The 57671-nt window shown below is 62.5% G+C and carries 53 protein-coding genes and 2 pseudogenes (1 of these 55 only partly in view); 28 read left to right on the forward strand and 27 right to left on the reverse strand.

The genetic code is table 11. The features are described from left to right. The 6 genes in view from RX330_RS23415 to RX330_RS23440 are tightly spaced (at most 54 nt apart) and all read left to right on the forward strand, a layout consistent with a single transcriptional unit that may run on beyond the window. Positions 1-124, forward strand: partial view of an acyl-CoA dehydrogenase family protein gene (locus RX330_RS23415; RefSeq protein ID WP_317239974.1) — the 3' portion only. The gene continues 1109 nt to the left of window position 1, outside the view; 124 of the gene's 1233 nt are visible here — the last part of the coding sequence; its start codon lies beyond the left edge, outside the window; the stop codon is at positions 122-124. A 17-nt stretch (positions 125-141) separates the two neighbouring features. After that, a complete protein-coding gene (locus RX330_RS23420; protein WP_317239975.1) occupies positions 142-342 on the forward strand; it encodes a hypothetical protein in 201 nt (66 codons plus the stop codon). A 24-nt stretch (positions 343-366) separates the two neighbouring features. Next, on the forward strand, positions 367-690 hold the full coding sequence (locus RX330_RS23425; protein WP_317239976.1) for an NAD(P)H-dependent oxidoreductase: 324 nt from the start codon (positions 367-369) through the stop codon (positions 688-690). A 54-nt stretch (positions 691-744) separates the two neighbouring features. Continuing rightward, on the forward strand, positions 745-1545 hold the full coding sequence (locus RX330_RS23430) for an alpha/beta fold hydrolase (RefSeq protein WP_317239977.1): 801 nt from the start codon (positions 745-747) through the stop codon (positions 1543-1545). A 23-nt stretch (positions 1546-1568) separates the two neighbouring features. Then, positions 1569-2012, forward strand: coding sequence for a cupin domain-containing protein (locus RX330_RS23435; protein WP_239623030.1), 444 nt, complete (start codon positions 1569-1571; stop codon positions 2010-2012). Between the two features lie 48 nt (positions 2013-2060). Further along, the gene (locus RX330_RS23440) at positions 2061-3338 is read left to right on the forward strand and encodes an MFS transporter (RefSeq protein WP_317239978.1); all 1278 of its coding nucleotides are present in this window, start codon (positions 2061-2063) and stop codon (positions 3336-3338) included. 85 nt (positions 3339-3423) lie between these two features. Here the strand turns inward: RX330_RS23440 and RX330_RS23445 are convergent, their stop codons facing one another. Genes RX330_RS23445 through RX330_RS23460 form a run of 4 tightly spaced genes read right to left on the reverse strand, consistent with a single transcriptional unit; the run spans position 3424 to position 5515 of the window. Beyond that, on the reverse strand, positions 3424-4002 hold the full coding sequence (locus tag RX330_RS23445) for a TIGR00645 family protein (RefSeq protein ID WP_212092508.1): 579 nt from the start codon (positions 4000-4002) through the stop codon (positions 3424-3426). Positions 4003-4035: 33 nt separating this feature from the next. Beyond that, positions 4036-4680, reverse strand: a complete 645-nt coding sequence (locus RX330_RS23450; protein ID WP_317239979.1) for a TerC family protein — start codon at positions 4678-4680, stop codon at positions 4036-4038. After that, positions 4677-5039 (reverse strand): hypothetical protein, encoded by a 363-nt coding sequence (locus RX330_RS23455; protein ID WP_317239980.1) that lies wholly within the window; start codon positions 5037-5039, stop codon positions 4677-4679. The genes RX330_RS23450 and RX330_RS23455 overlap by 4 nt, the downstream gene beginning before the upstream one ends. Positions 5040-5041: 2 nt before the next feature. After that, positions 5042-5515 carry a TerB family tellurite resistance protein gene (locus RX330_RS23460; RefSeq protein ID WP_317239981.1) on the reverse strand — a complete coding sequence of 158 codons (474 nt, stop codon included), beginning with the start codon at positions 5513-5515 and terminating at the stop codon, positions 5042-5044. 528 nt (positions 5516-6043) lie between these two features. Here RX330_RS23460 and RX330_RS23465 point away from each other — a divergent pair. From RX330_RS23465 to RX330_RS23475, 3 genes are all read left to right on the forward strand, one after another. Beyond that, entirely contained in the window at positions 6044-6871 is an 828-nt protein-coding gene (locus RX330_RS23465) for a class II glutamine amidotransferase (protein ID WP_317239982.1), read from the forward strand. A gap of 18 nt (positions 6872-6889) precedes the next feature. Then, positions 6890-8119, forward strand: coding sequence for a carboxylate-amine ligase (locus RX330_RS23470; protein WP_317239983.1), 1230 nt, complete (start codon positions 6890-6892; stop codon positions 8117-8119). A gap of 63 nt (positions 8120-8182) precedes the next feature. Continuing rightward, positions 8183-8368 (forward strand): hypothetical protein, encoded by a 186-nt coding sequence (locus RX330_RS23475; RefSeq protein WP_317239984.1) that lies wholly within the window; start codon positions 8183-8185, stop codon positions 8366-8368. 13 nt (positions 8369-8381) lie between these two features. On the opposite strand, the gene RX330_RS23480 is transcribed toward RX330_RS23475, so the two are convergent. Then, a complete protein-coding gene (locus tag RX330_RS23480; RefSeq protein ID WP_249153907.1) occupies positions 8382-8690 on the reverse strand; it encodes a hypothetical protein in 309 nt (102 codons plus the stop codon). A 376-nt stretch (positions 8691-9066) separates the two neighbouring features. On the opposite strand from RX330_RS23480, the gene RX330_RS23485 reads away from it, so the two are divergent. Then, entirely contained in the window at positions 9067-10206 is a 1140-nt protein-coding gene (locus RX330_RS23485) for a hypothetical protein (RefSeq protein ID WP_212092514.1), read from the forward strand. 19 nt (positions 10207-10225) lie between these two features. On the opposite strand, the gene RX330_RS23490 is transcribed toward RX330_RS23485, so the two are convergent. Next, complete coding sequence (locus RX330_RS23490; RefSeq protein ID WP_212092515.1) at positions 10226-10429, reverse strand: hypothetical protein; 204 nt, start codon at positions 10427-10429, stop codon at positions 10226-10228. Between the two features lie 428 nt (positions 10430-10857). Here RX330_RS23490 and RX330_RS23495 point away from each other — a divergent pair, with 428 nt between their 5' ends. Together RX330_RS23495 and RX330_RS23500 are read left to right on the forward strand one after the other, a co-directional pair. Next, complete coding sequence (locus RX330_RS23495) at positions 10858-11865, forward strand: alpha/beta fold hydrolase (protein ID WP_317243957.1); 1008 nt, start codon at positions 10858-10860, stop codon at positions 11863-11865. A 35-nt stretch (positions 11866-11900) separates the two neighbouring features. Continuing rightward, positions 11901-12050: a zinc finger domain-containing protein gene (locus RX330_RS23500; protein WP_317239985.1), complete on the forward strand. Its 150-nt coding sequence runs from the start codon at positions 11901-11903 to the stop codon at positions 12048-12050. 14 nt (positions 12051-12064) lie between these two features. Here the strand turns inward: RX330_RS23500 and gor are convergent, their stop codons facing one another. Genes gor through rpiA form a run of 3 tightly spaced genes read right to left on the reverse strand, consistent with a single transcriptional unit; the run spans position 12065 to position 14759 of the window. Next, positions 12065-13453, reverse strand: coding sequence for a glutathione-disulfide reductase (gene gor / locus RX330_RS23505; RefSeq protein WP_317239986.1), 1389 nt, complete (start codon positions 13451-13453; stop codon positions 12065-12067). A gap of 47 nt (positions 13454-13500) precedes the next feature. Further along, positions 13501-14043 carry a DUF2059 domain-containing protein gene (locus RX330_RS23510; protein WP_212092518.1) on the reverse strand — a complete coding sequence of 181 codons (543 nt, stop codon included), beginning with the start codon at positions 14041-14043 and terminating at the stop codon, positions 13501-13503. Beyond that, a complete protein-coding gene (gene rpiA / locus RX330_RS23515; RefSeq protein WP_212092519.1) occupies positions 14040-14759 on the reverse strand; it encodes a ribose-5-phosphate isomerase RpiA in 720 nt (239 codons plus the stop codon). Before rpiA ends, RX330_RS23510 begins: the two co-directional genes overlap by 4 nt. Before the next feature lie 169 nt (positions 14760-14928). Between rpiA and RX330_RS23520 the strand changes: the two genes are divergently transcribed. From RX330_RS23520 to RX330_RS23535, 4 genes are all read left to right on the forward strand, one after another. Then, entirely contained in the window at positions 14929-15603 is a 675-nt protein-coding gene (locus tag RX330_RS23520; RefSeq protein ID WP_317239987.1) for an HAD-IA family hydrolase, read from the forward strand. A 344-nt stretch (positions 15604-15947) separates the two neighbouring features. Then, positions 15948-16967, forward strand: a complete 1020-nt coding sequence (gene moaA / locus RX330_RS23525; RefSeq protein WP_212092521.1) for a GTP 3',8-cyclase MoaA — start codon at positions 15948-15950, stop codon at positions 16965-16967. 169 nt (positions 16968-17136) lie between these two features. Beyond that, a complete protein-coding gene (locus RX330_RS23530) occupies positions 17137-17718 on the forward strand; it encodes a TRAP transporter small permease subunit (RefSeq protein ID WP_212092522.1) in 582 nt (193 codons plus the stop codon). A gap of 26 nt (positions 17719-17744) precedes the next feature. Beyond that, positions 17745-19400 (forward strand): TRAP transporter large permease subunit, encoded by a 1656-nt coding sequence (locus RX330_RS23535; RefSeq protein ID WP_212092523.1) that lies wholly within the window; start codon positions 17745-17747, stop codon positions 19398-19400. A gap of 60 nt (positions 19401-19460) precedes the next feature. On the opposite strand, the gene RX330_RS23540 is transcribed toward RX330_RS23535, so the two are convergent. The 9 genes from RX330_RS23540 to RX330_RS23580 all read right to left on the reverse strand — a co-directional run bounded on the left by RX330_RS23540 (position 19461) and on the right by RX330_RS23580 (position 33097). Then, positions 19461-20723: a sensor histidine kinase gene (locus RX330_RS23540; protein ID WP_317243958.1), complete on the reverse strand. Its 1263-nt coding sequence runs from the start codon at positions 20721-20723 to the stop codon at positions 19461-19463. A gap of 85 nt (positions 20724-20808) precedes the next feature. Continuing rightward, the gene (locus RX330_RS23545; RefSeq protein WP_212092524.1) at positions 20809-21483 is read right to left on the reverse strand and encodes a response regulator transcription factor; all 675 of its coding nucleotides are present in this window, start codon (positions 21481-21483) and stop codon (positions 20809-20811) included. Between the two features lie 234 nt (positions 21484-21717). Then, positions 21718-25083 carry a CHAT domain-containing protein gene (locus RX330_RS23550; protein WP_317239988.1) on the reverse strand — a complete coding sequence of 1122 codons (3366 nt, stop codon included), beginning with the start codon at positions 25081-25083 and terminating at the stop codon, positions 21718-21720. A gap of 85 nt (positions 25084-25168) precedes the next feature. Then, positions 25169-26791 (reverse strand): hypothetical protein, encoded by a 1623-nt coding sequence (locus tag RX330_RS23555; protein ID WP_317239989.1) that lies wholly within the window; start codon positions 26789-26791, stop codon positions 25169-25171. A gap of 12 nt (positions 26792-26803) precedes the next feature. Next, positions 26804-28024, reverse strand: coding sequence for a CHAT domain-containing protein (locus RX330_RS23560; protein ID WP_212092528.1), 1221 nt, complete (start codon positions 28022-28024; stop codon positions 26804-26806). A gap of 822 nt (positions 28025-28846) precedes the next feature. Continuing rightward, positions 28847-29935 (reverse strand): TRAP transporter substrate-binding protein, encoded by a 1089-nt coding sequence (locus tag RX330_RS23565; RefSeq protein ID WP_212092529.1) that lies wholly within the window; start codon positions 29933-29935, stop codon positions 28847-28849. Between the two features lie 168 nt (positions 29936-30103). Further along, positions 30104-31192, reverse strand: a complete 1089-nt coding sequence (locus tag RX330_RS23570; RefSeq protein WP_212092530.1) for a TRAP transporter substrate-binding protein — start codon at positions 31190-31192, stop codon at positions 30104-30106. Between the two features lie 195 nt (positions 31193-31387). Next, positions 31388-32530: an Mrp/NBP35 family ATP-binding protein gene (locus tag RX330_RS23575; RefSeq protein WP_317239990.1), complete on the reverse strand. Its 1143-nt coding sequence runs from the start codon at positions 32528-32530 to the stop codon at positions 31388-31390. 129 nt (positions 32531-32659) lie between these two features. After that, a complete protein-coding gene (locus tag RX330_RS23580) occupies positions 32660-33097 on the reverse strand; it encodes a VOC family protein (protein WP_317239991.1) in 438 nt (145 codons plus the stop codon). 197 nt (positions 33098-33294) lie between these two features. Between RX330_RS23580 and RX330_RS23585 the strand changes: the two genes are divergently transcribed. The 5 genes from RX330_RS23585 to RX330_RS23605 all read left to right on the forward strand — a co-directional run bounded on the left by RX330_RS23585 (position 33295) and on the right by RX330_RS23605 (position 38386). After that, positions 33295-34167, forward strand: coding sequence for an NAD(P)-dependent oxidoreductase (locus tag RX330_RS23585; protein WP_212092533.1), 873 nt, complete (start codon positions 33295-33297; stop codon positions 34165-34167). 235 nt (positions 34168-34402) lie between these two features. Then, positions 34403-35806 carry a sodium:proton antiporter gene (locus RX330_RS23590; RefSeq protein ID WP_317239992.1) on the forward strand — a complete coding sequence of 468 codons (1404 nt, stop codon included), beginning with the start codon at positions 34403-34405 and terminating at the stop codon, positions 35804-35806. Between the two features lie 150 nt (positions 35807-35956). Then, a complete protein-coding gene (locus tag RX330_RS23595) occupies positions 35957-37552 on the forward strand; it encodes a sensor histidine kinase (RefSeq protein WP_317239993.1) in 1596 nt (531 codons plus the stop codon). 44 nt (positions 37553-37596) lie between these two features. Then, positions 37597-37800: a DUF1289 domain-containing protein gene (locus RX330_RS23600; protein ID WP_212092535.1), complete on the forward strand. Its 204-nt coding sequence runs from the start codon at positions 37597-37599 to the stop codon at positions 37798-37800. Between the two features lie 28 nt (positions 37801-37828). Then, complete coding sequence (locus tag RX330_RS23605; protein ID WP_317239994.1) at positions 37829-38386, forward strand: TIGR02281 family clan AA aspartic protease; 558 nt, start codon at positions 37829-37831, stop codon at positions 38384-38386. Between the two features lie 132 nt (positions 38387-38518). Here the strand turns inward: RX330_RS23605 and dusA are convergent, their stop codons facing one another. Next, positions 38519-39475 carry a tRNA dihydrouridine(20/20a) synthase DusA gene (dusA, locus tag RX330_RS23610; protein WP_317239995.1) on the reverse strand — a complete coding sequence of 319 codons (957 nt, stop codon included), beginning with the start codon at positions 39473-39475 and terminating at the stop codon, positions 38519-38521. A 381-nt stretch (positions 39476-39856) separates the two neighbouring features. Between dusA and RX330_RS23615 the strand changes: the two genes are divergently transcribed. Continuing rightward, positions 39857-40411 (forward strand): hypothetical protein, encoded by a 555-nt coding sequence (locus RX330_RS23615; RefSeq protein WP_317239996.1) that lies wholly within the window; start codon positions 39857-39859, stop codon positions 40409-40411. Positions 40412-40511: 100 nt separating this feature from the next. On the opposite strand, the gene RX330_RS23620 is transcribed toward RX330_RS23615, so the two are convergent. Continuing rightward, positions 40512-41159, reverse strand: a complete 648-nt coding sequence (locus tag RX330_RS23620) for a nuclear transport factor 2 family protein (RefSeq protein WP_317239997.1) — start codon at positions 41157-41159, stop codon at positions 40512-40514. Between the two features lie 219 nt (positions 41160-41378). After that, positions 41379-41545 (reverse strand): annotated as a pseudogene (locus tag RX330_RS35790) (ABC transporter ATP-binding protein); the annotation flags it as partial. Between the two features lie 427 nt (positions 41546-41972). On the opposite strand from RX330_RS35790, the gene RX330_RS23630 reads away from it, so the two are divergent. After that, the gene (locus RX330_RS23630; RefSeq protein ID WP_317239998.1) at positions 41973-42758 is read left to right on the forward strand and encodes a Crp/Fnr family transcriptional regulator; all 786 of its coding nucleotides are present in this window, start codon (positions 41973-41975) and stop codon (positions 42756-42758) included. Between the two features lie 818 nt (positions 42759-43576). On the opposite strand, the pseudogene RX330_RS23635 reads toward RX330_RS23630, so the two are convergent. Both RX330_RS23635 and RX330_RS23640 read right to left on the reverse strand, forming a co-directional pair. Then, positions 43577-43846, reverse strand: a pseudogene (locus RX330_RS23635) (hypothetical protein); the annotation flags it as partial. Positions 43847-44258: 412 nt separating this feature from the next. After that, positions 44259-44948, reverse strand: a complete 690-nt coding sequence (locus RX330_RS23640) for a response regulator transcription factor (RefSeq protein WP_317239999.1) — start codon at positions 44946-44948, stop codon at positions 44259-44261. Positions 44949-45890: 942 nt separating this feature from the next. On the opposite strand from RX330_RS23640, the gene RX330_RS23645 reads away from it, so the two are divergent. Then, on the forward strand, positions 45891-46235 hold the full coding sequence (locus tag RX330_RS23645; protein WP_317240000.1) for an H-NS histone family protein: 345 nt from the start codon (positions 45891-45893) through the stop codon (positions 46233-46235). Positions 46236-46278: 43 nt separating this feature from the next. Here the strand turns inward: RX330_RS23645 and RX330_RS23650 are convergent, their stop codons facing one another. Next, entirely contained in the window at positions 46279-46500 is a 222-nt protein-coding gene (locus RX330_RS23650; RefSeq protein ID WP_375847664.1) for a hypothetical protein, read from the reverse strand. A 371-nt stretch (positions 46501-46871) separates the two neighbouring features. Here RX330_RS23650 and RX330_RS23655 point away from each other — a divergent pair, with 371 nt between their 5' ends. Next, entirely contained in the window at positions 46872-47951 is a 1080-nt protein-coding gene (locus tag RX330_RS23655) for a hypothetical protein (RefSeq protein ID WP_317240002.1), read from the forward strand. Here RX330_RS23655 and RX330_RS23660 read toward each other — a convergent pair. Next, positions 47948-48346 (reverse strand): VOC family protein, encoded by a 399-nt coding sequence (locus tag RX330_RS23660; protein ID WP_317240003.1) that lies wholly within the window; start codon positions 48344-48346, stop codon positions 47948-47950. The two genes, RX330_RS23655 and RX330_RS23660, sit on opposite strands and share 4 nt — an antisense overlap. Positions 48347-48587: 241 nt before the next feature. Beyond that, positions 48588-49172 (reverse strand): GNAT family N-acetyltransferase, encoded by a 585-nt coding sequence (locus RX330_RS23665; RefSeq protein ID WP_317240004.1) that lies wholly within the window; start codon positions 49170-49172, stop codon positions 48588-48590. A 126-nt stretch (positions 49173-49298) separates the two neighbouring features. Between RX330_RS23665 and RX330_RS23670 the strand changes: the two genes are divergently transcribed. From RX330_RS23670 to RX330_RS23680, 3 genes are all read left to right on the forward strand, one after another. Then, positions 49299-51224 carry an HAD-IIIC family phosphatase gene (locus RX330_RS23670; RefSeq protein ID WP_317240005.1) on the forward strand — a complete coding sequence of 642 codons (1926 nt, stop codon included), beginning with the start codon at positions 49299-49301 and terminating at the stop codon, positions 51222-51224. Next, the gene (locus tag RX330_RS23675) at positions 51211-51453 is read left to right on the forward strand and encodes an acyl carrier protein (protein WP_317240006.1); all 243 of its coding nucleotides are present in this window, start codon (positions 51211-51213) and stop codon (positions 51451-51453) included. Before RX330_RS23670 ends, RX330_RS23675 begins: the two co-directional genes overlap by 14 nt. Before the next feature lie 283 nt (positions 51454-51736). Continuing rightward, positions 51737-56374 carry a DUF4082 domain-containing protein gene (locus RX330_RS23680; RefSeq protein WP_317240007.1) on the forward strand — a complete coding sequence of 1546 codons (4638 nt, stop codon included), beginning with the start codon at positions 51737-51739 and terminating at the stop codon, positions 56372-56374. 54 nt (positions 56375-56428) lie between these two features. On the opposite strand, the gene RX330_RS23685 is transcribed toward RX330_RS23680, so the two are convergent. Continuing rightward, complete coding sequence (locus RX330_RS23685) at positions 56429-56770, reverse strand: transglutaminase-like cysteine peptidase (RefSeq protein ID WP_317240008.1); 342 nt, start codon at positions 56768-56770, stop codon at positions 56429-56431. Positions 56771-57671 lie beyond the last annotated feature (901 nt).

Here is a 57671-nt window from a genome sequence, read left to right on the forward strand (position 1 = left end):
CGACATCCACTCGGGCACCCAGCACATCCTGATGGCCGACCAGATCGTCGAGGAATGCGGTCGTGCGCTGCTCGGCCTTCCCGGGCCGGACGCGCAATGGACGGTGTTCGGGGTGACGGGCTGAGCGAGCAGGAGGTCGGCGTGAACGGATCTCGCATCGTTGGCTTCTGCGGCAACAGCTGGCGGCCGGCAAGATCGCGCGTGCTCGTCGAAGCCGTTGCGGCCGATCTCCTGACGCTACACGCGCTCAAGACCGACATCCTCGACCTCGTCGATGCCGGCCAGGGCATCGCCGCGTTTACCCGCAACGGGCTCGACGACCGCGCGCGCGACCTCGTCTAGGCGATCGAGCATGCCGATGGCCTGGTGATCGGCTGCCCGGTGTTCCAGGGCTCGTATCCCGGCCTGTTCAAGCATGTCTTTGACCTGATCAAGCCCGGCGTGTTGCGCAATCGCCCCGTGCTGCTGACAGCAGTCGGCGGCGGGCTGCGCCATTCGCTGGTGGTCGAGCATCAGCTGCGTCCGTTGTTCGGGTTCTTCGAGGCCTGCACGGTATCGACCGCGATCTATGCAAGCAGCGACGAACTGGCGTCGGGCGCCCCCCTGGCGCCGATGATTGCCGCTCGCCTCGCCAACGCCGTGGAACAATTCGCAGCGCTCGTCGGCGACCGCCAGGCCAACGCCGCATGATCCCTCTTCCGCTGCGGTGCCCAGACAGGCTGCCTTCAACCGGAGACATCCATCATGCTTGAGACCGCCAAACCCTCGCCCGACCTCACCGGCTTTGCTCGCACGGAATACGTGATCAACGACGTGCGCACCGTCGTTCACACCATCGGAAGCGGCCCTCCGCTGGTGTTCCTGCACGGTACCGGCACGTTTACCGGCTTTGAGATGGCACGCGACTGGGCGAAGCGGCACACCGTCATCATTCCTTATCAGGCCGGTTTCGGCGACTCCGGCGATGCGGTCTGGATCGATACGATCGAGGATCATGTCCTGCAGACCACGGACTTGCTCGACAAGCTGGGACTGGCGAAGTTCGATCTTGCCGGGTTTTCGCTCGGCGGGTGGCTCGCCGCCGAGTTCGCCATCCGCCAGCCGCATCGCGTCGGCAAGCTAGTGCTGGTCGCGCCCGCCGGCCTTGTGGTTGCCAGCGCGCCGGCGCCCGGCCTGTTCGAAATCGCGCCACAGGATTTGCCGGCCTATCTCGCGAACGATCCTTCAAACGCGCTCCGTTACTTTCCCAGGTCGCCGGATCCTGCATTCGATGCCCGCCTCGGACGCGAAGTGACCGGCTTCGCCAAGCTGATCCGCAACGATCCACAAGGAAATCCGAAGCTCGCGCACTGGCTGCACCGGATCACGATCCCGACGCTGGTCTTGTGGGGCGCCTCGGATCGCCTGCGACCAACGGCGCAAGCCGAAGCCTGGAAGGCGGGGCTGCCCGATGCGCGCGTGACGCTGGTGCCGGATACCGGACATCTTGTGTTCGAGGAAACGCCCTCCGCTGCGCACCACGTCACCGATTTTCTTGCCGAGTAGCTCAGACAACAGAGGACACCACCATGATCGAGATGCCGCCGGGCGTAACCCCTGCCAAGGACGGTTTTGGGAACATCGTCTGGAACATTCTGGGCCAGACCTACACGCTCAAGCAGCACTCCGAGGCGTCGATGGCCTGGCATGCCGTGTTCCCCCACGGCACCTTCGTGCCGCCGCACGTTCATCCGACCCAGGACGAGTTCGTCTACGTGCTGAGCGGCCGCTACGATCTCTGGCTCGACGGCAAGGACCTGGTGGCGACCGCCGGGGACCTCGTGCGCATGCCCAAAGGCATTCCCCACGGCATCTTCAACAAGTCCGGCGAAACCGCGACCAGCCTGTTCTGGGTTGCGCCGACACGATCGCTCAAGGAGCTGTTCGAGCGCATCCACAACCTGCCCGATCCGCAGGAAGTCGTTCGGCGTGCCGCCGAGCACGAGGTCAATTTCCTGCCGCCCCCGGCTTGATGCTCGTCTCCCGCCGAAAGCCGAAAGCTCCAACCGCGAGGATCGATCATGACGACCAACTGGACCACCATTTCCGAGAGCGACCGCCGACGGATTGCCGCCTGGCAAAAGGGCATGCTGGCTCTCGCCATTTTCTGCGAGATATTCCTCGCGGCCGACTGGTACGCCTTTGCGGCCGTGCTGCCTTTCGTCTCCGAGAGCCTGAAACTCAATGCCGCCGAGGCCGGCCTGGCGCAGGGCATCTTCGCACTGACCTATGGCGTGGGCATGGTGGTGTGGTCACCAGTGAGCCGCTCCATGACGGCGCGCAACATGCTGCTGATTGGCCTTGCCGGCACCGGTCTCGGGATGATGCTTCAGGTGTTCGTCCAGACCTATACTCAGCTCGTGCTGCTGAGACTCCTCATCGGCTTCTTCGACGCTGGCATTTTCATCGGCAACATGAAGCTGATCTTCGGCTGGTTTCCGCAGAGCCGGCGCGGCTCAGTGGTCGGAATCATCCTTGCAGCCTACAGCCTCGCCATCACACTGGATTTCGCACTCGGCATTCCCCTGACCATTGCGACCGGATGGCGGACCTTCTTCGCAGTACTGGCGGTCGGCACCCTAATCGTCGCCGCGATCGACACCCTCGTCGTTCGCAATAGCCCGCGCGAGATCGGCATCGCCGACTTCACCTGGGGCAATGAGACGCCTCAGAAGCACCTACCTCTTGGCGAAATCTTCCGCTCGAAATGGATCGCGGTCGGTGGTTTCGGCATCGTGGCCTGTACCTTCGCCATCGCCGGCACGGCCACCTGGGTGGTCCCAGCCTTCATCACCGTGCAGCACATGCCGCCGGAAGCCGGCGCCGTCATCGGCACCGTGATGGGGCTGTCGCAGGTGTTGTTCCTGGTGATCGGTGGCTACATGTCCGACCGGCTCGGTAAGCCCTTCATGATCAAGCTCACCGCGGGGCTCGCCTTCCTGACCGCCCTGATGTTCCTCTGGAGTGTCGTCACGCCGATGCCGTTCGGGATGCTCGTGCTGTTCGCAGCCCTCAGCGGTATCGCGCTGCTCGGCGGCGGTGCGATCTTCGCGCTGCTCAGCGAAAAATACTCCGACGCGCTTGCACCGGCGGCAATCGGCTATGCAGAGGTATTCGGCATCTTGTCGGCTTTCGTGGCGCCCTGGATGATGGGAACCATCATCAACGCCTCTTCCGGCGCGTTCACCGGGGCTTTCGTCGCCTTCGCCGTGGTCGAGTTGATCATCGTCGGCCTCCTGCTAATCCTCGCCCGCGAGGACGTCAGGCAGGAAGCGGTCGTCGGCAGTCCAGCCGAATGAATAGCTTGGAGCGGACGGGACCGTACCTTGAGCTCGCGGGCAAAACCATCAACGGACGCCGGCACCTCCCGTCAGAGGGGCGCCCTCATTGGTGAGCCTGCTTGCGATTGCTGCCCTCGCTGAGGCGGTCGACCCAGGCGATGCCGACTGCCGAGACGATGAAGGTCATGTGGATCAGCACCTGCCACATCACGCCGGTCTCGGTGAAATTGCTGCGCGTGGTGCCGAGATTGCCGGCCTCGATGAAGGTCCTGAGCAGCGAGATCGAAGAAATGCCGATGATCGCCATCGCCAGCTTGATCTTGAGCACGCTGGCATTGACGTGGCTCAGCCACTCCGGCTCGTCAGGATGGCCGGTCAGGTTCAGCCGGGAGACGAACGTCTCATAGCCGCCGACGATCACCATGATCAGCAGGTTCGAGATCATGACGACGTCAATCAGCCCGAGCACGACCAGCATGATCTGCTGCTCACTGGCGTCGAACGAGTGCGCAACGAGGTGCCAGAGCTCCTTCAGGAACAGCAGCACATAGACGGCCTGCGCGACGATCAGGCCGATATAGAGCGGAACCTGGAGCCAGCGCGAGCCAAAGATGAGCTGGGCGAACAGGCCGAGCCGCGGCGGCACGGCCTTCGCCGAAGGTGCCTTGGGTTCGGACGTCATGAATCACTCCGGATGGCGGAAAGAGTTGTCGCGTCAGAGACTCGCGATGACGGGCGCGAGTTCCAGGGTGCCCCGATAGATCATTTCGAACGCGACGTAAATGATGATGGCGAGACCGATATAGGCGATCCAGCGCTGCTTCTGGAGCACGCGGCCGAGCAAGTCGGCGGCGACGCCCATCATCGCGACCGACAGCAACAGGCCGAAGGCGAGGATGTAGGGATGCTCGCGCGCGGCGCCGGCGACCGCAAGCACGTTGTCGAGCGACATCGAGACGTCGGCGGCGACGATCTGAATCGCGGCCTGGCCGAAGGTCTTTTGCTGCACAGGCGGCGCAGCAACATCCGCGCCGCCGCCATGGCTGACCGCCAGCTGCTTCGAATGCGCCGCCTGCTCGCGCAACTCACGCCACATCTTCCAGCACACCCAGAGCAGCAGCACGCCGCCGGCGAGCAGCAGGCCGATCACCTGCAGGAGTTGGGTGGCGACGCCGGCGAAGGCGATGCGGAGCGCAGTCGCGGCGGCGATGCCGACGATGATGGCACGGCGACGCTGCTCGGCCGGCAAGCCCGCCGCGGCAAGGCCGATGACGACGGCGTTGTCGCCGGCGAGTACGAGGTCGATCAGGATGACCTGAAACAGCGCGGTCAGCGCATCGGAGGTGATGAATTCAGTCATGATTGATCATTTTTCGATGCAGATAAATCGAGCCAATGCGGTTTCTTCCGCTCGACCCAATCCAGGACTTTCGAACGTGACGAGCGCAGCGCAGGCACGTCCTCGGCAAGCAGCGCGAGGCCGAGCGGCAGCATCCAGACGCCGAGAATCGGCAGGAAGGAAAGCACGCCGCCGACGATGAGCAGCGCGCCCGAGGGAATCCGCACCCAGCGGTTTGACGGTTTGAGCAGATAGGTGACGGTGTCACCCACGCGCGGCGGCAGTCGATCGACGAGCTTGTCGAGGCGCGGGTCGCCGCCCGCCATCTCGCTGGCGGAACCCGCGGCCTCGGTCGTACGCTCGTTCGATACTGCGCTCATGCTTACTCCTCTGCGACCATGTGCCGTTCGGTGCGCCCGTTACCCGACGCGACGGGCTTCGCGCGGGGCAACACCAGCGTCAGCAGGCGCAACAATTTGATCGCCTGGTCTTCATGGGGATGGACATCCTCATCCGCCGCAGCCACGCGCTCCGAGAGCTCCATCAGATGGGACGACAGCGGCAGGTTCGAAACGGGCCGCAAGGTGTCGATCACGACATTGGCAAAATCCGGCTCCTCGAGCCGCTCGGCAAGTTCATCGAACATCGCATAGAGCCGTTCGTCCGGAATGTGCGGCGCCAGCTTGCGATCCCTGATGAAACGGATCACCTCGTCGCGCTCGACCGGCGAAACGCTCCGGTCGGCAACCGCAACCAGCGCACCCACGATCACCAGCGCGACCGCAGCCTGCTCGTTCAGGCTGGACGGTTCCGTGATTTCGATCCCGATCGGACTTAAGGATTTGGCGGCAGACATCGTTGCTCCCTTAACTTGCGAAATGGCCGCACGGAGCTGCGATGGGGGACGAATGGTCGGAGAGAACGAACAGGGCCCGACGATCGGCCAATCCATCGCATTCGCGCGGGATAGGTCATCCGACATCACGAGGTTTGCCGACATCGTCGGCGTCCTCGCCAGAGGGGCCCGGATTCTTGTTCGCTCTAGAAATAAAGGTCGGCCTGTCGGAATCAAGACGGCCCGTCTGCGACCAGCCGCCGCATCGGTTCCATCGTCCTGAATAATTCCGCCCCCCAACGCTTGAAGCCGTGGCCGCGCAGCCGGATCCAAGACGGGACGCGGCCAGCCGCTCGCATCTGCCCCCGGCCCTGCGTTTTCATCGCAAAAAGGCGCTGCGCCGCTGCTCGATTCCGAATTGCGTCGTTGACTGCTCGTCATGCTCGACGGTGCCCACTGGACCCATCTCTTGGCTGCCGGAACATCAACCGGCCGCTCGGGTTGGTGCATCTCACCACGCATGTTGTGACGAGAAGCCGCAAGGAACCCATGTGCCGCTGGATCGCATACCGGGGCGAGACAACGTCTTTCGAGCCCTACGTCACCGAGCCCGAGCATTCGCTGGTTGCGCAGAGCATCCGCTCGCTGCAATCCACGGCGGGCTCGAACGGTGACGGCTTTGGGCTGGGCTGGTACGGCGAGCATCCGGAACCGGGCCTTTATCGAGAGACGCGTCCGGCGTGGTCGGACGAGAACCTGCGCTATCTTTGCCGCCATCTGCGCTCGCATTTGTTCTTCGCGCATGTGCGCGCGGCCACCGGCACGGCGGTGACGCGGCAGAATTGCCATCCCTTTGCCTGCGGCCACTGGCTGTTCATGCACAACGGATTCGTCGGGAGCTGGAATAGGCTGCGGCGCAAGGTCGAGGCGCTGATTCCCGATGCTTTTTATCCATCGCGGCTGGGCACGACCGACTCGGAAGCCGTGTTCCTGGCGATGATGGGGGCCGGCCTCGACCGCGACCCGCTCGGCGCGACGCGGCGCGTGCTGCAAGCCCTCGTCAGTCTCGTCAATGAAGGCCAGCTCCGAGAACGGATGCGCTTCACCAGTGCGATCGCCAATGGCCAGGATCTTTATGCCTTCCGTGTCGCGGTCAACGATGCCGCCAACACGCTTTATTTCCGCGAGGACGGCGGCGAGGTCATCGTCGTGTCCGAACCCTTCGACAAGGAAACGGACTGGACCGAAGTGCCGCCGAATCACGCGCTGATCGCCCGCGCATCCGAAAGCGTTAAGATTGTTCCCTTCGACCTCGCAATTTCCAGTGAGTCCGACGCGGAACCCGTTCCTGTCAGACGGATTATCGCCCGCAGGTAGTGCCTTGCCGGGTGGCCAATGACAATTGCTTCGGACGTATTGAAACTGCTGCGCCTTGATTCCTCTCACGACAAGCAGCACCTCGTCATTCGCTCGGCCGGCGGCGGCGGCAAGGCGACTGAATATTCCTTCGGCATCGAGGAGGAGTACTTCCTGGCTGACCGCCGCAGCTTCGAGGTCGCGATCCAGACTCCCAACGAGCTGTTCGAATCGGCGAACTGGTCGACCGGCGGTCAGGCCATGCGCGAGATGCTGCAATCCCAGCTCGAGGTCGCCACCAACGTTCACGTCGACGTCAACGACGCCCGCGAGGAGCTTCGCTTCCTGCGGCGCGAGGTCGCGAACGTCGCTGCGCAATATGGGTTCGTGATCATGGCCTGCGGCACGCACCCGACAGCGGTCTGGCGCATGTCGCAGCCGAGCCCGAAGCCGCGCTACGAGGAGATGATCGAGGATCTGCGCAGCATCGGCCATCGCAACATGATGTGCGGAATGCACGTGCATGTCCAATTGCCCGATCCCGAGAAGCGCATGGCGGTGATGCGGGCGATGCTGCCGCATTTGCCGCTGTTCATCGCCCTGTCGGCATCCTCCCCGTTCTGGAATTCGCACAAGACCGGACTGAAGGGCTACCGGCTCGCCGCCTATTCCGAGCTGCCGCGCACCGGCCTGCCCGAATTGTTCGAGAGCAGGCAGGACTACGACGAATATGTCGGCGCCTTGCAGCGCTCCGGCGTGATTCCCGATGAGAGCCACATCTGGTGGGCGATGCGTCCCTCGATGCGGCACCCGACGCTCGAGCTTCGTGCGCCCGACACCTGCACCCTGGTCGAGGACGCCGTGGCGATCGCCTCGCTCTATCGCTGCCTGACGCGCCACCTCCATCTGCGACCTCATTTGTCGAAGGAGGTCACGGTGGTCGAACGCGCGATTGCGGTGGAGAATAAATGGCGCGCCCAGCGCTACGGAACCGATTGCATCTTTGCCTCCAGAGACGGACCAGTCACGATTTCGGAGCTGCTCTCCCGAATCATCGACGACATCGCCGAGGATGCGGACATGCTGGGCTGCGCCGCCGAGATCGAGCACTGCCGGACCATTGTGGATCGCGGCAGCTCGGCGGAATTCCAGCTTAGCGCGTATCGCGAAAACGGCGACGACATCGCAGCCGTGTCACGATGGATTGCTACATCAACGATCTCAGGATTGAGCGCGCCGATCGGGCGCAGCGCCCCAGCGCCGTCATAGCGCCCGCGCAAGCTTCGCGAACGAGAACGTCATTTCTGGATTTGGTACGCCGTAGAGGAAAGCATGACTGACATCGCCTGGTGCGCCGGTTGCGGCCACAGCCTGGTCCCGATCCTGTCCGAGAACGGCCGCACGCGGCCGAATTGCTTCTGGTGCGAGGGCGTCGACGCGCGGACTATGGACATGGCAAAGTGGGCGGACAGCCCGGCCGGCAAGCCGGATCGGGCCGCGCCTCACGCTTTTGATTGAGCAGCGCTCGGGATTAAACCCGCGCCGCCACGCGCGGACGGAACACGGATTCGGCCGTGGGCAAAAGCGCTGCGGCCGGCCTTCGCGTCGGTCGGCGCCGCGGGACGAAGAAACTGTTCACGAGGATCGGCTCCTGGTCGCCGAGCGCAGTCCGCTCCTTCACGAGCAGGCTCATGACCGAGCGCATCTTCATGACTTCCTGCGCCACGAAGCTGCAGTCCTCACCACGGTTGATCTGCTCATGCATGATCGCTTCAGCTTCGCGCATACTGACGCGGAGCGCCCTGATGGTTCTGCGGATTTCGTTGATGCGGTTGTCCATGGCGGCCTCCATCTCGGTCGCAGCATAAGAACAAATCATGAACACTCTGTCAATCGCGGCCCTGCCCCTCGCGAAATTATCCCTCATCCCGAGGACAGCGCCGCACCGATCCGCCACCGGCGCCGCTGCACGCGCACTGGCGAGCTTGCTGACAAATTAGACAGGCCCCCCCTCACGTCAGAAGGCGGGCTCCCCCGGCGCAGCCCTCTGTCGATCGGAACGGCCGTCGATCTAACCTCCCGTGCAACCACCGGATTTCTTCCGAAACGGCATGCCCGCATCGGGGCGCCCGGCCCGCTTGCTGCTTCGCAAACCAACTGGCCCAAAATTCGCAATGACGTCGCAAGCGAAGCAACGAAGCGGAGCGGAGAACGTCATGAACGTGCATGCTGCGGGCGATCTCAAGACCACCGGCCTCACCCATCCGAACGGCGCGCCGCTTCGCCTCAACACGAAGGACTTCGTCGCAATCGATCGCGACCGGAACGCGAAGTTCGAGCCGACGTATCGCCCGCAAGCCCTCTACAATCGCGCCAACGAAGGCTTTCACGCCAACAACGAAACCTTCCTGCTCCACGAAGTCGCGACCAATCTGCCGGTCTACCGTCCCGACACCGGTCCCACCGACTTCCATCTGCATCTTCCACCCGGCGGCTTTCAACTCGTGCTGGTCACCTCGGGCGCCTTCACCTTCGACTATGACGGGCGCTTCTACAATGTCGGCCCCGGCGCGGTGATGCTGCAAAGCGCGATCGTGCATCGCCAGCTGTTCTACACCTGGTCGGGACTGTCGACGGAAGAGAATTTGAAGACGCCGCAGACGGTGGTGCCGGATCCGATCTCGATGGGCTATTCGGGCAAATTCCTCGAAGCCTTCATCACCGATCCCACCACCTTTCCGAATCCGACCATCGTCGGTCCCGATCAGATCAACGAAGCCGAAACGCCGCGCATGGCCTGGAGTCATCCGCTGCACGATCGACCAGCCAATGCCGGCTTCTGGCTGCAGGATCCCTTGGCGCTGGATGCACTGTTCAAGCCGCTCGCGGACGGCTCGATCAAATCGGCACTGCCGGTTTACGTGCGCGATATCGGCATCGAGGTGCCGAGCGGCCGGCTCGTCACCGGCCACATCATCGCAACCGACCCGCGGGGCCAGTCGCTTCTGCCGAAGAGTATGTCGGCGTCCGCGGACGCCGCCTCGCTCGCCACGGGCGAGGTCGTGATCTATCGCGTCATTCGCGGCACGGCGGAATTCAAGAGGTCGTCTGGTGAGAGCTTCGAGCTCTCCGCCGGCGACGTGGTGACGGCCGGCAAGAGCTCGATCGGCCTCACAGGTGTCGGCGAGAACACCCAAGTCCTGCGCCTCGGCCTTCTCAAGGGCATGAACGAGTTGCGGAGCTGGACGCCGACGCAGCGCGACGAGATCGACGGCCTCGCCGGTCAGATCATCACGCGGAGGGACATTCGTCCGCTGCGCACCGAAGGCAAGCCGGTCGGGTATTTGTACGGCTGAATCCAGAAGGTTCCGTTGGCTATTCCGGGACCCGGCGCCCCGGAAAGGTCAGGCAGGCATTGATATCGACGGCCATCGTGTTGCGGTGTGCTTTGTTCAAGAGCGCGTCTCGCTCCGCACCGGGTTCAAGGCGCGCGGCCTGCTCGCGCAATCTCACCGCATCGGCCGCAAGACGCTCGGCAAGTGAATCCGCCTGACGGATGCGGCTGCGCTTCTCTGTCATGACAAATGTCCTTGCGGTGCGTTGGGAGAGTCGAGGTCGGTCAAGCCCGCGCATTGTCGGGCAAAGGGCGCACGCCGACGGGAATCGCGCCGCTGTAACGTCTCTCGACCACTGGTGCTGTCGTGTATCGTGCCAGCGATGCACTGCATTTGGGGTCTCGATCGCCATTCACCAGAGCGCGGCGCTGAAAATACGCTCCCGGCGCCCGGCCTGACCGTGCTCGGACACGCTCGACGCGCCGATGAGTGATGATCCTGCGGGGCTTCCGCTTAAGTGACTGCCTTACTGCCGTACCAATCCCGCAGGAATTAGGAACATATCGCGGCCTCTCCTGTTGCGTCTGCCCATGGATGCATGCGTCCCCAAGATCAGGCCAAGGCGTACGCTCCCATTCTTCTCATCCAATGATCTTCACCGAAAGTTTTCAGATGCGCATACTTAAGAGACGTTCGCCATCCTTGGCGGCCACGAGCCTTCGCGTTCTTGCAGAAAATCCGGTAGCGTCCGCGATTGCCGCGACAGTCGCCTTGATGGGCACGGCCGCGGTCGTCAATCGAAAGCTGGCCGACAAGGCTCAACGCGAGAACCCGCCGCAGGGACGCTTCATCGACATCGACGGTGTTCGCTTGCACTATGTGGAGCGCGGTGCGGGCCGCCCGCTGGTCTTGCTTCACGGCAATGGCAGCATGATCCAGGATTTCGAATCGAGTGGTCTGATCGATCTCGCCGCCAAGGACTATCGCGTCATCGTGTTCGATCGTCCGGGATTCGGCCACAGCCTGAGGCCCCGAAACGTCGTATGGACCCCTGCGGCGCAGGCCGACCTCTTCAGGGATGCGCTAGCGCACCTTGGCGTCGAAAAGGCGATCGTGCTCGGGCATTCCTGGGGGGCGTCGGTCGCGATTGCCTTGGCAGGCAGGCACGCTTCGATGGTCGAGGCGTTGATCTTGGCGTCGGGGTATTATTTCCCGACGGCCCGCACCGACGCGATGATGGCGATGGCGGGGCCGGCGATACCTGGATTCGGCGATATCCTCAGCCACACGATTTCCCCGATCGTCAGTCGCCTGATGTGGCCGTCAATGCTCCGGCAACTGTTCGGGCCACGATCCGTCCCGCAAAAGTTCGATGGCTTTCCGAAGTCACTGGCCGTGCGTCCATCGCAGCTTCGTGCCGCCGCCGCCGAGGCCGCGTTGATGGTCCCTGCCGCAATTCTGTCGGCGAAGACCTACGGCGAACTGGCCATGCCGGTCACCATCCTCGCCGGCGAGCAGGATCGCCTCATCGACATCGACGAACAGTCCGGTCGCCTCCATGAGGAAATCAGGCACAGCAAGATGCGGCGCGTCGCGAGCGCAGGCCACATGATCCAACAGTCGGATACGGCCGACCTGATGGCCGCAATCGACGAAGCCGCGGCACAAACGCCGCATTGATTTGAGATGTATGAAGCTGTCGGAAAGGAACGACCATGGCCCCGAAAATCAAAGAGCGGACCTGCCCGGAGTGCAGCGGAACGGGCTTTCCTCTGTCCATGAAGGCAGCTGCGCCGGGCCGCAAAGTCTACCCGGTCAAATGCCAGGTCTGCGAAGGAAAGGGCAAGATCACCGAACCCGACTGAGGCGAACCTTAGGCCTACTCCGCCGCCTGACGCACGTGGCGCGCGGTCGGCGTGCGCATCGTGACGAGCTCTTCGGCGGCGGTCGGATGCAGCGCGATCGTCGCGTCGAAATCGGCCTTGGTCGCCTTCATCTTCACCGCGATCGCGACCGCCTGGGTGATCTCGGCGGCGGCATCGCCGACGATGTGGCAGCCGAGCACGCGATCGGTCGCGCCGTCGACCACGAGCTTCATCAGCACGCGCGTGTCGCGGCCGGACATCGTCGCCTTGATCGGGCGGAACGAGGTCTTGTAGATGTCGACGTGGCTGAATTGCGCTCGCGCCTCGGTCTCGGTGAGACCAACGGTGCCGACTTCCGGCTGCGAGAACACCGCGGTCGGAATGTTGGCGTGATCGACCCTGACCTCGCGCTTGCCGAACACGGTGTCGGCGAAGGCATGGCCCTCGCGGATGGCGACCGGCGTCAGGTTGAAGCGATGGGTGACGTCGCCGATCGCATAGATGCTGTCGACCGAGCTCCTTGAGAAATGGTCGACCGCGATGCCGCCATTTGCAGGATTGATGGCGACACCGGCCTTCTCCAGCCCGAGATTGGCCACCGCCGGATGCCGGCCGATCGCGAACATCACCTGCTCCGAGGCAAGGCTCGAGCCGTTCGACAGATGCGTGGTGAATTCCTCGCCATGGCGGTCGACCTTGCTCACCGTGCAGCCGGTGAGAATGGTGATGCCCTGCTTCTCCATCTCGCTGCGGACGTGGGTGCGAACATCCTCGTCGAAACCGCGCAGGATGTTGTCGCCGCGATAGACCACGGTGACGTCGGAGCCGAAGCCGGCGAAGATGCCGGCGAATTCCAGCGCGATGTAGCCACCGCCCTGGATCACGATCCGTCTCGGCAGCTTCTTCAGATGGAAGGCTTCGTTGGATGAGATCACATGTTCGATGCCGGGAATCACCGCGCCGTGGTTGGGCGCTCCTCCGGTGGCGATCAGGATGTACTTCGCGGTGATCTTGCGGTCGTTTTCGAGCAGGCGGATGGTGTGCCTGTCTTCGATCACCGCACGGCTCTTGACGATCTGCGCGCCCGACTTCTCGACATTGGCGGTATAGGCCGCCTCCAGCCGTGCGATTTCCTTGTCCTTGTTAGCAATCAGCGTGGCCCAGTCGAAACTGGCGGGCGGAACGGTCCAGCCGAAGCCGGCGGCGTCCTCGAGCTCGTGACGGAAATGCGAGCCGATTGCGAACAGCTTCTTCGGCACGCAGCCGCGGATCACGCAGGTGCCGCCCATGCGGTACTCTTCCGCGATCATCACGCGGGCGCCGTACCCGGCCGCGATGCGGGCGGCACGAACGCCACCCGAGCCGCCGCCGATGACGAAGAGGTCGACGTCGAATTCAGCCATTGTCCACTCCGACCCCTTTCAGGAACGACCCTTCCAGATAGGTGCGCTCAGATCTCCTTGCCACGCTTGCGCATCTCGGCACGGAAGGCACCCATCACGGTTTCCGCGAAGCTCTGGGCCCAACTATTCATGAACGCCATGCTCTGCCCGATCGCGCGCGGCTCGGCATCGATCAGCTTCTTGCCCAAGGGCGACTTGTAGAAAGTGACGAGGTCCTTCAGCTCCTGCTCGGTGAACTCGCTGGCATAAATCTGCGCCATGCCGTCACCGATCTCGCTCTGGCGGCCGTTGAGCTGCTGGGCCACGATCGGCGCGACCTCGTTGAGGTCCTTTTGGTAATTCAGGTTCTGCTGGATCAGCGTGCCCTTGGTCTTCTCGACCATGCCCGGCACCGCGCCCGCATACATCCCGGCGGCGTTCTTGATCTGCAGGATCTCCTTGGCTGCCGCGATCGCCGCGGGCGAGGCCTTTGGCAGGGCCGGCGCCGCGGGAGCCTTCTGGCCCGCCTGCTGCGCCACGGCCGGGGCGGCCGAAACGGCCAATCCCGCAGCGAGAGCCGCAGCCGGCAAGAATTTCAACATGCTCTTCATTCCTGGTCTCCTTTCGGCTTACGCCGTTCAATCACGCGAATTCCCTCGCCGCCCGCCAGAACGGCCGAGCTGGCCAAGCCGATGAACAAGCCGTGCTCGACCACGCCCGGAATGGCGCTCAACGCCTTGGCGAGACCGGGTGGATCCACAATACGTCCGAGCTGGGCATCGACGATCCAGTGGCCGCCATCGGTGACGAAAACGTGGCCGTCCTTGGCCTTGCGGACCGCCATTTGCCCGGAAACGCCGCATTCGGCAAATGCCTTCTCGATCGACCGGCGCGTCGCGCCGAGGCCGAACGGGATGACCTCGACCGGCAGCGGAAACTTGCCGAGCGTGGGCACCCATTTGGTATCATCGGCAATCACGATCATGCGGTCCGAAGCGGCTGCCACGATCTTCTCGCGCAGCAGCGCGCCGCCGCCGCCCTTGATCAGGTTGAGCGCGGGATCGATCTCGTCGGCGCCGTCGACGGTGATGTCGAGATGGTCGATTTCGTCCAGCGTGGTCAGCGGCACGCCGCAGCGCTCCGCATCCGCCCTCGTCGCTTCCGACGTGGGCACGCCGATCACCTTGAGCCCGGCGGCAACGCGCTCACCGAGCAGCTCGACGAAATGTTTGGCGGTCGAGCCGGTGCCGAGCCCGAGCTGCATGCCGTCCCGCACCTCCTCGAGCGCGCGCGCCGCAGCCTGCCGCTTCAACTGGTCCATGTTCACCTGTGCGCCCGCCTCTGAATCCGGAAGATGTGCCGCCGATCGCGGCCACTTGCGGCGGCCTATGTAGCCTCGTTTCTCCCCGGAGAACAGGGTCTGGGAACAGACCTATAAGGTGATCTTATGGGCCTGCCCCTTGCGTGGGCACGACCGGGCCGGTAGCGCTTGAACCATGAACTCCCCTCACACCATCGTCTTCGATCTCGACGGCACGCTTGTGGATACGGCGCCCGACCTGATCACCGCGCTGAACTACGTGCTCGACCGGGAAGGGCTGCCGCCCGTGCCGATGGCCTCGGCCCGCAACATGATCGGGGCCGGCGCCCGCAAGCTGATCGAACGGGGGCTGGAAGCGGAGGGCCGCACCGTCAGCCCCGCCGACATGGACCGGATGACGGCGGACTTCATCGCCTATTACGCCGACCATATCGCGGTCGAATCCCGCCCATTTGAGGGGCTCGAGGCCGCGCTCGACCATTTTGCGACCCAGGGCCATCGCCTTGCGGTGTGCACCAACAAGCTGGAATGGCTCTCCAAGCGCCTGCTGGACCAGCTCGACCTCAGCCGCCGCTTTGCCGCGATCTGCGGTGCCGACACGTTTGGCGTCCAGAAGCCCGACCCGACCATCTTTCGGCAGACCGTGGCGCGCGCCGGCGGCGCGGTCAAAGCCAGCATCATGGTCGGCGACGCCGGAACCGATGTCGGGGTGGCCCGGCGGGCCGGGGTACCGGTGATTGGGGTCAGCTTCGGCTACACGGACGTGCCGATCGCCGAGCTGAAACCAGACCGGCTGATCCATCACATGCGCGACCTGCCGGCCGCCGCCAGCAGCCTGATGTCGACATAACCTCCATCAAGCCACTGAAAATTCTTTGGAATTCTGCGTGCTGCCTACGCCAAACCAAGCCTGACGGTCCGTGCAGGGTTATGTGCGGTTCGTCGCAGCAAGTCCAAACCGCTTCGCCGGCTGCGCTGGCCAGGAACCTCAAACCGGCCGCGGCCGCGGGCCTGCTGCAGTCCCGGCCGAGGCCGCTCGGGCCGAAGCCCGGCGGTTCCCCGATCCGAACGCCCGGCAGGCGCTGATTCTACGTATACCACCCGATTGTCCTCGCCGCGTCCGATGCTTAGATTGCGTCCCGAGCACCGCTGAAGCAAGGTGCGCCCGTCGCCGTAAGTGACAAGGCCTCTCGCATGAACGGATCCGCCGCGCTGTCGACCCCGATGACCGATCCGTTCGGGCGGACCATCAGCTATTTGCGCGTTTCCGTCACCGATCGCTGCGACCTGCGCTGCTTCTACTGCATGTCGGAAGACATGACGTTCCTGCCCAAGGCCAACCTGTTGACGCTGGAGGAGCTCGACCGGCTCTGCTCGGCCTTCATCGCCAAGGGCGTCAAGAAGCTGCGGCTCACCGGCGGCGAGCCGCTGGTCCGGCGCAACGTAATGACGCTGGTGCGCTCGCTGTCGCGGCATCTGTCGAGCGGCGCCCTGAACGAGCTGACGCTGACCACCAACGGCACCCAGCTTGCGAAGCACGCGCGGGAGCTTGCCGATTGCGGCGTCCGCCGCATCAACGTCTCGCTCGACACGCTCGATCCCAAGAAGTTTCGCGAGATCACCCGCTGGGGCGAGATCGACAAGGTGCTGGAAGGCATCGAGGCCGCGCGTGCCGCCGGCCTCAGCGTCAAGATCAACGCGGTGGCGCTGAAGAATCTCAACGAGGACGAGCTTCCCGACCTGATGCGGTGGGCGCATGGCAAGGGCATGGGCCTGACGTTGATCGAGGTTATGCCGATGGGTGAGATCGAATCGGGGCGGATCGACCAATATTTGCCGCTGTCCCTGGTGCGCGCCCGCCTCGCCCAGCAATTCACGCTGACGGACCTCGCCGAGAGCACCGGCGGTCCGGCCCGTTATGTCAGCGTCGCCGAAACCGGCGGCAAGCTCGGCTTCATCACGCCGATGACCCATAATTTCTGTGAATCCTGCAACCGGGTGCGCATCACCTGCACGGGCACGCTGCACACCTGCCTCGGCCATGAGGATGCCTCCGATTTGCGCAAACCTTTGCGTGCATCGAGCGAGGACGTGCTGCTTGCGGATGCGATCGACCGTGCCATCGGCCTCAAGCCCAAGGGCCATGATTTCATCATCGACCGCCGCCACGATCGTCCCAGCGTCTCCAGGCACATGAGCGTCACCGGCGGCTGACACCGTCGGAATACGGCCTTATTCCCCTTAACTATCAACAAACTTCCGATTGACTGGCGGCACGCTCGCTGGTTTGGTGCGGCTGCCTCATGCCTGCGCGGCGAGACAAGCCACGCGCCAACTCGGCGCAGTCAAGACGGCCGGGGCACAATCGGGGGAGGACCTATCGTTGCAAGCGCTCCTTAAGTTGAGCAGCAGGATTGATGCGTTCACGCGCTGGACGGGCAAGCGTGTCGCGTGGCTGATCGTGCTCGCCGTGGTCATCTCGGCAGTCAACGCGATCATTCGCAAGACGTTCGACACCTCGTCGAATTCATGGCTCGAGCTGCAATGGGTCCTGTTCAGCATCGTCTTCCTGCTCTGCGCGCCCTGGACTCTGCTCGACAACGAGCACATCCGCATCGACATCGTGAGCAACGCGCTGCCGAAGAAGGCCCGCAACCTGATCGACGTCTTCGGCCACTTGCTCTTCCTCTTTCCGATTTGCATCGTCATGATCATCACCGGAGTGCCGTTCTTCCAGCGCTCCTTCCACATCAACGAGCAATCCGGCAACGCCGGCGGCCTGCCGCAATGGCCCGCCAAATCCCTGATCATGATCGCGTTCGCGTTCCTGCTCGTTCAAGGCATTTCCGAGCTGATCAAGCGGATTGCGGTGATGCGCGGATTGATGCCGGATCCGCATGAATCCCAGGTGTCTGCGCTGGAGGCGGAAGTCGAGCATCTCGTCGAAGCGATCGAGAAGAAGTAGCCGTTGGCGACGGTGTAGGGGGAATAATGACCGCATTCATCATCGCCAATATGGCGCCTATCATGTTCGTGTCGCTGGTCGTGATGCTGCTGCTCGGCTATCCGGCGGCATTCTCGCTCGGCGCCGTCGGCCTGTTCTATGCCGTGATCGGCGTCCAGCTCGGCCAGTTCCACCCCGACTTCCTCCAGGCCCTGCCCGAGCGCGTCTACGGCGTGATGAACAACGACACGCTGCTCGCCATCCCGTTCTTCACATTCATGGGATTGGTGCTGGAGCGGTCGGGCATGGCCGAGGACCTGCTCGACACCATCGGCCAATTGTTCGGCACCATCCGCGGCGGCCTTGCCTATGCCGTGATCTTCGTCGGCGCGCTGCTCGCCGCGACGACGGGCGTCGTCGCCGCCTCCGTGATCTCGATGGGCCTGATCTCGCTGCCGATCATGCTGCGCTATGGCTATGACCGCCGCGTGGCATCCGGCGTCATTGCCGCGTCCGGCACGCTCGCGCAGATCATTCCGCCCTCGCTCGTGCTGATCGTGATGGCCGACCAGCTCGGCAAGTCCGTCGGCGACATGTATGAGGGCGCCTTCATCCCGGGCCTCGTGCTCGCGGCCCTCTACGCCGGCTACGCCTTCCTCGTCAGCATGATCTTTCCGGCGGCCGCGCCCGGCCTGCCGAAGGAAGCCATCGCTTTCCGCGAAGACAATGGCGACCGCGGCCTGGTCTCGCTCGGCATGCTGTTCCTCGCGAGCTGCGTGTTCGGATGGTTCATGATGCGCAATTCGAGCACGCATGGCGCCGATTACGTCGTGCTCAGCATGTTCTACGGCATCGTCTTCGCCTTCGCCGTCGCGGTGGTGAACTGGCTGATCGACAAGTTCACCGGTTTCCGTTTCCTCTCGAAAATGGCGCAGCAGACCACCTTCGTCATGGTGCCGCCGCTGTTCCTGATCTTCCTCGTGCTGGGCACCATCTTCATCGGTATCGCAACTCCGACCGAAGGTGGCGCGATGGGCGCCGCCGGCGCCCTCATCCTGGGCGCGGCCAAGCGCCGTCTGAGCTGGGACCTCATCCGGCAAGCCACGGAATCGACCGCCAAGCTGTCGGCCTTTGTCGTGTTCATCCTGGTCGGCGCCCGTATCTTCTCGCTCACCTTCTATGGCGTGAACGGACACGTCTGGGTCGAGCATCTGCTCACGTCCCTGCCCGGCGGCCAGATCGGCTTCCTGATCTTCGTCAACGTTCTCGTTTTCGTGCTGGCCTTCTTCCTCGACTTTTTCGAGCTGGCCTTCATCGTGATCCCGCTGCTCGGACCGGCCGCCGAGAAACTCGGCATCGACCTGATCTGGTTCGGCGTCATTCTCGGCGTCAACATGCAGACGTCGTTCATGCACCCGCCGTTCGGCTTCGCCCTGTTCTATCTCAGATCGGTCGCGCCGAAGGAGCGGTACACGGACCGCCTCACCGGCAAGAGGATGGAGCCGGTCACCACGGGCCAAATCTATTGGGGCGCGGTGCCGTTCGTGGTCATCCAGTTGATCATGGTCGGCCTGGTGATCGCCTTCCCCGCGATGGTGATGCACTACAAGGGCGTGCAGTCGAACATCGATCCCAACACCATCAAGATCGAGGTGCCGCAGATCGATTTGCCCCCGCTGGATCTCGGACCGCCGCAGAAGTAGCGGGAGGCAAGCGCGGTTGCCCTCTTATCCCTCCCCTTGGGACCTCTCCAGGGGAGGGTATCAAGCTGCGTTCTCCGCCAATCTGAACCGCAACGTGAACTCGGCGCCGCCGCCGGGAAGGTTCTCCACCGCGACCATTGCCGCATGATCGTCCGCGACGCCGCGCACGATCGAGAGCCCCAGGCCCGCGCCGTCGCTGCGCTGTCGGTCGCGGCGCCAGAAGCGCTGGAAGATCAGCTCGCGCTCGGCCTCGGCGATGCCTGGACCGCAATCGCGCACCTGCACCGATCCGTCCTCGCCCACTTCGACCTCGACGGCGGTGTCCCTGGCCGTGAACTTGATGGCATTTTCGGCGAGGTTGAAGATCGCGCGCTGGAGCATCTCCGAATTGCCGTGGATCATCACCGGCGCATCAGGGCCTTTCAACGCGATGTCCTTGTGCTGTGCGATCGCGAGCGGCGCGATTGCGCCGACAACTTCGGCGCAGATGGCGTGCAAGTCCGCGGTCTCGCCGGGATCGAGCACCAGCGTGTCGAGCTCGGCGATCTCCAGCAACTGGGCGACGATGCGGCCCATGGCTTCGATGTCGGCGAGCAGCGCCTGCCGGGCCGCGCCGTCGCCCAGCGTCTCGATCCGCGTTCGCAGGATCGTAAGCGGCGTGCGCAGCTGATGCGCAGCATCGGCCGTGAACTGCCGCTGCACCCGAAACCCGTCCTCGAGCCGGTCGAGCGCCTGGTTCACCGCCGTAACCAGAGGCATGATCTCGCGCGGGATCTGCTTCGTCGGCAGGCGGATATCGGTGCGTGCCGGCCCGATATTGCTGGCCTCCTCGGAAGCCTTCCACAGCGGCGCGATTGCACGGCGGAAGATGAAGATGTCGGTTGCGAGCAGGACCAGCAGGATCGGGATCGTGATCCAGCCGACCCGCCGGAAGAAATTCGAGACGATGTCGTCGATGATGACGTCGCGATGCGCGAGATCTTCGGCGACCTGAACGCGGACCGTCCTGCCGTCGATGATCCGGGTGACGCCGGCGCCGGAAATCGTATCGGATGGCCGACGCGTCGCAGCGCCGGCCTTTCTATACGAGGAAAACAGCAACCGGCCTTCCCCATCGCGAATGTCGTATTGATAGCGCCCGTAAGCGTCCGAATAGAGCCCGCGCAGACTATCGGGCAGGTTGAACGTGAGCGAGCCGTCCGGCTGGATGACGATGCGCTCCGCCAGCACCTCGGCCTGAGCGCGCATGCCGTCGCGGTGCAACTGCTCGATCTCGGAATTGAGCAGCCAGAACAGCACCAACGGCAGGACGATGGCGACCATTGCGACCGCCACGATGTGCAGGAAGACGATCCGCCAGATCAGCGATTTGAACGCGAACGATCCGGCACGGCCACCGAGAGCCACGCTATTTTTCCTCGGACATGAGATAGCCGACCCCGCGGATGGTATGGATCACCACCTTGACGCCGTGCTCGGCGAGCTGCTTGCGCAGGCGCGAGACGTAGACCTCGACCGCGTTGGATGCGACTTCGCCTTCGAGCCCGAAAATGTGGTCCTCGACGTTCTTCTTCGGCACCACCCGCCCCTGCCGGCGCAACAGGATCTCCAGCACCGAGGTCTCGCGCGCAGACATGACCCGCGGCTGGCCATCGACGAAGATCTGGCGACTCTCGGTGTCGTAGACGAGATTGGCGAGACTGAGCGAGCGTCCGAGCAGCTGCCCTGGTCGGCGCAGGATGGCCTCCAGCCTGGCCACCAGCTCCTCCATCGCGAACGGCTTCGCCAGATAATCGTCGGCGCCGCTGCGCAGGCCGGTGACACGGTCCCGCAAGCCGCCGCGCGCCGTCAGCACCAGCACCGGCAGCGGCTCCATCTGGTGGCGCAGCTCGCGCAGCACCGACAGGCCATCGCCGTCAGGCAGGCCAAGGTCGAGGATCATCGCGGCATAGCTGACGCTGCTGACGGCCTCGCGCGCCTCGGCCACGCTGCGGACGATGTCGCTCTCATAGCCGGCCGCCGCCAGCCCGCCGGCAACGAGCCGCGACAGCTCGACATTGTCCTCGACGATCAGAAGGCGCATCTTGGTCCCGCCGGATGTTCCGGTATCGCGCGCGGCTCGCGCCGCATCTGCGCTCTTTTCCAGCATTCGGCGCGCCCCGGCCAGCGAAAAGCGCACGAGGCGGTCGGCCTCTGTCAGGTCGGTGTAAGCCAATCGCGCCCGCACCCACGAGGACGGAAGGGCGGCCGTCCGGTGCCGGCCTACATCCAGCGCAGATCGAACATTTCCGCTTCCGTCCCGGAGCGGCTGCCCGTGTCATGCGTCCCGGTTCGTCTCAGGAGCGCCTTCGACGCGCGCGAACGGATTGCCGTATACCGAATAGGCCAGCCAGGTGAGTTCCTTCCGGCTCTTGGCTGCCTCGCGAGCGGTTCGGACGGCATCCACCAGCGCATCTCCGTCCTTGAGCGAGCGATAGAACGCCTCGGCAAAACTGTAGGCCAGCTTGTCGTCCACCGACCACAGCGCTCCGACCAGCGCGCCCGCGCCCAGTTCGGAGAACGGCCGCAGGAATGCATCGACAAACCCGGCGACACCCCCGCCGATACCACGTCCCGAGCGCCCGGTCTGACAGGCATTGATGAAGATGGTTGGCCTCGGTCCGCTCTCCGCGAAGCGGGCAAAGGCCTTGACCTGATCCGCTGAGAGCGAATCCTGCGCAAAGGTGCCGTCCACGTTGGTCCCCGCCATCAAGAGGTCGGCTGTCATGACCGCCCGCTGTGCCGCTTCGCCATGGCAGGCAAAGTGCAGAACGTCGCATTCCCTGGCATCCTTCCGAAGAAAGTCGGCCACCGAGATGCTGTCGGGCGTCACTTCGCGGGGCTCGCCGAACAGCCTGGCCAGCATCTGACGTTCAGCATCGGCGCCCGCGAGCCGCAGGGCGGGATCGAGATAGGTCGGGATCACGCATTTGATGCGATCGCTGCGCATCGCAAGCTTCGGTCCCGGCCACGGCGTGCTGTGCAGCCAGCGGACCAGCCCCCATTCCGCGAGGAAGCCCTTGCCGTCCAACCCGGACTTCCGATCGTTGATGTAAAGCAGCTCCCACGGAATGAAGGGCTCCTCCGAGATGACCTGGATCGCGCGGATCGCCTCGCGATGGGTCCAAAGGGCTTCGCGGACCTTGTCGGGCAACAACTCGTTTGCCATGACAATTCCGTTTGCCTGGAGGCGCAACAGGAACTGGTCGTACAGCCGGTTCGTCGCGAGCCAGGAGTTCTCGATCCCCTTGAAGATCTCCGCAACATAGACGTCGCGGGAGAAGCCGCCGGGAAGCGTGCGCGATTCCGAAACCGCGATATTCGGATCGACGCATGCAAGATCGAAGCGCAGCGTTACCTTGCCACTGTCCACGATCTCGTAGATCCGCAGCACCGCCGGCTCGTTCGGATGTGCCGCCATGGCCAGCCCGGCCTGGCTCTGACGCAAGGTCTTGCTGTCCACATCGACGAACACGGGAGCCAAGGCAAAAGACGCGAGAATGCGTGGCCCCTGCCGCGCTTCGACGAGGATGTCCGCTGCGCCCTCGGCGGTGCCTTCCACGAGGAATCGTAGCGCCTCCGCCCGTCGGTCCCGCGGTATGTCGATCTCTGCGCTGGCTTCACCGATGACCCGGCAGTTCTTGCGTGCGATGACTTCGACGACGATGGCGCGGGACGTGTCGACGTTGACCGGCGCATCCGAGGCGGTGGACGTTTGTGTTTCCGCAGCCTGGATCTTCTCGCGGGAAACCGTGACGAACAGCGGGACCGGCTTTCTCGGCGGCGGATGAGACTCGATCTCTGCGGCAAAATAGCAGGCAACGGTTCGTGGATCGGGCGAAGGTGCCGAGGGCGCCGTCTCGACTGCTCGCGGTGCCTGCCTGGGCGCAGGCGGTGCAGCCGCAGGAGCGGCACGCGTTCGCGATCGCCGCAACGTAAGTGCGTCCAATGTCGAGCCGGATCCGGGGCCCTCCCGATCACCGGCGACGACTTCCAGCTGGGCTTCGTCAGTGGACGCAGCTCTCACGGTCGAGCGGCGCGATGTCGTCCGCCGCAGCTCGAATTGCTCCCTGGCTCCGCCAGGGCGGGGCACGCCGACACCCAGCCATTCGCTCACCTTCAGCGGAACGATGTCTGTTGCGAAGTACGTGGTGTGAATGACGGCGTCCGTATTGCCGAAGGCAAACGTCGCATCGTCCGCGAGGCGCGAGCCCCGGGTTCCAAACGACGTCATCGACGCTGTATCCACCACCAGATCGTTGTCGAGCCGAAACAGGCGATTTGTCACGCGATCGGCGATGAACTCGGCGAACTCCTTCGTCATGCCCTTGCTGGGTTCGACCTGCGCGACAAAATTCGACGTGATCGCATAGTAGGTCGCGAGCCCCTCGAGAGGACCGGCAGCTCCGTTCAACTCCATGACCAGGTCGCTTGTGGGCCGCATGGCGGCCAGTCCAGGCACCCTCTGCTCGTCGATGGCGACTTCGGACAACGCCTGCACGAAACGGCCGACGGTCTCGATCCCCTGCGACACGATCGGACTGAGCGCGGCCCCTCCCGTCAGGTAGGAAACCGCACGGACGCCGGCCATGATCCCGTTGGTGTAGAGATCGATCATCGCCGCCCAGTTCTCGGGCTCGGCCAGATGCGTTCCGGCATTGGTGCAGCCGACGAAGATGGCCTTGCCGAGCCGGATGTCCGGTCGCTCGTCCGCAAGCAGATTTTCGACCACGCGATAGACCAGTCCGCCGCGGCTGTGGACGACGGCATCGATCGAGGACTTCTCGGGAATTCCGAGAGCCTGCAACGCCGCAAGAAGAGCGGCCGCGTTTTCTTCCGGCGTTGCGGTCAGGGTCTTGTGGTCGAAGCCGAGCACGGCGTCGTAGTGCTCGTAGGCTCCTGAAAGAAACGCCCGTCCGCTGTCCGAGCCCACAAGCTGCGCGAAGCCGCTCGCGGTCGACGAGAACGTGCCGTGCACCATGAGCAGGATCTTCAGCGGACGATCCTGCGGCAAGCGAGGTCGCGCCGATCCCGCCGGTGTCCATGCTGCCGGATCGAGCCCCGCTATCGTCACGAGGCCCTCTTCCCGGTCTCCGTCGATATAGTCGGTCGCCGCATCGATGGCCCGTCTGGCGACGAACTTCAGCACATAGGCGCGGACCGGATCGATCAGCTTGTCGGAGACCCAGTCAAGAACGGGACCACGCCTGCCGGTCGCCGTCGCGACTCCTCGGGCGGAGCCCCTCGTTCCGGCCGTCAGCGGGAACACCAGAACCTGCGCACCACGGCGCTGCCCCGATGAACGGGCGGCCTGCTGCGGATAGGTCCAGGCATAGACACCGCCTGCCCCCTCGATCAGGACCATCGCCCTCTCGGACGGGCCGACCTCCACCTCGATCTGCGTCGGCGTCTGCGCATCCCGTCGCAACACGCGCGTTCCAGGGCGCGTCGGCGCTATTTCAACTTCGGCAGCGATGGTGAAGCCCGACGCCGACAACGCTCTCCTGAGATGATCCGTGCCGCTCATCCGGCTGACGGCCGCGCGGCGCAATCCCCCGCGGAGAGCGCCACCGCCAACCACCGTGACCTCGACGTCATCGGGACTTTGAACCACGATCCCGTTCGCTACCTCGATTGCAGCCATGTCTTCGCCCCTCTTCCAGACGACCTTTTGGTCACGTTCTCATGTGCCGCCGGGCGCACGCCGGCGCCCTTCCGACCGCACGAGGTCAAGGTTTGACCGTCGACTGGGACGCAGGAGGCGCGGCCCAGCCGAGCAGGTTGCCATCAAGCGCCGACGACTTCCGGATCAGCTTGTTGGCTTCGATGTAGGCTTCGGCCGTGGACGGCACGAGGTATCCGATCACCGCGCCGAGAACTCCGAAAGAAGCGACGATCCCGGCGTACCACTGCAACGGGATGGCCGGCATTTCCAGACCGAAGGCCCTGGTGACCAACACAAAGCTGACGAGAAGGCTGAACATGACTGACGCCATGACGACCGCATGGGTCGCGCCGTCCCTCAGCCTCGCCTCGTGATAATCAAGTCGATCCGCCCTCAGCCGCACATCGAGAAGAATGCTCAGGACCACCGTATTGACCAGGAAGATCAGGGAAAACAGCGAGCTCGCCGCAAGCGGATGACTCTTCGCCAGCCAGCCTTCCGCAATCGGAATTGTGCTGTAGGTGATCCAGAGTATGAAAATGCCGGCCAGATAGGAGCACGCTCCGAAGACCGCGTAAGAGCTCCAGGGCAGCGCGTACAATGAGGGACGAGCGAAATTCGTCGAGGCCTTCGGATAGATCGCAAAGAAGATCGAGATCGTCAGGGCTGCCGCATGCGCGAGGGAGGAGAAGCCTCCGGCCAGCGAACCAACCGCAAACTTCTTCGGCAGATCAAGGAAGAACAACGGCGCGACAGAGAACGCGAAGTCGAGAACGAAGATGATCACCAGCGGCGCAAACGGCAGCGGCTGGGGCAGAACGGTCTGATAGCCGAAACTGGAAATGAGCTCCGTCCTGGAATCGCGCCTGTCGACCACCGACAACGTCGCCTCGGCCAGTCGACGCTGGTACGCAACCCGCAGATCCTCACACTCCTCCGCGATGAAATCGGAAATCTCAAGCACCAGCTCCCGCGCATCGACATCCGACACCATGATGTCTTCCGTGAGCAGGAGTGCCCTGGCCGATCGCCGCAGCATTCGCCGATACTGCCGCTCCAGCGCGTCGAATTCGCCTTTCCGGGCACGAAAGAACCTCCCGAAGCGCCTGTTGCCGCGCAAATCGACGAAACTGGTATGAAGGGAAGCGACCTGCTTGATCATGGCCGCCGCACCGGCGGCGAGCACGTCGTCATCCTGGTTGAGCGCCTTCTCGATCAGTCTCGTCGGAACGCCATAGCCTTCGAGCTCACGCTGCAACTCCGGCCTTGCCCGCTCGGTCACCTTGATGGGCGAGCGCGCGATGGCCACGATGACGGTTTCCACCGCCTGGGGATAGCGCGCCAGCGTCTGCATCATCGTTCGCAGAAACGCGATCACCCGGCATAGGAGCGGCAGATGAGGCACCAGCACCATGAATGCGATCGTCGCCGGTATGGCAACGAGCCATCCGGCTCCACGTCCGGGATAGAGAAGATTCGTCAGCCAATGGATCTGGCTCACGAGAAACACATAGAAGACCACGGCTATCGTGACATAGGCGATCACCGCAAAATAATAGCGATCGCGCATCACGGCGTAGCGAATCTCCGCACTTTCGAAGGGAGCGTGGAAGTCGACCGCGCTGACGATGCAGATCGCAATCGCACCGAGGCAGAGAGCGACGACGGACGGGTCAAGGCCGTACATTGATGAGATCCGCTATGATCCAGCTCGGTCCACGAAAATTTCTCCGTCGAGGCCGCGCATGTACAGAACCGGCGAGATCCATTCGGCGAATTGCCGCGCCTTCAACTCGGCTCGGGTATGCGCCAGCGCCGCCTGTATCGATACGTTGTCGGCGAGATAGGTGTAGAACGTATCGGCAAAGACCAGCCCCATGTTGTCGCTGATCTCGAACTGCATGGCGATCACCGCGGGGACGCCGCCTTGAATGAGCTCGGCGGCGGTGCTCGAAAACAGGGACCCGTCGGCTTGCGCCCCGCTACAGGAGTTCAGGACGACGAGGCTTGGCGTCTGGCCGGGCTGGGTGAGAAACACTCTCAACGCGTCGGCGTACAGCCTCGTCCCGCTCGATCCGCCCTCTTCCTGCACCACGATGAAGCCCATTTGCCGATCCGGATCGTGCCCGCCATGACCGATGAAGTGAAACAGATCCCACCGCTTGCCATCATCTCCCCTCAGGAAGCGACGGTTGAGATCGCGCGCCTTCGCCGAGGGAATCCAGGACAGCTTCAGTCTCTTGCCGTCGTTCAGTTCGTTCAGCGCCTTCTTGATCGCGACCTGCTCGGCGTCGACCTCGATTTCGTCCAGCGGAAAGCCGTTCAGGACCTTGACCCGCGCAGCCATGCCCAGCATCCGTATCGGCCTCGCCGCGCACATCCGGCGGTCCTCGCCATAGTCGTCGACGGCGCGCGTGAACGGTGTGCTCTGGGAGGTCGTCACATAGAAACGGTTCTTCCTGTCGTACATCGTTTCCCAGGGCACATAGGCGAGCGCGGGATCGCTGACCCGCAAGCGGATCAGGAACGGCTCGTCGTCTCTTCGCGCCGCCTGGAAACATTCCTGATAGAGTTCGAGGATCTTTCGCTGGAAGATGAAGTCGAAGAGTTGCGAACCGACCTCCTGCACGATCCGCTCGTCCGATCCCGCAGCCAGGACTCCGGCAGCATCGCGGATGGCAGGTCTTGGCTCATCACCGCCGTTTGCCGTGTCCGGGGCTCGCCGGCGTAGCACGACCTCGGCGCTGCGCGCGGCAGAGCTCTGGAGGATCGCTTCCTGCAACGGTCTCAGGTTCTGACGAAAACTCGGCTTGAGCTTCTCGACTTCGATCTCTCGGCTCGACGAATTATATTCCGCGACGATGCGGCAATAATCTTCGCCACAATCTTCGATGGTCAGATTGAAAACGACTTTCGCCACGACGCAACCCTCAGCCGCGCACATGCCAGCGCAGAATAAGCGCCTGCAAGGAAGTCTCCAGCGGGCAAGGTCCACACCGTATGGGCTTAATGCCCCAGCATTTCAGCGCCCCGAGCGCTTCAACGACGGTGCAGGCCGCAACCACCCGCGATTTTCGGTATCGCTTCTCCGTATTTCGGGACCGGCATTCTGCCGGCAACTCCGTTCTTCGTTCAGGCCATCCACGATCCGGTGCACGGCCTCAGTTCAAATCCGTTAGGATCAGTGTCGATAGGGTACACAGGCAAAGCTCGCGCCGGCCTCCTCCTGAGCATGCCCGGCCCCGGTCGCAGCGGCGCACCGCACGGCGTCGTTCGGCGCAATCAACGAAAGGTTGCCGGGCGCTAGATTGTCTAGCGGATTTCCTCAGGCCTGATTGTGAAGCATTTCACACATCTCGTTTTGGTGATGAGGCAGACGGCGCTGGCCCGATATAGATTTCGAGTTTTTCGATTGACGTTCTTTCGCCGCTGTTTCGCCAGGACGAGTCAAGCGGCTTCGCAGCCCGGCAGATGGATTGGCGAAGCCGATCGCCTGAACAGCCCGATGGCGTTGATACGAAATGGGAGCCAGGCCCCCGGCGGCGGGCCGATCGTGCCTTTCCACCGGTTTGCCTCGACTTGCCAGATGGTTGACCGCATCCGCCGGCCGGCCTGCCCTCACCCCACCTCTGCTGTGCATGGGGTTGTTTTCCACATTTTTGGTGTGGCGCCGTCGGACAAGCCGCAACGACAACGCCCCGGAGCCTTCGCTCCGGGGCGTTGTTTTCGGTAGGTCAGACGATCAGCTCTGCGAGCGCCGCGCCATGAAGATGTCGTAGCCGACCTCGGCGACCTGGAACCAGGCGTAGCCGTCGCTCGTGAACTTGGCGAGGGAGTCGTGCACCTTCTTGAAATTGGCGTTGGTCGCGCCGACTTCGGCGTGCAGCTCCTTGGCCGCCTTGTGGCAGGCATCCATGATCGACGGCGAGAATGGGTGCAGCTTGGTGCCGCCCGCGAGCAGCTTCTTCAGCGCCAGCGGATTCGCCGTGTCGTACCGCGCCATCATGTAGTTGTTGGCGTAGTGGCCGGCCTGCTCCAGCACGCTCTGATAATATTTCGGCAGCGCGTTCCACTTGTCGAGGTTGACGAAAGCCAGCAGCATCGGACCACCTTCCCACCAGCCGGGATAGTAGTAGTGCGGCGCGATCTTGTAGAAGCCGAGCTTCTCGTCGTCATAGGGGCCGACCCATTCGGCGGCGTCGATGGTGCCCTTCTCCAGCGCCGGATAGATGTCGCCGCCGGCGAGCTGCTGCGGCACCACGCCGAGCTTCTGGAGCACGCGGCCGGTGAAGCCGCCGATGCGGAATTTCATGCCCTTGAGATCGTCGGGCGTGTTGACCTCTTTCCTGAACCAGCCGCCCATCTGGCAACCGGTGTTGCCGGCGAGCAGCGAGGTGACGTTGTAGCTCTTGTAGAACTCGTTGAGCACCTCGCGCCCGCCGCCCTGCATGTACCAGGCCTGGTTGATGCGCATGTTGGGGCCGAACGGCACGGCCGAGCCGAAGGTGAAGGTCGGGTCCTTGCCGAAATAGTAGTAGGAGGCGGTGTGGCCGATTTCGCATGTGCCGTTCTGCACGGCATCGAGCACCTGGAGACCCGGCACGATCTCGCCGGCCGCGAATATCTGGATCTGGAATTTGTTGTCGGTCGCCTCCGCGACCATCTTGCACATCATCTCGGCGCCGCCGAACAGCGTATCGAGCGATTTCGGCCAGCTCGTCGGCATGCGCCATTTGATTTCCGGCATCGATTGCGCGATCGCGGGCGCCGCGAGCGTGGCGGCGCCGGCCGCGCCAAGTCCTGTGACCTTGATGAAGTCTCTTCTCTTCATGATTTCCTGCCCTGATGTACCAGTGATTGTGGGCCTTCTTGCCGAGGCTTGGCGCTACCATGACGCAATGCGAGAGCGAATTCCATCCCGATCGCACTGCGACAAAGAAAAAGCCCGGCCTCCAATGGAGGCCGGGCTTTCCGGTCTTGCGACTTTTGGCCTAGGCGATCAGCCGCGCGTGCGCGAGCGGATCATGAAGCTGTCGTAGGTATATTCGGCAACCTGCCACCACAGATATTCGTCGGAGCGGTAGGCCTGCATGGCGTCGATCGACTTCTTGAAGTCGGCGTTCTTGGCCGAGATCTCGGCCCACAGCTCGTTGGTCGCCTTGAGGCAGGCTTCCAACACCTCGTTGGTGAAGGGACGAAGCTGGGTGCCGCCGGCAACCAGTCGCTTCAGCGCCGCCGGGTTCTGCATGTCGTAGCGCGCGGCCATCCAGGTGTTGGCATTGGTCATCGCGTTGGTGAGGATCGCCTGGTAGCTCTTCGGCAGCGCATTGAACTTTTCCAGGTTGGCGAAGGCGTGGACGGTCGGCCCGCCTTCCCAGAAGCCCGGATAATAGTAGTACTTGGCGACCTTGGCGAAGCCGAGCTTCTCGTCATCGTAGGGGCCGACCCACTCGGCGGCGTCGATGGTGCCCTTTTCCAGCGCCGGATAGATGTCGCCGCCAGCGAGCTGCTGCGGCACCACGCCGACCTTCTGAAGCACCTGGCCGGCGATGCCGCCGATGCGCATCTTGAGGCCGGAGAGGTCAGCGACGGTCTTGATCTCCTTGCGGAACCAGCCGCCCATCTGGGTGCCGGTGTTGCCGCAGGGGAAGCCGATCACGTTCGACTTCTTGAAGAACTCGTTGCCGAGCTCCATGCCGCCGCCCTGGTACCACCAGGAGTTCTGCTGGCGCGCGTTGAGGCCGAACGGCACCGAAGCATAGATCGCGAAGGTCGGGTCCTTGCCGACATAGTAGTACGAGACGGTGTGGCACATCTCGACGGTGCCGTTGGAGGTCGCATCGAGCGCCTGCAGCGCCGGGACGATCTCGCCGCCGGCGAACACCTGGATCTGGAATTTGTTGTCGGTCATCTCGGCGACGTATTTCGCCACCTGCTCCGCACCGCCATAGATGGTATCGAGCGACTTCGGGAAGCTCGAAGTCAGGCGCCACTTCACCTCGGGCGAGGACTGCGCGATCGCCGGCGAGGCCACTGCGGTCGCCGCCGCGCCTGCTGCCGACACTTTAAGAAAATCACGACGCTTCATCTTCAGGTCTCTCCTTGCTGGGGCGTTTTCCCCTAGACTTCTCTTCTTGCCGCCGCTCATTCCGGCGACGCGTTCAGGCCGCGTCGAACCGAAGGGGCTTGACTGCCGTGGGCCTTTACCACGGAAGCCCCGGTTGCGGAACGCGACAATGGCATGACGGGGCTCTACGAAAGTCGCATGTCTCGGGCGGCCTCATCAGGCCGCCGCGATGACGCCCTTGAGCTGGTCCCGGACCTGGCCTGCAATGGCGCGGTAGATCGCCGCATGGGGACCGTCCGGCTCGCTATCGACGACGGGATTGCCGGCGTCCGAGCTGGCGCGAATCGCCATGTGCAGCGGGATCTCGCCGAGGAACGGTACTTCGAGCTTCTCGGCCTCGTGCCGCGCCCCGCCATGGCCGAAAATGTCCGACCGCGTGCCGCAATGCGGGCACTGGAAGTAGCTCATGTTCTCGACGATGCCGAGCACAGGCACGTTGACCTTCTTGAACATGGCAAGTCCCCGCCGCGCATCGATCAGAGACAGGTCCTGGGGGGTGGAGACGATCACGGCGCCCTTGAGCGGTACGTTCTGCGCCAGCGTGAGCTGGGCATCACCGGTCCCGGGCGGCATGTCGACCACGAGAACGTCGAGCCGCCCCCATTCGACATCGCGCAGCATCTGCGTCACCGCCGACATCACCATGGGACCGCGCCAGATCATCGCGGTCTCTTCCTCGACCAGGAAGCCGATCGACATGATGGCGAGGCCGAACCGCCGAAGCGGAATCATTTTGCGCTCGTCGTTCAGTTCCGGCTTGTCGTGCAGGCCCGTCAGGCGCGGCACCGAGGGGCCGTAGATGTCGGCATCGAGCAACCCCACCTTGAGGCCGAGGTCGCGCAGACCCAGCGCCAGGTTCAGCGCAGTGGTCGACTTGCCGACGCCACCCTTGCCGGAGGCGACCGCGATCACGGCGGCGACGCCCGGGATCTCCGACTGCCGCGCCATCGGCGATTGGCCCCCCTGTGGCGGCTTGTGGGCATGGACCGGCTGCACGCCCGGCGCGCCACGGCTGGGTTGCGGCGGCGGTGGAGGTGGAGGTGCGGAGCCCGGCTTGCGCTCGGCCGTCAGCGCCACCATGACGGTGGTGACGCCGGGAATGGCACGCACGGCGGCCTCGGCCTCGGCCCGGATGGATTCCCAGGCCCTGGCCTCGGCGGCGTCGACATTGATCGAGAAGAACACCTTGCCATCGGACGCGCTGATGGCGCTCAGCACATTGGCATTGGTGAGCGCGACCCCACGGGGCGATTTGATCCTGGCGAGGCTGTCGCGAACCTGTTGCTGCGTCACGCTCAAAGCGCATCTCCTGAACGGAGCCTGATCCGAACCCGGAGGGCCGCGCCAGCGCAAAGCGCGGAGCGGCCTTCCGGCAAGGTCATGCTCGAGACTTTAGGATGCCCCATTAGAGCGGAAACGCCCAAAAGGCTACTGCCGCCCGATATCGTCAGCCATCTCGGCAGGCGCCGCCCCCTGCTCCCTGGCAGCCTCGTAATTCAGCTCGATCATGACCCCGTTGGGGTCGTGAACGAAGATCTGCCAGAGGTCGCCGCCGGGCACCTGGCGGGAGTCGAATTTCATCCCCTTGGATGTCAGCCGCTGCTTCATGCCGTCAAAGCCGCGGCTGACGAAGGCGACGTGGTGGACAACGCCGGAATCCGGCTTTTGTGGCTCAGCCGTCGCAGAAATATCGACGAGATGCACCACCGGTTTGCCCTCGCTGTACATCCAGGCGCCTGGGAAGGCGAAGTTCGGCCGGGCACCTATTTCCAGACCCAGCACATCCTCGTAGAAGCGGACGGTCTCGGCCAGATTCCGGGTCCGGATGTTGAAATGATCGAGGACGCCAACGCTCACGCTGCCCATGCTCTCGCTCCCTTTTTCGAAGTCCTCTTGGTCCCGCCATCCTAGCACAGGGGGTCGCCAAACGAAGCCGTTGCCCTCCCGGCTTAACGGTTTATGGTGCGCCTCCGGTCCGCCCCGAAGCGGAACTCGGAGGGCGCCGCCAGGCGCCATCGCCCGGATACAACCGTAAAACTCAAGCTACGGACAAGGTACCACACATGGCTAAAATCGCTTTCCTCGGTCTCGGCGTCATGGGCTTCCCCATGGCCGGACACCTCGTGAAAAAAGGGGGCCATGAGGTCACCGTCTACAACCGCACCGCGGCCAAGGCGAAGGAATGGGCGGACAAATTCGGTGGCAAGACCGCGGCGACCCCGAAGGCCGCCGCCGAGGGCCAGGATTTCGTGATGTGCTGCGTCGGCAATGACAATGATCTGCGCTCGGTCACGATCGGCGCCGACGGCGCCTTCGCCGGCATGAAGAAGGGTGCGACCTTCGTCGATCACACCACCGCCTCCGCCGAGGTCGCACGCGAGCTGGACGCAGCCGCCACCAAGGCCGGCTTCAAATTCGTCGATGCACCGGTCTCCGGCGGCCAGGCCGGCGCGGAGAACGGCGTGCTGACGGTGATGTGCGGCGGCGCGCAGGATGCCTATTCCGGCGCCGAGCCGATCATCACGGGCGCCTATGCGCGGATGTGCAAGCTGCTCGGGCCCGCCGGAAGCGGCCAACTGACGAAAATGGTCAATCAGATCTGCATCGCCGGTCTGGTGCAGGGTCTCTCCGAAGGTATCCACTTCGCCAAGAAGAGCGGCCTCGACGTCGCCGCGGTGATCGAGACCATCTCCAAGGGCGCCGCGCAGTCGTGGCAGATGGAAAATCGCTACAAGACCATGAACGACGACAAATACGATTTCGGCTTCGCTGTCGAATGGATGCGCAAGGACCTCTCGATCTCTCTGGCTGAAGCCCGCCGCAACGGCGCCACGCTGCCGGTGACGGCACTCGTGGACCAGTTCTACGCCGAGGTCGAAAAGATGGGCGGCAAGCGCTGGGATACGTCGAGCCTGCTCGCGCGTCTGCAACGCTGACGCTCTGCTGCGGCCTCATCGGCGGTCGCGCAGCATCCGGACATCGGCGCGACCTCGGTCGCGACGATGTTTCGGTTAAGCGGGCGAGCCGAAACAATTATAGCGTTCGGGGGGAGCCTTGCTTAGCGTGATCGCCGCCATTCTGGTCCCTGCCCGTGTCGGCGTCGCGCCGGAGCTTCGACGGGGACACACCGAGCTCGCCGGGCATGGGATCCGTCGGCGGCGGTCCCGCCTCATGACCAGCCTGCTCTTCGTTGCCATCCTGGTTCTGGCCGCCGCATCACCTTCGCAGGCGCTGGCCGCATCGCTCGATGGCGCCAGCCTTCGCCCACAATGGGCGCTCCCGTTTGCCGGCATGCTGCTGTCGATCGCGATATTCCCGCTCGCAGCGCCCCATTTCTGGGAGCACCACCAGGGCAAGATCGCCGCCATGTGGGCCGCCCTGATCGTGCTGCCGCTTGCAATCTGGTACGGCCCGCTTCCAACCATCCAGGCGCTCGTTCATACCGCCCTGCTGGAATATATCCCGTTCATTCTGCTGCTCCTCGCTCTGTTCACCGTCGCCGGCGGAATCGTGGTGCGTGGCAATCTTCACGGCTCCCCGGTTCTGAATACACTGCTGCTCGCCATGGGCACTCTGATCGCGAGCGTCATCGGCACGACCGGCGCGTCGATGGTCATGATCCGGCCGGTGATCCGCGCCAATGACGACCGCCGCCATAACGCGCATGTCGTCATCTTCTTCATCTTTCTGGTGTCCAACATCGGCGGCTCACTCTCGCCTTTGGGTGATCCGCCGCTGTTTCTGGGATTCCTGCGCGGCGTGGACTTCTTCTGGACGACGACACATCTGTTCCCTCAGACCACGTTCGCGGCCTGGATTCTGCTCGCCCTCTTCTTTTGCATCGATGCTTATCTGTATCGCAAGGAAGGCCGCGTCAAACCCGACCCAACTCCCGACAATCCCTTGCGGATCAGCGGCGGCCTCAATTTCGTTCTGATGGGCGTCATCGTCGCCGCGATCCTGTTCAGCGCCAAGTTCGACCTCGGCGGGTTCGACATTCTCGGCACGCACCTTCAAGTGCAGAACCTGGTCCGCGATGCAATCATGATCGGCGTCGTGTTCGCATCCCTCGCTGCCACGTCAAAAGAGGATCACGACGCGAACGGCTTCTCTTGGGGCCCCATGATCGAAGTGGCCAAGCTATTCGCCGCCATTTTCATCACCATCATTCCCGTGCTTGCGATCCTCAACGCGGGCCGATCCGGCGCGTTTTCCTCCGTCGTGAACATGGTCACCAACGCCGACGGCACGCCGAACAATGCCGCATATTTCTGGTTGACCGGCCTGCTCTCATCCTTCCTCGACAATGCACCGACCTATCTGGTCTTCTTTGAACTTGCCGGAGGCGACGCCAAGCATCTGATGACGAATGGCGCCTTGACCCTTGCCGCGATCTCTGCAGGTGCCGTGTTCATGGGCGCAAACTCCTACATCGGCAACGCGCCCAACTTCATGGTTTACGCGATCGCGCGATCCGGCGGCATCGCAATGCCGGGCTTCTTCGGTTACATGGCTTGGAGCTCCGCGCTGCTGCTGCCTGTATTCGCATTAGTTACGCTCGTCTTCTTCAGGTAACGCGACCGCGGAACGAGGCCGAACTGGCCGGAAATTAACGCCGGGTTAACGTAATTCTTTAGCTCCTTAAGTCACCTCTTAAGGATTTGTTGCCAGAGATAGACAATGCAGAAGGCCCGCGTCCGGCGTGGGTAGGAATCGTGTTGCTTGATGAGTAACCCCGCTGAAAAGCCCGAGGTTGTACAGCTTCCGGCCGAGCCGGTGAGCGCTCCATCGGCGAGCAGCCGAAGGGCTGCGGCGCAGCGGGTGCGCGAGGCGCGCGACAAGTTAACATCGACCAGCGGGACCCGGCCCGCCTTCGACGCCGAGATGCTGCGCCAATACGCCCAGACCCGGCTGTCGGCTTCCTATGTCGTGATGCTGCTGGTGGTCGCGACCGGCGTGCTGTTCGGGCTGTGGATGCAGCCGATCCCGGCCGCCGCCTGGACCGCGGGCATGCTCTGCATTCACGGCGCCATGATCCGCAGTTGCCGGCGGTTCCTGACCGAGCCCAGCTCTCCAGCCGCGACGCGGGCATGGCGGACGCGCTTCGTCGTGCTCGACCTGCTCTATGGCCTGTGCTGGATGGCGATCCTGATCCATCCCCTGCTCGACCTGGTCACGGAAACGCTGATGATGTTCCTGATGCTGCTGGTGATCGCAGTATCGAGCATGCTCGCCGCCAATCTGCCAATCGCAGCCCTTGCCGCCACCGCGCCGGTCGCGGTCGCGATGGCGCTGAGCTTCGCGATGACCGGCTCCCTGGACAATTACGTCCTGGCTGCGCTCGCGCTCGGCGCCGAAGGCTACTTCGTGCTGCTGGCGCATCGCCTGCACTCCTCCACCTTCGCCACGCTGGAAGCACGCGCCGAGAAGGACGCGCTGATCGGCGAGCTCGAACAGGCCAAAGCGATCTCGGATGAAGCCCGCCACCGCGCCGAATCCGCCAACGTCGCCAAGTCGCGCTTCCTCGCGCAGATGAGCCACGAGCTGCGGACGCCGCTCAATGCCATCCTCGGCTTCTCCGAGGTGATGAAAAGCGAGATCTTCGGCGCGCATGCGGTGCCGGTCTACAAGGAGTACTCCGCGGACATCCATAATTCCGGCGTGCACCTGCTCAACCTCATCAACGAGATCCTCGACCTGTCGCGGATCGAGGCCGGCCGCTACGAGCTGAACGAGGAAGCGGTGTCGCTGGTCGGCATCGTCGCCGACTGCCATCATCTGATGAAGCTGCGTGCCTCGAGCCGCGGCATCACCATCCACGAAGTGTTCGAGCAGGCCATGCCGCGGCTCTGGGCAGACGAGCGCGCGATCCGCCAGGTCGTGCTCAACCTGCTCTCCAACTCGATCAAGTTCACCCCGCAGGGCGGCGAGATCTGGCTCAAGGCCGGCTGGACCGCCTCGGGCGGACAATATCTCTCGGTGAAGGATACCGGTTCCGGCATACCCGAGGACGAGATCCCGGTCGTGCTCGCCTCGTTCGGCCAAGGCTCCAACTCGATCAAGTCGGCCGAACAGGGCGCCGGCCTCGGCCTGCCGATCGCCAAGAATCTGATCGACCTGCATGGCGGCACGTTCACGCTGAAATCCAAGCTGCGCATCGGCACCGAGGTGATCGTCACCTTCCCGCCGGAACGCGTGATGAGCGCGCTTGCGCCGCTGTCGGACGATTCTCCACCGCTCCAACCGGAGAGTGCCGCACTGCCCGACGAGAAGCGCCGGCCCCGCAACAAGCCGATCATGAGCGCAGGTACGGGCTCTTAACCAGATGCTTGCAGACATGTCCGACAATCCCCCACTATGTCCGAATGAGCAAAGAAACGCCGTGTGTCGCCGTCTGCATGATCGATCCCAGGACCAAGCTATGCTTCGGCTGCGGCCGGACCTTGCCCGAGATCGCGCGCTGGCACGCCATGGAAAGCGCCGACCGGCTCGCGCTCATGGCCCGGTTGCCGGCCCGCATGACGGAAGCGGGACTTGTGCCGATCGCGGGATCGCCGAAAAGCACCTGAATGGCCTGCGCGCCCGCGGAGGCGCGCAATGATCCGCCTCCTCCTCGTTCTCGTCATGCTCGCCGGCACGGCAGGTGCGGTCGTCGCCTATGGCGATCCCGAGCAGATCGCCCGCGCCAGCCACAAGGTCTCACACATTTTTCGCGCACAGACGACGGCGCCGCCTGCCCCCGCCGTGCAGATCCCCCGCGGCCAGGGCGGCGAATTTGCGCTGCGGGCGAAGATCAATGGTGTCGCGGCGCCGATGGTGATCGATACCGGTGCGACTTCGGTCGTGCTGACCTGGGAAACCGCGAAAGCCATCGGACTGCCGCTCGAGATGCTCGAATACGACGTCGATCTCGAAACCGCCGGCGGCTATACCAAGGCGGCCCGCCTCACGCTCGACCGCCTCTCCGTTGGCCATCTCGTTGAAAAATCAGTGCCGGCCCTCGTCGTCCAGCGGGGGCAGATGAAGACCAACCTGCTCGGCATGAGCTTCCTCGATCGCCTGGAGAGCTGGGGCGTCCGCGCCGACAAGCTGATGCTCACGGGCTATCCCGAACTTCAGAGCGCCCACCGCCGCTCCCGCACGGCGATCGACTAAAGCGCGATGCGATGGGATAAATAGCCATCGCGCTTAAGCTCGTTGTTCAAGCATGATCTCCGCGCAAACGCGTTCCGCGTTTGTCGCGAGGGGAAACCGCTGCGCACCTTTCCGGATCATGCTTTAGCCGAGTTACGCCGCCTCGGCCGGCGCACGCGCACCGACGCGCGCGATCGCATCGCGTAGCACCTCGAGGCCCGCGCCCGGCTTCACGCCCTGCTCGGCGAGATGGCGGCGGAAGGCCCTTGCGCCGGGCACGGCATGGAATGCGCCGACGAAATGCCGTGTGATCGCATGCAGCCGCGTGCCGCGCGCGAGGTGCAGCTCGATATAGGGCATCATCGCCGCGAGCGCGTCCTGCATGGATCCATGCGGGGGCGCCTCGCCGAAGATATCGGAATCGACAGCGAGCAGCCGCCACGGCTCCTGATAGGCGGCGCGGCCGAGCATCACGCCATCGACATGTTCGAGATGCGCCTTCGCCTCATCGATACCGGGAATGCCCCCATTGATGATCACGGGCACGCCGGGCATGGCACGCTTGAGGCGATAGACACGCTCATAGTCGAGCGGCGGGATGTCGCGGTTCTCCTTTGGAGACAAACCGTTGAGCCAAGCCTTGCGGGCATGCACGATCAGAGCGTCGCAGCCGGAAGCGACCACGGCGCGCGCAAGCGCATCAAGCGCAACCTCCGGATCCTGATCGTCAATGCCGATACGGCACTTCACCGTGACGGGAACGGCGACTGCGCGCTTCATGGCTTCCACGCACCTCGCCACCAGCTCCGGTTCCGCCATGAGGCAGGCGCCAAAACGACCATCCTTCACGCGATCGGACGGGCAACCGACGTTGAGATTGATCTCGTCATAGCCGAACGCCTCGCCGATCGCCGCCGCCTGCGCGAGCTCCCGCGGATCCGAGCCACCAAGTTGAAGCGCGACCGGATGCTCGATCGCGTCGAACCCGAGCAGCCGCGCCCGGTCGCCATGAATGATGGCGCCGGTCGTCAGCATCTCGGTGTAAAGCAGCGCCCGCCGCGTCAGGTGACGATGGAACACCCGGCAGTGCCGGTCAGTCCAATCCATCATGGGTGCCACAGAAAAGCGATAGTGTTGCGATTCCAATGATTTACCTTACACTCTCAATGGGATGAAGCACGAACGTGTGCACTCCAAACTAGCCGAAACTGCACACGTTTGTACCCGTTTTGACCTCTCGGTGCACACATAGTGCACACGAAAGCCGGAGTGCACACGCGTGGCGACCTTCACTCAATTGGCATCCGGAAACTGGCGCGTCCAAGTCCGCCGCAAGACACGTTATGTGGCTGAGACCTTCCGACGGCGCAAGGACGGCGAAGAATGGGCGCTCGAAATGGAGCGCAACATTGACCGCAACGGATCGTCCAAGCCGCGCGTGACCCGGAACGTTCACACGTTTGCGATCTGGTTGACCTGCACGACGACGACATGCGCGAAGTCGGCAAGCCCCCTCGCCGATCAAAAGCTGCTGTGATGACCTCGCTGAAAACTGAGCTCGGCAGTGTAAAGCTGACCGCGCTCAATCGAGAGCGGTTGATCGAGTTCGGAAGAAAGCGCGCCAAGCAAGGCGCCGGCCCCGCGACGTTGGCGATCGACATGTCCTTCATCCGCACAATCATAACGCACGCCGCCGCCGTGCACGGTATTGAGGTCTCAGCCGAAGAAACACGCCTCGCACGTGTCGCGTTAACTCACCTCAATCTGGTCGGAAAGAGCAAAGAGCGCGACCGACGGCCCACGCAAGATGAACTCGAAGAACTCATCGAATACTTCGAGACAAATCGTCGGCAATTCATACCGATGGGGCGGATCGTGAGATTTGCCGTCGCAACGACATTGCGCCAGGAAGAGATCTGCAAACCCGAGTGGCCGCTGGTTGACATGAAAAAACGACTGGTGGTTATTCAGGACAGAAAGGACCCGAGGAATAAGGATGGAAACGACCAGAAAGTGCCTTTGCTCAACCTACCTAATGGGCTATGATGCGTGGGAGGTCGTGCTACAGCAGCGAATTGTGACGCGAGGCTACGGGCGGGTCTTTCCCCATAACCATAGGTCCGTAAGTGCCGGGCATGCGATGAACTCAAGATCGAAGACTTGCACTTCCACGATGCGTCACGAGGAACGAGCCGTCTGTTCGAAGCGAGGCGCGTCCTCGCATCTGAAAGCCGTGGGGATCGTCGACCTTGCCGCGCATCCCGGATCTGAAGCTCCGTAACTGTTTGATGAGATATTCTGAGTGCTGCCCCGTCAAATTTGGTGCGAACATCTCGTCGCGGCCTTGAGCTCCATTGCCATGACAGCCGGCGCAGGTCGTAAAGAAAGCCCTGCCTCGCTGTGCGTCAGCCGCCATGAACGCTTCTAGTACCGTACCGCTGTCGATGTATTCCTCGAAACGGACGATCTTTCCGTTCGCCACCTTCCAGAGATGGAGATTATTCACAACGTAGTGCTCTCCCGTCTCCTTGACCGTACTTTCCTCGGTGCCCGGCACCGCCACCTGATCTCCCGACGCGATGAACTCACGTTGACTAGCCCCGGGTTCGGTGAGAGTGTCATCGACCTTCACGAAGAAGTCCGCGACCCCATCCGGTCCCTTGCGCACCCCTGCAAACGGAAGCGCATACTCCGGACCATAATAGGTCCACGTCGCATCGGGCGCGATGAGGCTCTTGATCTTTTCCATATCGCCGACATCAAAGGCCGCGTAGAGCGCCTTGACGACTGCCACGGGACTGTCCTGATCTTCGGATTTGGCGACCGTCGCCCACCCAGCTAGCATTGCGAAGACAAGCATCGCTCCGATTCGGAAGGGCGCACGCATCGCGCTAGGCGATATCGATCCGGCCGCGGTTGACCGTACGGCAGAAGCAATCAGGCGCGGTGGTCACACCGCCCTCGCCTTGGTCTGGGATTTTGCCGATCTCTTGGTCACTGAAGCGCGTGTCGGCAGATCGAGGCTGAACTCGGCCAAGTCGACATCCTCCTCGCGCCGAAGCCGGTCGAGCAGCTGCAGCACGACGGCCTGCACCGAGAAATCCAGCGCGCAATAGGCTCATCGAGCGCCAGCAAACGCGGCCTGCACGCAATAGCGCGGGCAATGCCGATACGTGCGCGGCAGATCGCTTCGACTTCTCCGCTGATGGGTGAGACTCATCTGGCTCTCCCAAATCCGAATCTCGACCAATATTTGATTCTCATGCTCCAACAGCCGCGACCAACTGACTTAGTAGAAGTAACGTCTGCTGCGCGTCAAACCGGCCTTTAGATCCCGCCCACACGAAGGTGCGATCTAACCTGCAAAACGGATGTCACCATTCAGAGGGGCTCTTCTGGTTCATGCCGGCGGAGGTCCTGCCGAGCGGCAGGCTTAGCCGGAGGCACTGGATCTCCGCCGGGCGGTTGTCGGCCTGCGCATGCTCACCATTGCTGGGGAACCATATGTGTGTTGGCCGGTTGGCTTGCTGTTGAGCTGACGCTCAGGAGAGCAGTTCGACAAACCGGCATGTGTTCTAGAGCCGGGGCATCCGTCGGGGGCGATCCCATGATGGACCACACCACCAGAGTAGGCAATCGCTTGCTAGCAACGTTGCCGCCAGCAGATTTTTCTTTGCTGGCGCCTCATCTGCGGAAAGTCAAAATCGAACGCGATTCCGTGCTGATCCGATCGGGCGATCGGATCGAACATATTCTCTTTCCCTTGAGCGGCGCGATCGCCGCTATCGTGGAGCTGCCGAACGGGCAAACTGTTGCCGCAGCGATAATCGGCCATGAGGGGGCTGTGGGTCTGACGTCAGCGCTTGGAGCATCCCACTCGCCTGCGACGGCGATCGTTCGCCTGTCAGGGTCTGCGCTGCAGATCTCGCCGGTGCAGTTTCTGGCAGCGCAACATCGCAGCCCTTCAATCACATCCATGGTGCAGGTCTCCACGAGATCGTTGTTGACGCAGCTTCAGCACGTGGCGGCCTGCAATGCACTGCATTCTGTCGAAGCTCGCCTGGCGCGCTGGCTGCTTCACATTCACGATCGAGCGAATGGAAGCGATCTTCTCCCGCTGACCCAGGAAACATTGTCGGAATTGCTGGGCGTCCGCCGCACCACAGTCACACATGTCGTGAGCACAATGCGCGCATCAAGAGCGCTGAAATCCAATCGGCGCGGCCAGCTCGAGATTGATCGACCGCGGCTCGAAGCGTTGGCATGCGAATGCTACAGAGTCATGAGCCGCGAGATCGATCGGATAGTTTCACAGGGCGCGCTCGGGCTAGCTCGCGGGGGGCGAGCGCGCGGCGACTTGCCTGCTAGCCGAAGAGCCGGGACAAGCTCTTAAAGCCCGTTTGCTTTCGCGAACGAAACGTGCGCACCTTTGCAGTTCCGCAAAACCTGCGCGAGACCCCGTCGTGACAATCGCCCAGTCCTGCGCGCGGAAGCGAGCTCAAGAACTTTGCAGCTTTGGGGCTGGCTCCCGGCCGAAGCCAACTAGAGACATCCCTCATTTCATCCTCCCTGCGGTGCTCGTTACACCGGACCTATTGGGACCAAGGAGCGCAGGCACGAGCTTTGCCTCTGCGAAGCCAGAACGGCCGCTCGCGGTCCGAAATGGGCTAAGGGACCTGCCGCCTTGCGCAGCTCGCGCTGACGACTTTCCTCTCGACCTACCCGCTCTCTGAGCTTCTCAAGCTCGGCGAGTTGGGAGACAAGCGCTTCGAGACGCTCTCGAAGGAGAGCCCCGGGATCGCCGGCTTGAAAGTGGCTATTCATGACGCGCCTCCTGATCGACGTTCTTGGGAAGAAGTCGCCCAACTTCGAGAGTCGGGAAAATTATGCAATTCCAGGACACCCGCACTAACATTTGGCAAGTTGCGTTCGCAAAAGAGCTGCGGCGGTGCGTCAAGAGGCCGCTCGGCTGTTTAGATCTGCTTTCGGCCAGTGTTCAGCGCGCCGGAGCAAAGGGCCCAGCCTTGCCTAGCCGTATAGCGCCCACAGCCTCGCCGGGCTGAGAGGCTCCTACCGGCCGGTCTCGGTCGCACTGGAAATGCGAGTATTAGCTCCGGGGCAATCGGCCTTTCGCTTGTCCTCGTTCTCTTCTGCGCAATCGACCCCACCATTTGCGCTTGGAATTCCAGAGCTGCCGCCGGTTGCGAAGGGCCCTTTGGCATTGCCTCCGCCAGGACCGGACCCGCTGCTACCCCCGGATCCGCCGCCGGATGTCCCTCCGGCACGAGAAGATCCGGCAGGACGACCGCCAGGTGATCCCCCACCCCCTGATGATCCGCCGCTGGAGCTCGCCGGCCCGGTCGCGGACGACCGATCATTGTCGAAGAACGATTGACTGCTGTCGCTATGCCTCGCCGCGTGCAGACCGCCCGAACGTGCAATGGCTTTTGAGGTCAGGGAGGTGGACAGAAGCAGCGTCATAACAGGGGGCGTCACGGTTGCAAATCTTCCGCAGGTTTTCAAAAACGCCCGCCGATCATCGTTTTCGTTGCCGTCTCGGGTCACGACGCCGGCAAGGTGCGCTGAGGAATCGGGCAGAACGGCGGAAAGTGCCGGCGTTACGGCCGGGACACGCACGTTCAGCAACCTCCATTAGGACAAGAAAATTAGTGGTTGAGAGTTAATTTAATATATAATAATGTTTTAAATCGGACGCTCCGGCTACCTGGCGAGTTGGCGTCCGCTTCACAACAACCAGGTCGCGATCAAGATTGGCGGATCGCCCTTTCGAACGTTGGCCGAGGCCGAAGGGGCCTGCCGCGACATGATTGAGCATCTGGCCCCGGGATAGACCGGCCCACACGCACACTCCCGAAGGCGCCAGACGTACCCGTCAATTCGCGCTGGCCGGATTCTGACGCAACAGATCAAGGGAATCCAGCTCACCCGGCGCTGCATGCAGTTCGCTTCGCGAAATCGCCAAAGCCGCGAGAACCGTACGATTGCTGATATCCAGCTTCTGGAAGATATGATGAAGGTGGACCTTGATCGTGCCGTCGGAAAGATTCAACCGACGCCCAATCTCCTTGTTCGATAGCCCCTCCGATACGAGCCGCATGATCTGCCGCTCCCGGTCAGTTAGTTGTGTCAGGGGCTTCACACCGGCCCGGGGGTCATCGCTGACCGGCCCAGTGCTCGGCGAGGCCGCCGCTTGGCCTTGGGCTGTTTTCCGCAGGGTTGCGACCAGCATCTCGACGTCCGAATCCTTCGAGAGGACGATGCAGGGGCCATCCAAGGCCAGCCTTTGCAACTCACTGTCGCCCATAATACCGGTGAAGAAGATTATCGGAGCACGTGGGTCGACCTCGTTTGCAGGGGCGAGGATCTGCCGTCGATTGAAGTCGGGCAGTGCAGCATCGACAAGCGCGACGTCCGGCGTAAGAAATCGAATTGCCTCGATACAGCTTGCGCCATTGCTGCAAGAAGCAACGACCGCAAAATCATGCTGCGCCGCAAGAACGCTCCTGATCCCTTGCAAGACGATCGGGTGTCGATCAGCGATGACAATTCTGATACGGCGCATGCTTCCCTTGCCTGTTGCTATCAACCCCGCTTGCGGCCGCTTAATCCGACCCTCCTTTTGAGACGCGCGAGATATAACCGTTAAGCTCCGTCATAACGTCGCAGGATCTCAGGCCTGAGACAGCACCGGGCGGCAACGCTTGATGGCCACGCTACCGTAGCTCGCTCAGAGAATGAGTGCAGCACCGTAACAATGCGGTGCTCGACGCAAAACTTAAAACCGCGAATTCTTCGAGGATAGTGACTTTTCGTCTGCAATTTTTGATAGCCGCGATCTTACAATTCACTCCAAGGATGTCATTAAGCTACTGTTCGGAGCATTACTATTATGGTCAACATCCAACTAACTTGGCTAGAGCCGGATATTACCAACGATATATAGGGACATTCACGATTCAAATCTAACATTCGACGAAGTTTCACTGAGCGAGGGCCGTTCATGAAGGCCCCCCGCGGAAAGAGAGGTGAAAACGTATTACTATTCATCAATGCAACGACTGGGAATCAAGGACAGACCAAGGCTGCGGTTGATCGCAGCCCGTGTAGTACCAATGAAGTGCCGCGCTTGAAGCTGAATTTCGTCATGTCAGCAATTTCAATGAAAAGCACGGTCGTCGTTGGCCATGAGTAGGTGGTCACATGTATTCTTCGGCAGTTTTGCGTCAAACACATAAGGCCCTTATCGTTCAATTCACCGAATTGCAGAACTTACGTAATCGCGTGTTGAAAGCTGAGCAGCGATTGCTTGAGCCCAAGCGACGAGCCTCCGGACGGAGGGTGCTTGGGAAGCGACCGCGCCGTCGGGGACGCAGTCTCAACCGCTAGCACCAAGTACTGCGCTGCACACGAGCGTCAGCGCGGGCGCGGATCGCGCTTGCCCAACCCTGGTATGACCTGATAATCCCCCTCCGCTTCGATTCGAAAGTAGCTGGGGACGGCTTCCATGGAGAAGGGTGACTGGGCCAACTTGGCCACAGCGGAGCTGTGGCGGCTTTACGATGAGGTCACGACCCTTCTCAGTCGCAGGATGACCGCGGAAAAGGCCAAGCTCGAAGAGCGGCTGCGCAAGATTGAGGGGACCGCCGCTTCGTCCCCAAACCGGGAACGTCAGCGCCGCCCCTACCCCCCGGTGCTACCGAAATATCAGAACCCGAAGAACCCGTCAGAAACCTGGTCCGGTCGCGGCAAGCAACCTCGATGGCTCAAAGCGCAGCTACGAGCTGGTAAGAAACTAAACGATCTCTTGATCGATCGCTCGTCCGCACAAAGGCGGCGCCGGACCGGCTGAGCCTCTGACCGTCACGGGCACGCCGGTGTCAGGACCGGGGATTTTAGCGAGTACCATCCTCTTTGCCGTTGGGGGTGCCGTCGCCACCACCGTTGCCCTTACCATTATTGCCCTGCACAATCTTTCCGCCAGAGCTGGCAATGGCGGTTGAGGTCAAAGAGGTCGAAAGCAGCAAAGTCATCACGGGCGGAGTGACGGCGGCAAATTTTCCGCAGCTCCTCAAGAACTCACGTCGGTCGTCACGGTCGCTGTCGAATTGGCTCATCGGCGCCATCCTGCGATTGTCGGACTTAAAAATAAGCGAATTCTAATGCGCCGCAAGTTAAATATGTTAATCTCCAGATATAAATTGCCAGCCTATCGGAAGCGACGCTGCCGTTGCGCACACGGCTGGAGGTGAATTCCTGGTCAAGTGCGGCCCGCAACGCCCCCGCAAGATGCGAGGGGCGACTTATACCATACGTGTTATACACACACGGCACGTTTGACTCTTTTAAATTAGAAACATTATAATTTTAATTCCTCAAATGAGGTGCATCACTCTTTGGCCGCCGCCTTTGTCGCAAACGAGCCTAGAGCAGCCACGGCACATCCGCAAAAACGACCCCTACTCTCAACTGGCGAAGGAAGCAGTCCATGATCGGAGCCGAGGCCGATGCAGCATTCGGGCAGTTTCGATCTGGCTTCGACACCGCCTTGCGACCGGGATTCTCATTGCCGCGTATGGGCGCCCTGATGAGCCGAGCCCTTACCGGAACCCTCCTGGACCTTTCGGAACTAACGGTTCTCACCGAGGCGGCGACGGGCGCGTATGCCGTGACGGCCGTTCTCGCATCGATGGCCGGAGCCAGGCACGTCTATGCCTTCACGAGAACCACGCCACACGGCACCTCGGCTGAAGCCAGGGAACAGACCCTAAAGCTCGCAGATTCGGTCGGTGTTGCCCATCGCATTGAGGTCTTGGAGCAGATCACCCCGGATATCCTCCACCAGACGGATATCGTAACCAATAGCGGCCACCTTCGGCCTCTTACCGCTGCGCTCATTGATGAGCTGCCAAAGGACGCCGTTATCGCCTTGATGTTCGAGGCCTGGGAATTTCGCCCCAAGGACCTCGACATGCAAGCATGCCTGCGGCGCGGAATTCCGATCGTCGGCGTGAACGAACGCCATCAGTCAGTCGATGTCTTCTCGTTTCTCGGTCCGCTATGCGTGAAGCAACTGCACGATTGCGGTTTATCCGTTTACAAGAATCGCATTGCTGTGCTGTGTGACAATGAGTTTATTGGCTCGCTTCGCTCCGGTCTCGCCTGTTATGGAGCAAGTGTGGAGGTCTTCCACGACGTCCGGGCTGTGTTTCGGGACCAGTGGGATGCAATCATCGTTGCGCTGCGACCGACGGCTGAGCCTCGTATCGGTTCGCCGGAAGCAGCTCACCTCGCTGCGTGCGCGCCCGCTGGTGCCATTGTCGTGCAGTTCTGGGGCGATGTAGATCGATCCGCATTGTCAGCAAATGGCCTGGGCGTTTGGCCAACAGAGCCTCCGGGACCGGGGCATATGGGCATTCTGCTGTCGGAGATCGGCCCTGAACCGATCGTGAGATTGCAGGCAGGCGGACTACGCGCTGCCGAGTGGGTTCGGCGCAGCAGAACTGTTTCGTCTGATGGACTCGCGCAACTCGTTACGCAGCATTCCGGTCAACCGCCTATTTGCTAGGCCTTCGCCTCGATGAGCTCGATGAGCGTGAGCGTTGCGGAGGCTAGAAACACTATGCGGCGCTTGTCGAACGCAACTGCGGGCGCAGGTGAGGATACCGGAAGATATTGCTGCGCCCTGAAGCAGGCGATCGCTTCGTCGAGGCGAGCCACTTCGTAGGCAAGATGGTAAAATTTACTGCCGCGCTTCAGGACCCCCGCCACGGGGGATTCTGCGCCGGCCGGCTCAATGAGCTCCAGGCGCGGACCGCCGCCTGATACGAATTGAATGCGAACCTGCTGGATCTGGTCCTCAAACATAGGTCCTTCGGGACTGTAGCCAGCCACCGCCAGTTCGGGCAACTCCGCCGCGATGTTTCGGCACGCCATTCCCACATGATGAAAATGCAACTCCATCTGCTGTTCCTCTCGTCCTTGGCCCGTTCGGCCGGACTAGAAAGACCGGGATTGTCGATCCTCGCGCGCAGGTAATCGACAGGAAATTTCCTCCGGTGCTGCGCAGTCCGGACGAGGCAAAGGATCCATGATCCAGGCGCTGTCATGGGGTGCCCAGGAGCAGCTCCCAACTCCAGGCGTGAATCCGCCGCCTCGGGAGCGCGAAGGGTTGCTCCTGCTGATCGTTGGCCGCTCGGACAATTTAACTTTCGCGCGCATCGAAGAGCAGCGCCGACCATGCCTGCTTCAACCGCGGATAATCTTCGCGCGACATTCGAAACGTGATCACGTCATCGCCGTTCCACCAAGCATTCGGTGCAATCTTTTCGATCTGGAAACCAAGGCGAATATGGAAGTTCTTTGCGGGCGCGTTCTTACTTTGCACTTTGGCGACGACGACCGAAAGTCCGAGCTGCTCGAATGCAAACGCAAATAGCAGGTCGAATATCTCTGCCAGGAAGAGACGCGCGCCGGGATCGACGATCAACCGCGCGACTTCGCCCTGTCTCGCCGCGAAATCCAGGTTGGCAAGCGCGATGCTGGCAGCCGGCTTCTTAGAGCGCTTGAATTCTGCAATGAAATAGTAGTCGTCCACCCTCGCCTGATATTTCCGGAAAAATTCTTCCTGCTGGGCCAAGGTCAGCTTTTCGCGGGTCAGGAACTTGCCGAGAATGGGATCGTTCCGCCAAGCGATGATTTGCGCGGAATCCTCCAGTCGGACCTCTCGCAGGAACAGGTTATTTCCTTCGGGAAGGCGTTTGAGATTCTCCGCCTTGGTGAAAAGCATGCCTGTGCTCGGCGGCTCCTGTCCCACGTGCGCCATCATGTATTTATTGCACCTTAACAAGACATTTAAATTTATTTAATTGACCCGAGCTTTACCATTATTTAATGTAGATGGCAATCAATCAAAATGATGCCGCTGTCCTCGATGGAGGCCACCATTCTCGCCGTTGCAGCCGTATTTCCGGACCAGCCCATCACTGATGCCGAGCTCAAATCCCTGGCGTTATCTGGCGATGTCGCGTTCTGGGGGCATCTCGTCGCCCGCTCGCGGCAAGCGTCGAGCTTTTCCGAGCTGTTCTTTCTGTCGACGCTCCGAAAAAAGGCGAAGCTCCATGCGCCCGATAGCGCCCGGCCACGACTCCGCCTCGCCTTGATTGGAGGCTACAACCTTTATCCGTTGCACGAGCTGGTCGAACATCTCCTGGCCATTCGTGGGGTCGAGTGCGAGCGCTTCCTCGGCGATTACAACAATTTCGTCTCGGAAATCCTCGACGGCTCGAGCCCACTCTACGCCTTCAAGCCGGATCTCGTCTTCATATTGCCGAACGCGAACCACTGCCGATTTTCCGGTTCGCTCCTCAATGCCGTGGAACATCAGCGCGAAGCCGCAATCGGCGCCGCCGAGCACCTCCTCAACCTCGCGCAGACTTTCACCGCACGCTCAGGCGCGGTGGTGATCCTCGCCAATTTTGCGCTGCCGGGCGATCTCGATCTCGGCTCGTTTCGGTCACGCACGCTTGGTGCCGATTGGAGTTTCCGAAAGGCGGTAAACCTCGAGCTCGGGCTCCGGGCCCCAACGGACGTGCAAATCTGCGACATCGAGTTCCTCTCGGCGCGCCGGGGAATCTCAGCCGCGGCGGACGCGCGAGCGTGGTATGAATCCAAGCAGCTCGGCTCACCTGACTTTCTGGTCGACATCGCGCAAGAGCTGAGCCATCTGATCGCCTCCCGGAAGCAAGGCCCCAAGAAGGTATTGGCAATCGATCTCGATCACACGCTGTGGGGCGGCGTGATCGCGGAAGACGGTGTCGAGGGAATCGAGCTCGGCGATTCCTCTCCTCGCGGCGAAGCTTTCAAGGCCTTCCAGAAGTACCTGCTTGGGCTTTCCCAGCGCGGCGTCCTGCTTGCGATATGCAGCAAGAACGATCATGAGCGCGCGGTCGAAGTTTTCGAGAAACATCCCGAGATGGTTCTCCGCCTGGAGCACTTCGCAGCCTTCAAGGCGAATTGGGACCCGAAATCCGACAACCTGCAGCGGATCGCGGATGAACTCGGCCTTGGTCTGGATAGCTTCGTGTTCGCCGACGACAACCCGGCTGAAATCGAGATTGTCCGTCAATTTCAGCCCCAGGTCGCAGGCGTTCTCCTCGGGCCAGACCCCGCCGAATTCATCAGCCGCCTGCAGGCCGGGCGACATTTCGAGCCACGGAACGTTACCGAGGAGGACCTCGAGCGGACGGCGCAGTACAGGCAAGAACGGCGACGTGCGGAGCTCGCGGCGAGCGTAACCGACATGCCGGCCTACCTCGCCTCGCTTGAGATGCGAGGCAGGATCAAGGAGTTCGATATCCTCGACGTCCCCCGCATTGCCCAGCTGGTCGCGCGCAGCAACCAGTTTAACCTGACGACGGTCCGTCGGTCCGAGACCGAGATCCAGGGACTTCTAGGAAGGCCGGACTACCGGTGCTTCACGATGCGGCTGGAGGATCGGTTCGGTGATTCTGGGCTCATCTCCGTAGTCATTGCCAAGATCGAGAACGGCGTCTTCATTCTCGATACCTGGCTCATGAGCTGCCGCGTGCTCAAGCGCCAGGTCGAGGACGCGATCATGAACGAGATATTTCGACTTGCAGAGGCAGCCGGTTGCGTGAAAGTGCGCGGCATTTATCTCCCGACTGCCAAAAACGGGATCGTCGCCGGAATCTACGAGGAATTCGGCTTCGCGCGTGGGAAAGACTCCGCCGCCAGAAAAGAATTCGAGCTCGAGGTAGAGAACTATCAGATGCGCTCGACAACGATCCGCGTGACCCGGAGGGCTTATGAAGCAGGCTGAGATATTGGCGAAGCTGCAGGAGGTGTTCGACGGGATATTCCTGGAGAAGGTCGCGGCCAAGCCCGAGCTCTCGGCGGCCGATGTCGAGGAGTGGGACTCGCTCATGCAGATCTCCCTCGTCATCGCCGTCGAGCAGAAGTTTCGCGTCCGATTTCGGGTTGGCGAGGTCGAGGCGGCGCGCAACTTGGGTGAGTTTGCCGATCTGATCGCGAAACGGATGGAGGCATAAGGGCTGGGACTCGGAGGTAAAACGCGGGAATCGCGGCGCGCCAGCTTTTGGTGTCGGCGTACGCCCGACCGATTCGCATAGCTTGCTCCCGCGACCGTTCGTCTGAGAGGGAGCGGAAGCCACGCCAACCAGCTTTTCATGAACTCAGAGGAAACCAGCAGCACATCCTTCAAGAGAAATCTACCTTCGCGCACGTGCTGATCGCTTCTAATTTTGGAAACTTCGATTTCGGCCGTTTGATTTGTCAATTCACCAACAGGACTCGACTGCGCGGAGAACAAAGATGGCAAGTTTGTTCACCACCCAGACTCCGGCCAACACCAATGCCACGGACGGGACTGGGGCGGATTATGAACTGGGGATGCGCTTCACCGCCGACACGTCCGGCGTGATCCAGGCAATCCGGTACTACAAGGCCTCGAACGAGACCGGCACCCATGTCGGCCACATCTGGTCGGCAACGGGCCAGGAGCTGGCTACCGTCACGTTCACCAATGAAGGCGCATCGGGCTGGCAGCAGCAGGCGCTCGCCACGCCGCTCACCATCGCCGCTGGCACGACCTACGTGGTCTCGGTCAATATCAACAGCTACTACGTCTCCACCACCCAGGGCTTCGCGTCCGGTATCAGCAATGGCGGCCTGAACGCGCCGGTCGGCGCCGGCGTCTTCGACTACGCCGAGGGCGTCTTCCCGACCGCGACCTATCAGAATGCAAACTACTTCCGCGACGTCGTGTTCGCTGCGAGCGCGACCAACCCTAACAACCACCCGGGCACGGTGAGCGTCAGCGGGACGCCGACGCAGAACCAGACCTTGACCGCGACGGTGAGCGATGCCGATGGCGTGCCAGCCAACATCACCTATCAATGGCAGCGAAGCACGAACGGCAACTCGTGGACCAACATCACGGGCGCGACGGCGAGCACGCTGACGCTCGGGCAGTCCCTGGTCGGCAGCTTCATACGTGTCAACGCCGTCTACACGGACTCCCTGGGCAGCAGCGAGACCCCGGTGAGCGCCGCGACCGCCACGAAAGTGGCCAATGTCAACGACGTCGGCATGGTCACGATCAGCGGCACGGCGACCCAGAACCAGACGCTGACGGCCAGCGTCGTGGATCCCGACGGCGTCCCGGCGAGCATCACCTATCGCTGGCAGAGCAGCCCCGACGGCACCACCTGGACGAATCTGTCCGCCACCACCGCGAGCCTCACCCTCGACAGCAGCCTCGTCGGCAAGCGGATCCGCGTAGACGCCACCTACACCGACCAGCTCGGCACCGCCGAGAACGTAACCAGCCCGGCCACGGCGACGGTCGGCGCCGCGAGCGCCACCACCACCCTGTTCACCACCCAGACGCCGGTCAACACCAATGCCACCGACGGAGCGGCGGCGGACTATGAGTTGGGGATGCGCTTCACCGCCGACACGTCCGGCGTGATCCAGGCAATCCGGTACTACAAGGCCTCGAACGAGACCGGCACCCATGTCGGCCACATCTGGTCGGCAACGGGCCAGGAGCTGGCTACCGTCACGTTCACCAATGAAGGCGCATCGGGCTGGCAGCAGCAGGCGCTCGCCACGCCGCTCACCATCGCCGCTGGCACGACCTACGTGGTCTCGGTCAATATCAACAGCTACTACGTCTCCACCACCCAGGGCTTCGCGTTCGGCATGAGCAATGAGATCCTGAACGCGCCGGTCGGCGCCGGCGTCTTCGACTACACCGAGGGCGTTTTCCCGACCAACGTCTATCAGAATACAAACTACTTCCGCGACGTCGTGTTCGCTGCGAGCGCGACCAACCCTAACAACCACCCGGGCACGGTGAGCATCAGCGGGACGCCGACGCAGAACCAGACCTTGACCGCGACGGTGAGCGATGCCGATGGCGTGCCGGCCAACATCACCTATCAATGGCAGCAAAGCACGAACGGCAACTCGTGGACCAACATCACGGGCGCGACGGCGAGCGCGCTGACGCTCGGGCAGTCCCTGGTCGGCAGCTTCATACGTGTCAACGCCGTCTACACGGACTCCCTGGGCAGCAGCGAGACCCCGGTGAGCGCCGCGACCGCCACGAAAGTGGCCAATGTCAACGACGTCGGCATGGTCACGATCAGCGGCACGGCAACCCAGAACCAGACGCTGACGGCCAGCGTCGTGGATCCCGACGGCGTCCCGGCGAGCATCACCTATCGCTGGCAGAGCAGCCCCGACGGCACCACCTGGACGAATCTGTCCGCCACCACCGCGAGCCTCACCCTCGACAGCAGCCTCGTCGGCAAGCGGATCCGCGTAGACGCCACCTACACCGACCAGCTCGGCACCGCCGAGAACGTAACCAGCCCGGCCACGGCGACGGTCGGCGCCGCGAGCGCCACCACCACCCTGTTCACCACCCAGACGCCGGTCAACACCAATGCCACCGACGGAGCGGCGGCGGACTATGAGTTGGGGATGCGCTTCACCGCCGACACGTCCGGCGTGATCCAGGCAATCCGGTACTACAAGGCCTCGAACGAGACCGGCACCCATGTCGGCCACATCTGGTCGGCAACGGGCCAGGAGCTGGCGACCGTCACGTTCACCAATGAAGGCGCATCGGGCTGGCAGCAGGCGGCCCTTGCCACGCCGCTCACCATCGCGGCCGGCACGACCTACGTGGTCTCGGTCAATATCAACAGCTACTACGTCTCCACCACCCAGGGCTTCGCGTTCGGCATGAGCAATGAGATCCTGAACGCGCCGGTCGGCGCCGGCGTCTTCGACTACACCGAGGGCGTTTTCCCGACCAACGTCTATCAGAATGCAAACTACTTCCGCGACGTCGTGTTCGCCCCGTCCAACATCATCGCGCTCCTCAACACGTCCACGATCTATGTCAGTGAAGGAGCCGGCACGGCTACCGTCACCGTCACACGCTCCGGCGACCTCTCGTCGCAAAACACCGTCGAGTACACGACGAACGAAATCGGCACCGCCGGAAGCGCGACGGCAGGATCGGACTTCATCCAGCCTACCTTCAACGGTCGGGCGAACACCGGCCAGATCGTCTTCGAACCCGGCGAGAGCACGAAGAGCTTCACCATCCCGATCGTCGACGATCAACTGACCGAAGGCAACGAAACGTTCGCCATCGGCCTTCAGAATCCCGGCTCCGGATCACTCGGAGCCGCACGCACTGTGCTCGTCACGATCGTCGACAACGATTCACCCGGCACAGTCGCAATGGCGGACGTTCTCCTGAGTGTTGCAGAGAGTAGTCCGACCGCGACCATTACGTTGCTGCGCAGCGGGCCTGTCAATCAAGCAGCCACGGTCGGCTTCACGACGAGCAGCGGCAGCGCACTCGCGGGATCCGACTACACGACCACATCCGGCACGGTGACCTTTGCCGCTGGACAGGTGAGCCAGACCATCTCGGTACCGATCGTCAATGACACGAGTCCGGAGAATGACGAGACCTTCACCGTCACCTTGAGCAACCCGACGGGCGCCACTCTCGGCTCCCAGGCGACGACGACGGTGAAGATCCTGGATAATGACAACCCCGCGCTCGGCAACCTGGTGGGCGAGACCGCCGTGACGGGTCTGAACCAGCCTGCGGCGATGGACTGGACTCCCGACGGCCGCTACATGCTGGTCGCGCAGAAGGACGGCGTGGTGCGGGTGGTGGACAACGGCACATTGCGATCGACTCCGCTCATCGACCTTTCGAGCGAGGTCAATGATTCCGGCGATCGCGGGCTGCTGGGGATCGCCGTGAACCCGAATTTTGCAAGCGACCACTATGTCTACCTGCTCTACACTTACGATCCGCCCGAGACGGCTACTCAGAGCGGGCTCGCAGCGCCCGATGGAGCTGGCAATCGACCAAGCCGTCTTGTGAGAGTCACCGTCGACCCCACCACGATGATTGCCGATCCATCCAGCGAAGTGGTGCTGGTCGGCAAGAACAGCATCTGGGCCTATACCAGCCGTCCCGACGCGAACAGCGGCGGTGATCTCAGCATTGTTCCTTCCGGGATCGTCAACGGCAGCACAATCACGGCTCCCGCGAGCCAGATCGAGACGGGAGCGCAGGACAACGATCCCGACAGGGCCGGCATCCAGAACCAGAACATCCGTGACTATCTTGCAACCGACAGCGATTCGCATTCGATCGGTGCCGTTCATTTCGGTCCCGACGGCTATCTCTACCTCACGGTCGGGGATGGCACGTCGTACAACTTCGTCGATCCCCGCGCAGTGCGGGTTCAGGACATCCACAATCTCTCGGGCAAGCTCTTGCGGATCGATCCCATTACGGGTGAGGGAGCGCCCGGCAATCCGTATTATCAGGCCGGCGACCCAAACAGCAATCAGTCGAAAGTGTTCTACTACGGCGTTCGCAACGCGTACCGCTTCAGCTTCGATCCCGTCACGAATCTGCCTGTGCTCGGAGACGTGGGCTGGAACAACTGGGACGAGATCAATACGGGCCCCGCCGGCTCGAATTTCGGATGGCCTTACTTTGAAGGTCCGGACAAAACCGCCAGCTACCAGAACCTCTCCCAGGCGATCACCTTCTACGATAATGGCAACCGCAACAATTTGTCGGACCCGCCTGCCGTGTTCCCGATCCTGCCCCTTAGCCACGGGGCACCCGACAATGCCCATGTGATCACCGCGGGGGATTTCTATAACCAGAACACGATGTTCTTCGACGACGTCTACAACGGAACGATCTTCGCCGCGACCTTGGATGCGAACCGGCAGATCGCAAGCGTTCAGTTGGTGGACAACGTGCAAGGCATTGTGGACCTGCAGAAAGGGCCCGACGGCTGGCTCTACGGAGCCGACATATATGATGGCACGATCCGGCGTTGGGTGGACTCTACCGCCGCCGGCAACACGCTGGGCCTCGCGGTATCCTGACGGCGGGCGCGTCAGCTCTCGCCTGTCGCCGGCTTCTGCCGCCCGCCGCAGGAATCATGCTCCTGAGCGGCCGGTCGTCGCCCACATTCGACTATCGCGCGGGGCCTGCATCCGGACCCAACCGTACGGTGCCCGCGACCAAGGCTTGATCTCTGGCGTTAGATTATCGAGGACCAGATCGCCAGTCCTGGCGCGCACCACGAGCACAAGGTGATGGTCTCCAGAACCCGTCACCACTTCGCTCAATAGCAAAACCCGCGCCGGCCAGCCACGTTTCAGCAGTTCATGACGCTTGCTCACTGCGTAGTCGTTGCAATCGCCGCGAGCCGGGTTAACGAGCCACTCCTCACCTGCTAGCCCGAGTTCGTTAAGTTGCGGAGCAATGGCCCGGTTCACTGCGCGATTGACTGCTTTCAGCTCTGCCCACCGTTCCTACGTCAGGCGGACCGGCCCGCCGCGGAAAAAGCGTCGCGGACGACATTCGGTCTCATAGCGCAGACAGAACACCGTGTAAGTGAGTGGCGGAAGCGTCGGGCGTCCCAGCTCGATGTGCGCGAGGTCCGCTTGGGGGCCCGCTGGCAAGGTCGACAACGCCAGCGCCCACTGAACGCCCCCGATCACGATCGCTATGGTTGCCGCGATGACCGGGCCCGAGGTTCGGCGCATCTGCCGATCCCCTCCGAACGCCAAACCATGTCGGGTCCAGCCGGCGCGGGCGGGCTTGACCGCAGAATCCAAGTTTAATATTCTATATATATCGCAATTTAAATGGCAATAGCAATATTTGCTAAATACAACCTACCTTTGCGAGAGACACGGTGACGGCGGTGGCCCCGCAAGGACGAGCGGTAATCAGACGAAGGGACGATGAGAGACGCCTCGATAGGCGCCGCTTGCCCTTGGTGGAAAGCGTTGTTGCTCGGCGCGACGCAGGTCGTGCGTCGCCATCGCGGGCAATAAATCGCCACCGACATATTTTATCTTTGATTTAAATATTTACCGGAGTGAACTTCCTCGAGCAGGACCTAGTTCACATGCCAGTCGAGCTACTCGTCATTCTGGGAGCCGAAGCTTCGATACTCGGATTCGTGGCCGCAATGAGCCTGCACGCCAGACGGATGGACGTACTGAGCGGACGATCGTTCGAGCATCCCACCGTCTCTGCGAGGGGCAACAAGCATCTCGCGCGGTTGAGCCATTCAATGACGCGCGATTTACTACGGTTGATCGGGAGGTGCGCGATCTCATTACGTTCGCTCCACCCGATGTCTTGCGGCGCGCCTATAGCCAGAATGCC

This window comes from Bradyrhizobium sp. NDS-1 (genome assembly GCF_032918005.1).
Lineage (GTDB): Bacteria > Pseudomonadota > Alphaproteobacteria > Rhizobiales > Xanthobacteraceae > Bradyrhizobium > Bradyrhizobium tunisiense.

Excerpts from the sequence above, each read along its gene's own strand:
- RX330_RS23430 (WP_317239977.1), top strand. The coding sequence starts at position 745 with ATGCTTGAGACCGCCAAACCCTCGCCCGACCTCACCGGCTTTGCTCGC.
- RX330_RS23435 (WP_239623030.1), top strand. The coding sequence starts at position 1,569 with ATGATCGAGATGCCGCCGGGCGTAACCCCTGCCAAGGACGGTTTTGGG.
- RX330_RS23440 (WP_317239978.1), top strand. The coding sequence starts at position 2,061 with ATGACGACCAACTGGACCACCATTTCCGAGAGCGACCGCCGACGGATT.
- RX330_RS23445 (WP_212092508.1), bottom strand. The coding sequence starts at position 4,002 with ATGACGTCCGAACCCAAGGCACCTTCGGCGAAGGCCGTGCCGCCGCGG.
- RX330_RS23450 (WP_317239979.1), bottom strand. The coding sequence starts at position 4,680 with ATGACTGAATTCATCACCTCCGATGCGCTGACCGCGCTGTTTCAGGTC.
- RX330_RS23455 (WP_317239980.1), bottom strand. The coding sequence starts at position 5,039 with ATGAGCGCAGTATCGAACGAGCGTACGACCGAGGCCGCGGGTTCCGCC.
- RX330_RS23460 (WP_317239981.1), bottom strand. The coding sequence starts at position 5,515 with ATGTCTGCCGCCAAATCCTTAAGTCCGATCGGGATCGAAATCACGGAA.
- RX330_RS23465 (WP_317239982.1), top strand. The coding sequence starts at position 6,044 with ATGTGCCGCTGGATCGCATACCGGGGCGAGACAACGTCTTTCGAGCCC.
- RX330_RS23470 (WP_317239983.1), top strand. The coding sequence starts at position 6,890 with ATGACAATTGCTTCGGACGTATTGAAACTGCTGCGCCTTGATTCCTCT.
- RX330_RS23475 (WP_317239984.1), top strand. The coding sequence starts at position 8,183 with ATGACTGACATCGCCTGGTGCGCCGGTTGCGGCCACAGCCTGGTCCCG.
- RX330_RS23480 (WP_249153907.1), bottom strand. The coding sequence starts at position 8,690 with ATGGACAACCGCATCAACGAAATCCGCAGAACCATCAGGGCGCTCCGC.
- RX330_RS23485 (WP_212092514.1), top strand. The coding sequence starts at position 9,067 with ATGAACGTGCATGCTGCGGGCGATCTCAAGACCACCGGCCTCACCCAT.
- RX330_RS23490 (WP_212092515.1), bottom strand. The coding sequence starts at position 10,429 with ATGACAGAGAAGCGCAGCCGCATCCGTCAGGCGGATTCACTTGCCGAG.
- RX330_RS23495 (WP_317243957.1), top strand. The coding sequence starts at position 10,858 with ATGCGCATACTTAAGAGACGTTCGCCATCCTTGGCGGCCACGAGCCTT.
- RX330_RS23500 (WP_317239985.1), top strand. The coding sequence starts at position 11,901 with ATGGCCCCGAAAATCAAAGAGCGGACCTGCCCGGAGTGCAGCGGAACG.
- gor (WP_317239986.1), bottom strand. The coding sequence starts at position 13,453 with ATGGCTGAATTCGACGTCGACCTCTTCGTCATCGGCGGCGGCTCGGGT.
- RX330_RS23510 (WP_212092518.1), bottom strand. The coding sequence starts at position 14,043 with ATGAAGAGCATGTTGAAATTCTTGCCGGCTGCGGCTCTCGCTGCGGGA.
- RX330_RS23520 (WP_317239987.1), top strand. The coding sequence starts at position 14,929 with ATGAACTCCCCTCACACCATCGTCTTCGATCTCGACGGCACGCTTGTG.
- moaA (WP_212092521.1), top strand. The coding sequence starts at position 15,948 with ATGAACGGATCCGCCGCGCTGTCGACCCCGATGACCGATCCGTTCGGG.
- RX330_RS23535 (WP_212092523.1), top strand. The coding sequence starts at position 17,745 with ATGACCGCATTCATCATCGCCAATATGGCGCCTATCATGTTCGTGTCG.
- RX330_RS23540 (WP_317243958.1), bottom strand. The coding sequence starts at position 20,723 with ATGGTCGCCATCGTCCTGCCGTTGGTGCTGTTCTGGCTGCTCAATTCC.
- RX330_RS23545 (WP_212092524.1), bottom strand. The coding sequence starts at position 21,483 with ATGCGCCTTCTGATCGTCGAGGACAATGTCGAGCTGTCGCGGCTCGTT.
- RX330_RS23550 (WP_317239988.1), bottom strand. The coding sequence starts at position 25,083 with ATGGCTGCAATCGAGGTAGCGAACGGGATCGTGGTTCAAAGTCCCGAT.
- RX330_RS23555 (WP_317239989.1), bottom strand. The coding sequence starts at position 26,791 with ATGTACGGCCTTGACCCGTCCGTCGTCGCTCTCTGCCTCGGTGCGATT.
- RX330_RS23565 (WP_212092529.1), bottom strand. The coding sequence starts at position 29,935 with ATGAAGAGAAGAGACTTCATCAAGGTCACAGGACTTGGCGCGGCCGGC.
- RX330_RS23570 (WP_212092530.1), bottom strand. The coding sequence starts at position 31,192 with ATGAAGCGTCGTGATTTTCTTAAAGTGTCGGCAGCAGGCGCGGCGGCG.
- RX330_RS23580 (WP_317239991.1), bottom strand. The coding sequence starts at position 33,097 with ATGGGCAGCGTGAGCGTTGGCGTCCTCGATCATTTCAACATCCGGACC.
- RX330_RS23585 (WP_212092533.1), top strand. The coding sequence starts at position 33,295 with ATGGCTAAAATCGCTTTCCTCGGTCTCGGCGTCATGGGCTTCCCCATG.
- RX330_RS23590 (WP_317239992.1), top strand. The coding sequence starts at position 34,403 with ATGACCAGCCTGCTCTTCGTTGCCATCCTGGTTCTGGCCGCCGCATCA.
- RX330_RS23595 (WP_317239993.1), top strand. The coding sequence starts at position 35,957 with ATGAGTAACCCCGCTGAAAAGCCCGAGGTTGTACAGCTTCCGGCCGAG.
- RX330_RS23600 (WP_212092535.1), top strand. The coding sequence starts at position 37,597 with ATGAGCAAAGAAACGCCGTGTGTCGCCGTCTGCATGATCGATCCCAGG.
- RX330_RS23605 (WP_317239994.1), top strand. The coding sequence starts at position 37,829 with ATGATCCGCCTCCTCCTCGTTCTCGTCATGCTCGCCGGCACGGCAGGT.
- dusA (WP_317239995.1), bottom strand. The coding sequence starts at position 39,475 with ATGATGGATTGGACTGACCGGCACTGCCGGGTGTTCCATCGTCACCTG.
- RX330_RS23615 (WP_317239996.1), top strand. The coding sequence starts at position 39,857 with ATGCGCGAAGTCGGCAAGCCCCCTCGCCGATCAAAAGCTGCTGTGATG.
- RX330_RS23630 (WP_317239998.1), top strand. The coding sequence starts at position 41,973 with ATGATGGACCACACCACCAGAGTAGGCAATCGCTTGCTAGCAACGTTG.
- RX330_RS23640 (WP_317239999.1), bottom strand. The coding sequence starts at position 44,948 with ATGCGCCGTATCAGAATTGTCATCGCTGATCGACACCCGATCGTCTTG.
- RX330_RS23645 (WP_317240000.1), top strand. The coding sequence starts at position 45,891 with ATGGAGAAGGGTGACTGGGCCAACTTGGCCACAGCGGAGCTGTGGCGG.
- RX330_RS23650 (WP_375847664.1), bottom strand. The coding sequence starts at position 46,500 with ATGAGCCAATTCGACAGCGACCGTGACGACCGACGTGAGTTCTTGAGG.
- RX330_RS23655 (WP_317240002.1), top strand. The coding sequence starts at position 46,872 with ATGATCGGAGCCGAGGCCGATGCAGCATTCGGGCAGTTTCGATCTGGC.
- RX330_RS23660 (WP_317240003.1), bottom strand. The coding sequence starts at position 48,346 with ATGGAGTTGCATTTTCATCATGTGGGAATGGCGTGCCGAAACATCGCG.
- RX330_RS23665 (WP_317240004.1), bottom strand. The coding sequence starts at position 49,172 with ATGCTTTTCACCAAGGCGGAGAATCTCAAACGCCTTCCCGAAGGAAAT.
- RX330_RS23670 (WP_317240005.1), top strand. The coding sequence starts at position 49,299 with ATGATGCCGCTGTCCTCGATGGAGGCCACCATTCTCGCCGTTGCAGCC.
- RX330_RS23675 (WP_317240006.1), top strand. The coding sequence starts at position 51,211 with ATGAAGCAGGCTGAGATATTGGCGAAGCTGCAGGAGGTGTTCGACGGG.
- RX330_RS23680 (WP_317240007.1), top strand. The coding sequence starts at position 51,737 with ATGGCAAGTTTGTTCACCACCCAGACTCCGGCCAACACCAATGCCACG.